Here is a 53715-nt window from a genome sequence, read left to right as displayed (position 1 = left end):
AAGCCCCCCGGTAAACAGCCCATACCCATAGGCATTATGCACCATGTCACCCTTGCGCAAACCCGCCGCCCGCAACGAGCGCGCCACAAGGTCAGCCCAGTTGTCGATGTCCCGCTGGGTATAGCCCACCACCGTCGGCTTCCCTGTCGTGCCTGACGAGGCATGAAGTCGGATGATCTCGGACCGGGGTACGGCAAACAGGCCGAACGGGTAATTGTCGCGCAGGTCGTTCTTGTAGGTGAACGGGAACTTCGCAAGGTCGGACAATTGCTGCAGGTCCTTTGGATGAACACCCGCCTCGTCGAACCGCGCCCGATACATCGGCACATTCTCATAGGCATGGGCGACGGACCATTTCAGCCGCTCCAGTTGCATTGCGCGGATCTCGTCGATCGAGGCGATCTCGATCGGGTCGAGTGTTTTGCGGTCCGGTGTCAGGTCTTCCATGTCTTTCCCTCCCTAGTCCTGTTCGTCGAACAATGTGCCCGCAATAGCCCGGGACATGCCGCGGAATTCTGCGATCTTCACTCCGTCCTGATTGCTGACAGTCACGTCATAGATGCCGCTGCGCCCGGCCAGGCTGACCTCGGTTGCATGAGCGGTCAGCACGTCCCCCAATCGCCCCGGAGCAAGAAAAGAGATCAGGTTGTGTTGTGCCACAGTCGCCTGATTGCGGCTGTTGCAGGCAAAGGCAAAGGCGCTATCGGCCAGCATGAAGGTCACGCCGCCATGACAGATGCCGTGGCCGTTGCAATGGTGTGCGGCGACGGTCATCGACAGGGTCGCCGTTCCCTCGTCCACATGGTTGATTGCCATGCCCGCCCATTTCGACGCATTGTCATCGGCCCACATCGCATCGGCGGATTTCCGGGCGCGTTCCTGCGGCGTCATGGTCATTTCCCTTTGAACTCCGGCGCACGCTTTCCAAGGAAAGCCGCAACCCCTTCGGCATAGTCGGCGCTTTCCCCGCAAGCTTTTTGATACTCCGCCTCGATCTCAAGCTGCTGGTCCAGAGTGTTAGTGGCCGCCTGCTGAATCGCATCCTTGGCCCGCGCCAGTCCCAGCGTCGGCCCCTGCGCCAGTTTCTGCGCCAGCGCGCGTGCTTCGTCCATCAGCACTTCATCCGGCAGCGCCTTCCAGATCAGACCCCATTCGGCAGCTGTTTCCGCCGGCAGCGGTTCCGCCGTCAGCGCCAGCGCCTTGGCTCGCGCCTCGCCCAGCAAGCGCGGCAAGTGGAAAGTGCCGCCCGCATCCGGCACAAGACCGACCTTGGCAAAGCTCTGGATGAACTTGGCCGATTGTGCCGCCAACACGATGTCGCAGCCCAGCGCAATATTGGTGCCCGCCCCGGCCGCGACACCGTTCACGGCGCAGATCACCGGCATTTCCAGCGCCCGCAACTGGCGCACTAGCGGGGCATAATATGTGCGAATCGTTTGGCTCAGATCCGGTGGTCCGTCCATCTTGGACGGGTCGCGGTCGCCAAGATCCTGCCCCGCGCAGAACCCGCGCCCGGCGCCGGTCAGCAACAGGGCCCGCTTGCCGCTTTCCGCCGCTTCGGTGAGCGCCGAACGCAATTCAAGGTGCATCGCGTCATTAAAGCTGTTCAGGCGGTCGGGCCGGTTTAACGTCACCTCAACCCAGCCTCCATGATCCCGCACCAGAACAAGATCGCCCATGTTTCCTCCCACTGGCAGACAGTCCTCACGGAATCTCTTGCATAAACCGAACGGTTGGTCAATAAAAAGCCATCCAGACAGAAGGAGATCACAATGGGTATCCGGGAAATCGCCAGTTTCGCACACGGAGAATGGATCGCGCCGGGCGCGGGTGCGCGACCGATCGCCAGCGCCATCACCGGAGAGGTGATTGCCCAAGCCGGCAACGATGGGCTGCGGGTGATCGACATGCTGGACTATGCGCGAACTACCGGCGGCCCGGCCCTGCGCAAGATGACCTTCCATGACCGCGCCCGGATGCTGAAAGCGCTGGCGACGGAGATCGGCAAGCACAAGCAGGCGCTTTACGATCTCAGTTTCGAAACCGGGGCGACCCAAGCTGACCACATGATCGACATCGACGGCGGCATCGGCACGATGTTCGTTTTTGCGTCGAAAGGCCGTCGGGAGATGCCCGATGCCCATGTTTTCCTTGACGGAGAGATCGAACAGCTGTCGCGCAACGGCACCTTCCTGGGACAGCATATCTGCACACCTCTGCAAGGCGTCGCGGTCCATATCAACGCATTCAACTTCCCGGTCTGGGGGATGCTGGAAAAGCTGGCCCCGACCCTTCTGGCCGGTGTGCCAGCCATCGTCAAACCGGCAACTGCCACCTGCTATGTGACCGAACTGGCCGTGCGGATCATGCTTGATTCGGGCCTGCTTCCCGATGGGGCCCTGCAACTTGTCTCGGGCGGCGTCGGTGACATGCTGGATCACCTGACCTGTCAGGACGTGGTCAGCTTCACAGGCTCTGCCGACACGGCCTTCAAACTGCGCTCATCGGAACATCTGATGCGGGAATCGGTCCGGTTCGTGGCCGAGCAGGACAGCCTGAACGCCTCGATCCTTGGCCCGGATGCGATTCCCGGCACACCCGAATTCGACCTGTTCATCAAGGAAGTCAGCCGCGAGATGACGACGAAAGCGGGACAGAAATGCACCGCGATCCGCCGCATCATCGCACCACAAAGCCAGACCGAGGCAGTGATCGACGCGCTTTCGGCGCGTCTGGCCAAGACGCAAATCGGCGATCCCCGCCTTGAAACCACCCGCATGGGGGCGCTGGTCTCGAATAGTCAGAAACGCGACGTTCTGGAGAAAGCGGCCATCATCAGCACCGAAGCCGAACGCGTGTTCGGTGACCCGGACAGCTTCGCCGTCGACGGGGCGGACCGGGACAAGGGGGCGTTCCTGCCGCCCATGCTGTTCCATTGCGCCGATCCCGACGCCGCGACCCGCATCCATGACACCGAAGCATTCGGCCCAGTCTCGACCGTGATGGGCTATCGCGATCTGGATCACGCCATCGCATTGGCCAATCGCGGGCAAGGGTCGCTGGTGGCATCGGTCATCACCCATGACCCCGCAGTCGCCCGCGAGGTGGCGCTTGGCGCGGGTGCATTCCACGGACGACTCTATTTCAACAACCGCGACTCGATGAAGGAATCGACCGGCCACGGCTCACCCCTGCCGCACATGGTACATGGCGGCCCCGGTCGCGCTGGCGGCGGCGAGGAAATGGGCGGCGTGCGCGGCGTGAAACACTATATGCAACGCACCGCGATTCAGGGCTCCCCGGACATCCTGACCGCGATCGGAAGCCAGTGGGTGCCCGGCGGGACCGAGATCGCAGGCCCCGCGCACCCGTTCACACGGCGCTTCGGCGATCTCGACATCGGCGAGACGATCCACACCGATCCGCGCGAAGTCACGCTGGACGATATCGAGCATTTCGCCGAGTTCACCGGCGATACGTTTTATGCCCATATGGACGACGATGCCGCCAAGCGGAATCCGTTTTTCCCCGGCCGGGTGGCGCATGGCTATCTCTTGCTCAGCTTTGCCGCCGGCCTGTTTGTGGAACCAAACGAAGGCCCGGTGCTGGCCAACACCGGACTCGACGGGCTGCGCTTCATGAAACCGGTCTCGGCAGGCGACAGCATCAAGGTCAGCCTGACCGTGAAAAAGAAAACGCCCCGCAACGAGGACTATGGCGAAGTCCGCTGGCACGTCACGCTGACCAATCAGGACGACGAGAAAGTCGCGGAATACGAGCTTCTTACCATGAACGCCTATTGACGCCAGCCCCATGGCCAAACCCGCGTCATGGCGGCTATTATCGGGCCATGACACAGACTGATCCCGAATGGTTCCAGACCTCCGTCGCGGCTTTGACCCAACACCAGACCCTGCGGGTCTGGTCGGTCATCGTCACGCTGTTCGGCGACCTTGCGCTGGGCACAGACAGCCGCGTCAGCGGCGCGTTGATGTCGCGCATCCTTGAACCGGCAGGACTGCGCCCCGAGGCGATCCGCGTCGCGCTGCACCGGCTGCGCGGCGAAGGCTGGATCACCTCACAGCGTCGTGGCCGGACCAGCCACTATGCCCTGACCCGGTTCGGCGTCGAGCAATCCGAAGCGGCGAGCCCGCGAATATACTCTCGCGCCCAGCCTGCCCTGACGACTTGCCATGTTGCAGTGCTGCCGCCAATGTCGCAGGCCGACAGGACAGAAGCCGAGACACCGTTGCTTGAGGCTGGCTATTCTGCATTGGGTAGCGGCGTTTATTTCGGAACGGTTGCCCCGCCAGAGAACCCGGACCTGTTCTGCATCGGAGCATTTGCCGATGACATGCACCTTCCCGGCTGGCTTAGGAATCAACTCGGCACCCCTTCCAGAATTGCCGCCTATCGCCAACTGGAAGCGGCGCTTGATCTGGTTGCGGAACAGCTTCCAAAAACTGGCCTCACTCCGCTGCAAACTGCCAGCCTGCGCGTGCTGATCGTGCATGACTGGCGCAGGGTGTTGCTGTCCCATGCCGACCTGCCGGATAGCTTTTTTCCCGACAACTGGCCCGGCGGCCGCTGCCGCGCAAAGGTCATGGATTTGCTAGACCGTTTGCCCCGCCCCGCGCTGGACCTGCTCGAAGAAGATTTGACTCGTCAGGCGGCCTGACGGACAAGCGTCCTAATCCTCCAACCGACATAGCTCATTCAACAGAGTCAGCAGCTCGTCATATTGACCGGCGCCCATTTTCGCGCGGAATTCATCAAGAATGGTGCGACTCTGGTCAAGGTTTTCGGCCAGCAACGCACGACCCGTTGCGGTGATCTCGATGATCTGACGACGGCGGTCTTCCTGGTCGCGGGCGCGGGTGACAAAACCCTTTTCCTCAAGTTTCTGCAGTATTCGTGTCAGGCTGGGCAGCAAAAGGACCGCGTGATCGGCGATCGTTGTTGGATCCAGCGCCCCTTCCTCATCCAGCACGCGCAGCACGCGCCACTGCTGTTCGGTCACGTCGGCGTCCGCCAACATATTGCGCAGCGGCCCCATCACCCGTTCCCTTGCGCGCAACAGAACGATGGGCAGAGATTGTGAAGTCGCGTATTTTTCGTCCGATACCGTCATATTCCCTTCATGCACAGCTACTTGGCGCAAAGCAACATTATTTCACTTGTCAACGAAGGGTGGTGCTGATTGGGTGCGCCATTGAAACAGGGGGATGAGCATGGATTGGGCGGTTTTCGAAACCTGGGGCAAACGCATCAGCGCGTGGGGGCGTCAATATCACGAGACCATTCGCAACCGTCCGGTGCGCGCACAGGTCGCACCGGGCGACATGCTGAACGCGCTGCCCGCATCGCCACCGGAGCAGGGCGAACCGCTGGACGCCGTATTCCGTGACTTCGAAGCGGACGTCATGCCCGGCATCACCCATTGGCAGCATCCCTGCTTTTTTGCCTATTTCCCGGCCAATGCCACACCACCGTCGATGCTGGCGGATTACCTGACCACAGTGATCGCGCCTCAATGCATGTTGTGGCAGACCTCACCCGCCGCGACCGAGATGGAGACCCGAATGCTGGACTGGCTACGTCAGTCGCTGGGTCTGCCCGATGCGTATGAAGGCGTGATTCAAGACTGCGCGTCCTCGGCGACGCTGGCGGCAGTGCTGACCATGCGGGAAAAAGCGCTGAACTGGGCCGGGAATGAACAGGGCCTGTCCGGGCAGGTACGGCTGCGCATCTATTGCTCGGACGAAGTGCATACATCCGTGGACCGGGCGATCTGGGTCGCCGGCATTGGACAAGAGAACCTTGTCCGCATTCCGACCAAAGGATCGATGCGCGGCATGGACCCCGATGCGCTCGAGGCGGCAATCGTCGCAGACCGCGCTGTCGGTTTCCTGCCCGCCGGTGTAATCATCAGTGTTGGTGGCACCGGCACCGGTGGCACTGACCCCGTGGGCGCGATCTGCGACGTCGCCCAGCGCCACGGTCTTTTCAGCCATGTCGACGCGGCCTGGGCGGGTGCGGCGATGATCTGCCCCGAGTTCCGAACGCTCTGGCAAGGGGTCGAAGCCGCCGATTCCATCGTTTTCAATCCGCATAAATGGCTGGGGATGCAGTTCGACTGTTCCGCCCATTTTCTGAAGAACCCCGACGACCTTGTGCGGACGCTGGCGATCCGCCCGGAATATCTCAAGACGCATGGCACCGACGGGATCATTAACTATTCCGAATGGTCGGTGCCACTGGGTCGCCGTTTCCGCGCCCTGAAAATCTGGTTCGTGTTGCGCAGCTATGGTCTGGACGGGTTGCGCGCGATGATCCGCGATCATGTCCGCTGGAGCGTCGCCCTGCATGATCGCCTTGCCGCCGCGCCCGGATTTGAAATCATCACCCCCCCGGTCCTGTCGCTGTTCACCTTTCGATTTGCCCCTGATGGTGCGACGGATCTTGATGCGCTGAACCAGCGGCTGGTGGACGCGATCAACGATGACGGCCGCATCTACTTGACCCAAACGCGGGTCAACGGCGCGCTGGCGATCCGCTTTCAGGCGGGGCAGGCCAGTTGTACCGAGGCAGACGTGGCCATGGCTGGTGACGTTATCCTTGAAATCGCCGCGCAAATGGAAAGGACCTGACCGATGCTTCGCCCCGACCTTTTGCTGTTGTGCTTTGGCTATGTCCTCAGTCAGTTCTTCCGCGCGTTTCTGGCCGTCCTCAGCCCGGTTCTGTCGGAAGACCTTGGAACCACCCCCGAAGACCTGGCCTTTGCCAGCGGCATCTGGTTCCTGGTCTTCGCCGCAATGCAGATCCCTGTAGGCGAGGCGCTGGACCGGATCGGTCCCCGCCGCACAGCCGCGGCGCTGCTGCTGATCGGCGGCGGTGGCGGCGCATTACTGTTCGCCTTTGCTCAATCGCCCACCCATGTGACGCTGGCGATGGCGCTGATCGGGGTCGGATGCTCTCCGGTACTTATGGCCAGCTACTATATCTTTGCACGATCCTTCCCAGCCGCCCAGTTCGCTACACTCGCTGCGTTGATGCTGGGGGTCGGCACGACCGGGAACCTTATTGCCTCCTACCCGATGGCGCTTGCAGCCGAGACCATTGGCTGGCGCGGGTCGCTTGTCGGGCTGGCGATCCTGTCATCACTCACGGCAATTGGCCTTGGCATCATCATCCGTGACCCGCCCAAAGTGGACCATGCGCAAAAAGGGTCGGTTCTGGACCTGCTCAGAATGCCCGCGCTGTGGCTGATCTTCCCGATGATGCTGGTCAACTACTTCCCTGCCGCCGGCATTCGCGGCGCGTGGATCGGTCCGTATCTGCAGGATGTATTTGAAATGGACACCACCGGGATCGGCAAGGCATCGCTGGTCATGGGGATCGCGATGATTGTCGGCACGCTGATTTATGGTCCGATGGACCGGGTGTTTGGCACCCGTAAATGGGTTGTCTTCATCGGCAACACTGCCGGGGCAACCGCCTGCGTTCTGCTGGCCATGTTCGGCCAGTCGAGCGCCGCCTTGTCGATCGCCCTTATGGCGGCGATCGGGTTCTTCTGTGCCTCGTTCCCGCTGATCCTGGCACATGGGCGCAGCTTTTTCCCCGAACACCTGATGGGCCGCGGCGTCACGCTGATGAACCTGTTTGGGATCGGTGGTGTCGGCCTGATGCAGGTCACCTCGGGGCCGGTTTTTGCCTCGCTTGCCGACACTGGCAGGGCAGACGCCTATTCGACTCTGTTCCTGGCCTTCGGACTGATCGTATTTGTCGCGCTTGCGCTCTATTTCTTCAGCCGCGAACAGAAAAACTGAGACAAAATCACCATTGGCGCGGGTTTTGCGATCAATGTCGCATACCCGCCCCCTTTCCCTTTTGCCCGCCACCCGTTAAAGGGAGCGTCGCTGAAACACCCCATACTGGAGATAAACATGGGTTATCGCGTCGTCGTCGCAGGCGCCACGGGCAACGTGGGCCGCGAAATGCTGAACATCCTGGCCGAGCGCCAGTTCCCCGTTGATGAGATCGCAGCGCTGGCAAGCCGCCGTTCGATCGGCACTGAGGTCAGCTTTGGCGACACCACCCTCAAGACCAAGGACATCGAACAGTTCGATTTCACCGGATGGGACATCGCCCTGTTCGCGATCGGCTCGGATGCCACCAAGGTCTATGCGCCCATCGCGGCCAAGGCGGGCTGCGTGGTGATCGATAACTCGTCGCTCTACCGCTATGACCCGGACGTGCCGCTGATCGTGCCGGAATGCAACGCCGAGGCGATCCACGGCTATGCCAAGAAGAACATCATCGCCAACCCCAACTGCTCGACGGCGCAGATGGTTGTCGCGCTCAAACCGCTGCATGACCGCGCCCGCATCAAGCGCGTTGTCGTCTCGACTTACCAGTCGGTTTCGGGTTCAGGCAAAGAGGCGATCGATGAGCTTTGGGATCAGACCAAGGCCGTCTACAACCCGACCGCCGAATACGAGCGCAAGGTCTATACCAAGGACATCGCCTTCAACGTCATTCCCCACATCGACGTCTTCATGGAGGACGGCTCGACCAAGGAAGAATGGAAAATGGTTGCCGAAACCAAGAAGATCGTCGACCCGGCGATCAAGGTCACGGCCACCTGTGTGCGCGTACCGGTTTTCGTTGGCCACTCGGAATCGATCAACATCGAGTTCGAGGATTTCCTCGACGAAGACGAAGCCCGCGACATCCTGCGCGAAGCGCCCGGCATCATGGTGATCGACAAGCGCGAGGATGGCGGCTACGTCACGCCGAAGGAATGTGTCGGCGATTTCGCCACTTTCATCAGCCGCATCCGTCAGGACAACACCGTCGAAAACGGCCTGAACCTGTGGTGCGTCTCGGACAACCTGCGCAAGGGCGCGGCTCTGAACGCGGTTCAGATTGCCGAGACCCTGGGCCGGGAAGTGCTGAAGAAGGGTTAAGGGTTCGGCAACCCATTGAAATCAAAAGGGCGTCCGTCGGGGCGCCCTTTCTCGTCTTACCGCCCACCTTTGTAGGTGATGACGTCCAGCCCTTCTTCATCGGCAGGTGGCTGGAAATGACGCACAATCGCATCGAACTGCGCTTCGGTCGGGGCAAAGGGGTGGTCGCCGCTGGCATTGCGGGCCGCAAGCCTAGCCTTGCAGATCTCATCGGGCACGTCGAGATGGTGAACGACCAGCGGAACTCCGGCTTGATCGGCCACATCCCTGGCCCAGACTCGTCGCACGCGGGTATTGGCCTGAAAATCCAGAACCACCGTCACCCCAGCCATCAACACCCCCACAACATGCGGTCCGACCACCTGCTCCAACCGCTCCGAAAACGTCACGTAATCGGCGATCGAACGCATCTCGGGCCCATACAACCCGGCCAGCATGTCATCTTCTGAGAGGATGATGGCACCCGGCTCCTGTCCGAGTTCCCGACACAGCGATGACTTGCCGGACGCGATCTTGCCGCAGACCACGTGCAATTGAGTCAATTGATTCCGCATGTTCCCCCCAAGCGGCGGCTGTCAAACCGCCCGCGCTGACACAAAATCCGTCAACTCCCGCCGCGTTTTTGCCATTTGCCTGTCTTTCGCCACATTTCGCGCCAAATTCGTCCAGATTTCAACGCAAACTGGATCTCAACAAGACACGGAAGATCTGGACACGAACGATGATCGACAAACTTTTCGGTTCAAAAGGCGGCTCCCTCCAGTCCGCCGATCACCGCCTTCTCCTCAAGGCTCGGATGCGCCGTCTCAAGGCGCTGGCACTTTGCGAGGCGCCAGGCGAAAACGTTTTTGTCTGACGAAAGCCCCCCGCAAACGGAACGGCTCGTGCTTCCCTCGGATCACGGGCCGTTTTGCGTTTTGGGTGACGTCAGACCGGCTGAAATGCCTGGGCTTTGGGGTCGAACACCTCGATCCCGCCTTCCCCAATGTCATGCCACAGCCCATGCAGGCTAAGTTCACCGCCTTCAACGCGGCCTTTCACGAACGGGAAGGTCATCAGGTTTTCCAGGCTGGCCAGAACCGCCTGTTTTTCGAACGCCCGCGCCTTGTCTGCCGGGTTTTCAATCTTCGACACATTGGAAAACCGCGGCTTCAGGATTTCCATCCAACGACCCACGAAGCTGGTCTTTTCCTCCAGATGCGGCGCCTTGCCTTCGCACATGTCGATGCAGCCCTGAACGCCGCCACATTGCGAATGCCCCAGCACGATCACATGCGCCACCTTCAACGCGGTCACCGCGTATTCCACCGCCGCACTTGTGCCGTGGTGGTCGCCGTCCGGTTCGTAGGGCGGCACGAGGTTGGCGATATTGCGGTGAATGAAGAACTCGCCGTGGTCCGCACCGAACATCGCGGTCACATGTACACGGCTGTCACAGCACGAGATCACCATGGCCCGCGGATGTTGCCCTTCTGACACAAGATGGCGATACCAGGATTGGTTCTGCTCGTACGTCGTGGCTTTCCAGCCGCGATACCGCTGCACCAGATAACTGGGTAGGGGTTTTGCGTGTTCCATGCGTCCTCCATGCCGTTCCGGTGCAGATAAAGCCAATTTATCGTCTTTTCGAGAGAAAAACACGCCCGCCATAACGATTTAAAAAGTTTGTTCGGACAATGTCATGCGCGGTGGGCCGGAACAAAAGGGGTGAGACGTGGACAGGCCAAGCATTTTGCGCCCAAGGGCGCGCGATTGCGTCGATTGCGAGTATATCAAGGACCTGAACCGCACATTGGGACCGGATCAGGCGACGCGGGTTGTGGAAACTGCGCTGCAACGGTTGGATGAAAACCTGCCGCTGGCGGTGGCTGCCTTTGCCAAGGGGAACATGGATGACCTGCGGCGCCACCTGCGGGTACTACGCGCGCTGGCGACCCAGACAGGCATGGCCGAGCTTGCGCTCGCCGTTGGACATATGCGCGACTGCATCGCGCGCGGTGACGGCGTCGCGGCCACGGCGGTCATGGCGCGCATGTCGCGTGTCGCGGAGCGTTCAAGCATCGAGATCTGGACTCTGAGCCAGCAATCCTCGTGACCCTCTTGCGGGCGTCAACGGAAACACTAGGCTGGCCCGGACAGTCTAGTGCCGGAGGGGTTCATGTCACTTGGGTTTGCCGCCAGTTCCGAAAAAGCGATCCCGCTTCATGTTTTTGACGAAGCGGGGTTTCAGGCATGGTTGAACAATCAGCCCGACACGGTGCGGTCCTGGGTTGACGCGTCCGGCTTCACGCCAGCAATCGGAAAAACCTGCCTTTTGCCGGACGAGACCGGCGGAATCCGCGCCGCCATTGCCGGTTTTGGAACCGACGCAACCCGCCGACGTGGGCGATTTCACCTTGCCGCCGCAGCAAAATCGCTGCCACCAGGGATTTACGAGCTGGCCACGGACTTACCGAATGGTGAGCTTGCCACCGAATGCCTTGGCTGGCTGCTGTCGCAATACCGCTTCACCCGCTACGCCGGGTCCAACACCGCCTCGGCGCAGCTGGCGGCCCCGAAGGGCATCGATACCACGCGGATCGAGACCATTGCCAGAGCCGAGGCCCTCACCCGCGACCTGATCAACACGCCCGCCGCGGACATGGGGCCAGACGCGCTAGAGGCTGCCTGCCACGATCTGGCCAGGGAATTCGGTGCCGAGATAGCAGTCACCAAGGGCGACGACCTACTGACCCAAAACTTGCCGATGATCCATGCGGTTGGCCGGGCCGCTGAACAGGCGCCGCGCGTGATCGACATGTCCTGGGGGACATCGGGGCCTACACTGGTTCTTGTCGGCAAAGGAGTCTGTTTCGATACCGGCGGGCTGAATCTGAAACCAGGCGCGTCGATGGGGTTGATGAAAAAGGACATGGGCGGCGCGGCAACCGTTCTGGGTCTGGCGCAGATGATCATGGCGCTCAATCTGCCACTGCGTCTGCGCGTGCTGGTTCCGGCGGTTGAAAACGCAGTTGCCGGCAATGCCTTCCGCCCCGGCGACATTCTGACGTCACGCAAAGGATTGACGGTCGAGATCAACAATACCGATGCCGAGGGCCGGCTGGTACTGGCAGACGCGCTGACCCTGGCCACCGAAGCCAATCATGACCTCGTGATCTCGATGGCGACCCTTACGGGTGCAGCGCGGGTTGCGGTGGGACCCGACCTGTCCCCTTTTTATGCTGATGACGGTTTTGCCGAGGCGCTGGCATCTGCCGCCCGAAAGGTGTCCGACCCTGTTTGGAGGATGCCGTTCTGGGATCCTTACGAAAAAATGATTGAACCGGGAATTGCCGATCTGGACAACGCCCCGTCAGGCGGGTTTGCCGGCTCAATCACCGCCGCGCTATTCTTGCGCCGCTTTGTCACCGACGAGTCGCGCTATGCCCATTTTGACATCTATGGTTGGCAACCCAACCCGGCCCCGGCCCGCCCCAAGGGTGGCGTCAGCATGGGCGCTCGGGCTATCCTTGAGGCGCTGCCCACCTTGTTGGACCTGTGATGGATCGGCGCGTTCTGGCCTCTAACGGACGGGTGGCCCATACGTCCTTGCGTGGCAAGGTCGACGCGGATCGCTTTTCCGACGGCCAATCCATGCGCGTCTGTGAACAGGTGACCCCGTTGTTGTCGATTGCCGGTGCCACGCCACAACGCGAGCGTGAACTGATCCTGCATGAACGCTTCCGCGTTCTGGAAACCCTCGACGGTCTGAGCTTCGGTTTTGCCGAGCGCGACGGCTATGTCGGCTTTGTCCGGTCAAAGGCGCTTGGACCGGTCGGAGCCACGCCCACACATGTTGTCGCCGCGCGGCAAAGCTATCTCGTGGCCTCGCCCAGACTGAAAAACTCGGACGACATGACCGCAATCTCGTTCGGTACCGAACTGGCCGTCGCAGGCACCCATGAGAACGGTCGCTGGGCCGAAGTCACGGTGTTGCAGAATTCCATCGCTGAAAGCACAAAATATCTGCCATCAGCACACCTGCGCCCACTCGACAGCCCGGAATCCGATCCGGTTTCCGTGGCCGAGCGGTTCATAGGGACCCCATATCACTGGGGTGGAAACTCCGGTTTCGGGATTGATTGTTCCGGGCTGGTGCAGGCCGCATGTCTTGCCTGCGGCGTCCCTTGCCCCGGTGACAGCGACATGCAGGAACAGGCACTGGGCGCTTCCCTGCCCGCAGATGCACCGCTGCAACGCGGCGACCTCCTGTTCTGGAAGGGCCATGTGGCCTGGGTGGTGGATGCCAACACGATCCTACATGCCAACGCCTTTCACATGTCGGTTGCCTATGAAGGGCTGCAGGTCGCAATTGCCCGGATCGCCCGACAGGGGGACGGCGATATCACCTCAAGAAATCGGCTAGCACGTTGAGACGAAAAGAGTTCGCGGGGTTATTCAACCGCCCGGATCAGCTTGCGCTCCAGCACGCGCAGCACGGTGCGCAGATCGTGTCCGCGTTTCAGAACCTGCCCGTCCATGCCGATCACTGCATAAAGCCCCTGCCGGTTTCGCAGCTTCGGACGTTTTTCGATCCGGTATAGCGGGTTCTCGGCGGTGCGGCGAAAGACCGAGAACACGGCCACGTCGCGCAAGGAAGAAATCCCGTAGTCGCGCCATTCGCCTGCCGCGACCATGCGCCCGTAAAGCGCCAGTATGATATTTAGCTCGGTTCGGTGGAACGCCACCTGTTCCGGCGCTTTTGCATTGCCCTGAAAAGGGATCGGCGGTTGTGCGTTCATACCCTCAGATTCGCCCCGTTTTCATTCGAAATCAACCCTGCCCAGATTTTGCCCCGCAATCTCCTGTGAATTGCCCTATTCGCACCCTTGAAATGCCACCTCTCGCCGTCAGGGTCTGTGCATAGCGAAAGACAAACGCTACCCCCGGTGGTGCGGCGTAATTGCCCCCACCCAGTCTGTGCCGCCGGGGGGTCTTCTTTTCCGACATCGCAGGTTACGCAAAGGCCCCGTGGCAGAACCAACCCGCGGACATGGCGCCGCCATGGGCAAAGAACAGCCACAAACGGTCGCCGCTTGTACAGGTCACGCGCCAGTAATCACGCACCCCGCTGCGCCAGTTCGGGTCATCCAGCCACCATTCCGGCGCGATCCTTTCCGGGCCAAGGGCCAGGTCCAGCTCAAGCTCGCGCCCGCGCCAACGGAACCGGTCGGGCACCACGGGGCTTTCGGGCGCTGAGACCGGTTCTGGCGGCCACATCAGCAGCGGCCGCCGGGTCGGGGTTTCGGGCCACTTGCCCGAGAACGGTTCGGACCAGGCGGCAGCCAGGACCTGTGCCGTTTTCTCGGGAATATTGGACGAGGCCGGGTGCCGGCGGGTGATCCTCTCAAGTCCGATCCGCGCGCCCACACGCCCGATCAGGTCATCAATGGCGGTGTTGGACGCCAACCGGTCCGACACTGCGCGCCCAGCATCCAGATGCCCCGTCATGCGGCGCTGGTGGATCGGTTCAGACCGGATCACCTCAAGCCGCAGCATGTCGATGCCAAAGCCCGCGTCGATCTCATCCAGTTTCATCCGCAACAGGGGGCGTAGCCGGTCGGGATCGTCGCTGGCACGCGCCAGCCCGACCTCGATCGATTGCATGGTCTGGTCGGTGCGAAAGGCCTGGAACCGCACCAGACGCGCGCCCTGCCCCTTGTCGGTCAGGTGCTTGCACAGGCGCGGCAACAACCGGTCGATCCCGGCCATGATATCCTCTTCCAGCCCGATCGGGTCAGGCAGGGTCATGCGCACGGCAAAATGGAACGACGGTTTGGCCGGGCTGACCGGCTCAGGCACCGCGCCCAGCGCCTGGTCCAGCCGCAGAACCAGCCCCTTGCCAAACCGCCGCGCCAGCGCCGCGCGGGGCTGGCCGATCAGGTCCCCGATCCTCCGCAATCCCAGCCGTGACAGCTGTTCCTGCGTGTCCCCTTCAAGACGCAGCGCCGCCACCGGCAGAGGCGACAGCGCGATGCGGGTTTGGCCCGGCCTGGCGATGCGGCCCGGCGGGGCGGCGGGCATCGCGACCCGGGGCGGAGCGCCCCCGCGCGTCCAGTGCCGCCGTTTCACCGCCCGCGACCGGGTTGCGCGTGCCTCCTGGTCGATGGCGTCGCCGTTACGATGGGATTGCGGACCGGGTTGCCCGGCAAATCGCGCCAGCGCCCAGGCCGCGCCCAGTGTATCCGCAATCCCCGCCTGCACCGTCAGCCCCAGATCGGCACAATCCTGCCCGACCACGCCCAAAAGCGCCTCTTCCCCACCGAAAAGGTGGGCGCATCCGGTCAGGTCAATGACCAACCCGGTTGGCGGCGCCTCGGCCACCCAAGGCGAAAACTTGCCCGCCCAACGCCTGAGAACCGTGAGGAACGCGGCCTCGGCCTGGACGTTCTGTAACCGGGTCACCAGCGCCGGACAGACCGCCTGGGCATCGCGCAAGGGCTGGCCGACCTGCAATCCCTCAGCCTCGGCCAATGCGTTCATGGACGAGATCACCTGCATCTGCCCGGTATCGCGCAGAACCGCCAATGGCACATCCAGCCCACCGCGCGCCTGACGGATCAGGCGTTCGGCCCCAAGGCGCGGGAACCACAAGGAAAGGACACGGCGGACAGGCATGCGGCAGCACTTTGTTCACTATATGTTCCAATTCAAATTAGCGTGATTCCCAACCCGAGTCGAGATCGGCTAGGGTGGGCGAAATCAAACAACCCAAGGGACAGACCGAATGAAAAAGACAGGCATCCTGGTCGCCGCCGCAACCGTCGCCGCCGCAACGCTGGCAATGGCCCATCAGGGCGTCACCGACCCCGACGTCAAGGCCCGGATGGACGCGATGACCGCAGTCGGCCAGGCCACCAAGACCCTGGGCGACATGGCCAAGGGCGCGGCTCCGCTGCATCAGGCCAAGGCGCGCATGGCGCGCGACACGCTGGTCACCACCGCCACACGCATCCCGGCCCTGTTTGCGGCACCTGCCATGGACGACAAGTCTGAAGCCGCCCCCGAAATCTGGCAGAACAAAAAGGACTTCACCAAGAAGGCCCGCGCCATGCAGGACGCCGCCAGCGACATGGAGTTCGCCACCCGCGCCGAACTGCAAGAGTCGATGAAACGCCTGGGCGCCACCTGTGCCAGCTGTCACAAGGCCTATCGCATCAAGAATTGATCAGCCGCAATAGGCGCTGGTGATGACATCCTGATCGTCATGTTCGACATTCAGCCGCTGCGGGATGTAGTCCGAGGTCGAAATAGACCCGGGCGGCAGGATGCGCATGTTGTCGGGTGTCTCGATCGTGTCAATGATCGACAGCGGCTTGCCGGCAAGCGCCGCAAACACCTCGTCCTTGCAGGATTTCGACCCGGTCAGCGGCACGTCTGCTGCCATGTCTTCGGCCATATCCGATGATGTCTCTTCAGTGACGGCAAGCCCGGGCGCCGGATCGAGGGCAGTATCCGAAAACTCAGCTGTATCGGGATCGACACATCCACCAAGAGCAAGAACCGTCATCGCGGCAGTCAGGGCAAGTCGCATGGAATCTCCTTCACGGACAGCAGGTGTCCCAACATCGCGTCCTTGCCGCCTCTGCGCAACCCGATGCCGCTTGTGGTATTGAATTCATGCATCGTTTCGCCCACCCTGCCATCAACAGATTGGAGGGATTTAGAAAATGATGCGAACAAGAGCCGCCGTCGCGCTGGAAGCGGGCAAGCCGCTTGAGGTCATGGAAGTCAACCTTGAAGGCCCAAAAAAGGGCGAAGTCCTGATTGAGGTCAAAGCTACCGGCATCTGCCACACGGACGAGTTCACGCGCTCAGGCGCGGATCCCGAAGGCCTGTTCCCGTCGATCCTTGGGCACGAAGGCGCAGGTGTCGTGGTCGAGGTGGGCGAAGGTGTCACCACACTGAAGCCGGGAGACCACGTGATCCCGCTTTACACGCCGGAATGCCGCGAATGCCATGCCTGTCTGTCCGGCAAGACCAACCTCTGCACCGCGATCCGCGGCACGCAGGGACAGGGCTTGATGCCTGACGGGACCACGCGGTTTTCCATGCTGGATGGCACGCCGATCTACCACTACATGGGCTGCTCGACCTTCGCCAATCACACCGTCCTGCCCGAAATTGCGCTGGCCAAGGTGCGGCCGGACGCGCCCTTCGACAAGATCTGTTACATCGGCTGCGGCGTCACCACCGGCATCGGCGCGGTGATAAACACCGCCGGGGTCGAAATCGGCTCGTCCGCAGCGGTGTTCGGTCTCGGCGGCATCGGTCTGAACGTGATCCAGGGTCTTCGCATGGCTGGTGCCGACATGATCATCGGCGTCGACCTCAATGACGACAAAGCCGAGATGGCCAAGAAGTTTGGCATGACCCATTTCGTGAACCCGTCGAAACTGGGCGACCAATCGGTGACCGACAAGATCATCGAACTGACCAAGACCGAAAAGGACCAGTTCGGCGGCGTGGATTACTCGTTCGATGCCACCGGCAACGTTCAGGTCATGCGCGATGCGCTGGAATGCTCGCATCGCGGCTGGGGTGTCAGTGTCATCATCGGCGTTGCGCCCGCCGGGGCCGAGATCTCGACCCGCCCCTTCCAGCTTGTTACCGGGCGCGTCTGGAAAGGCACCGCGTTTGGCGGCGCCAAGGGTCGGACGGATGTCCCGAAAATGGTCGACTGGTACATGGACGGCAAAATCGAGATCGATCCGATGATCACCCACAAGCTGACGCTGGACCAGATCAACGAGGGGTTTGACCTGATGCATGCAGGCAAATCCATCCGCGCCGTGGTGGAATTCTAGAGTGGAAAGCTGGACTGTTTCTTCTCAAGAGGATTTAGACCATTTTCTAAGAAATTGGGGGGCCTCCGCGCCCCCTCGTCTCGAAAGGAGGGGGCAGCAAAAGCAACTTGAGGCATTCGTTTTGAACCGACTGCTTCGTCAACTCGAAATTAAGTATGTTTTTGGATTTCCACTTACCGTCACACCTTGCGAAAACCCAGACTTCAAAGTTCGTGGCCCTAACTATGCCGCGGGTATTGAGATTGTCGAAGCTTGCGATCCACGAGAGCAGGCTGAAATGACACAACTAGCCCGTGCAGACGCGCGTTCCAGGGAAGGGTATGTCCACCTAAAGGATGTGGATTTCCCGGGCAAAGCAGAAAAGTTCGCAAAGTTGGTAAAGGGCGCAATTGACAGAAAAGCCCTGCGAGCCTCAACTGCCGTAGATCATTTGTTAATTTATTCGAACACCGATGCGGACGCTTTCGAAGATAAAACTTGGAAGCAAAATGCTCTTTTAGGTGTCAATTCAAGTAAGCTTCAGTTTCAACGAGTTTGGATCATCAGCGGCGACCATCTCCTGACAATCAAAGAATGAAGAAATGCGGGAGCACTATATGGAACCAGGGTCAGCGCGCGGCTTCTAGGACAGAGTGCGTATCCGCGATCGGTAGCCGCCCTACACCGAACCATTCCCGCACCTCGCGATCCATGCTACCTTATGACGCTCACACCAACAGGCCCGCCCATGCCCAACCGAGACCGCCCGCTTTATGCCGTCCTGATCGACGCCGACAACATCCCGGCCAAATATGCCGGACCGATTCTGAAAGAGATCACGTCCTTCGGGGAACCCGCCTTACGCCGGGTCTATGGTGACTGGTCATCCGGGCAACTCAAGGGCTGGGCGGACACGGTGCGGGGACAGGGGCTGGTGGCGCATCAGGAAACCGCCAACACCAAGGGCAAGAATGCCAGTGACATAGGGCTGGTGATCGACGCGATGGATATCCTGCACTCTGGCCGGTTCGACGGGTTCGTGCTGGTCTCGTCCGACAGCGATTTCACCGCACTTGCCAACCGCATCCGTGAACAGGGGCTGGATGTGATCGGTATTGGCGAAGGCAAGACACCAGAGTCGCTGCGCAATGTCTGCAACCGTTTCATCCTGATTGAAAACCTGATCGACGAACCCGCCCCGACAAAATCCGGCGGCGGCAAGCAGTCGCCTTCCGACGCCGTGCCGCTGATCCTCACAGCTATGGAGAAGATCGAACAAGAGGACGAATGGTATTCGCTTGGCCAGATCGGGCAGTATATCCAGGCCGAACACTCGGATTTCGATACCCGGACCTATGGTCAGAAAAAGCTGTCGGACCTCATCAAGACCCTCAAGCGGTTCGAAACAAGGCGGTCAGGCAACCAGCTTCAGGTGCGGCGGCTGGACTGACGGCGTGCGCGTGCCTCAAACACCGTAGCGCGCCATGAAGGTCGCGATCGCACCATCCACAGTATGTATGATTTCATCCTCGGTGAACTGGTCGTCAATGCCGAATACCAGCCGATGGAACACGCCGGCTTTGCACAGCTCTGGGAACTGATCGGCCGCAAGCCCGACATCGTCAATCTTCAGTTCGCCGCGCATGATCCCCAGTTCAAGGAAATCGATCATGCGCTCACGCATCAGCTTCGGGCCGGTTTCATAAAACTGCTGTCCCAAATCGGGAAATCGCGCGCTTTCGGCTACGCAAACACGGAACATGTTGCGGCCGAAATCGGAAAGGACAATACGCAGGAAACCTAACCCTACCACGCGCAGGACTTCTGGTACGGGGCGATCGATGTCGATCTCGGATTCCAGCGTGTCAGCCTGCCGCATGCACTCTTGCCGGGCGAACTCCATGAATAACACGCGCTTGTCCGGGAAATAAGAATACAGTGTCGCCTTGGACACCCCCGCCACACGTGCGATTTCATCGACGCTGGCACCTTCATAGCCGTCGCGCAGGAACACGTCGCGCGCACCTTCGACCACCTGATCGAACTTGCGGCCTTTGCGAATGACGGGGGCGGGGTGATTCATCCGGTTTTCCTTACCTGTCAATGTCTGAATATAAACCGTTCAGTTCAGTTTCGGCAAGGCATGACCGTGACTTGCCATCCGTGTCTGGCAGCATTAGTTTGGAATCATTCTAAAACGAGGCAGTGAACATGCGATTTCTGAACCAGCGCAGACACTTCCGCGATCTCTCTGAACAAGAGGTCATCGCGCTCGCGATTTCCAACGAAGAAGACGACGCGCGCATCTACCGCTCCTATGCCGAGCGTCTGCGGGCAGACTTTCCCGGATCCGCGAAAATCTTTGAAGGCATGGCCGAGGAAGAAGACGATCACCGCCAGCGCCTGATCGACCTGCACCGCCAGCGTTTTGGCGAGGTTATTCCCCTGATCCGGCGTGAACACGTGGCGGGGGCTTATGCCCGCAGACCTGTCTGGCTGATGGAAAACCTCAGCCTCGAGCGTATTCGCGCCGAAGCCGCCGAGATGGAGAAAAACGCCGAGCATTTTTATCGCCTGGCCGCCGCCCGAACCAAGGACGCCGCGACACGCAAGCTGCTGGGCGACCTTGCCGCCGTCGAAGCTGGACACCAAGCCACCGCCCATGAGCTTGAGGAAACCCACCTCGACGACGAAACCCGCGAGGAAGAGAACGAAACCGCCCGCCGCCAGTTCATTCTGACATGGGTGCAGCCGGGGCTTGCCGGATTGATGGACGGATCTGTCTCGACCTTGGCTCCGATCTTCGCCACCGCCTTTGCCACGCAGGACACGTGGACCACCTTCCTTGTCGGGCTGGCGGCTTCGGTCGGGGCAGGCATCTCGATGGGCTTTACCGAGGCCGCATCGGATGATGGCGAACTGTCGGGACGCGGCAGCCCGGTCAAACGCGGATTTGCCTCGGGAATTATGACCACCGTTGGCGGGCTGGGTCACGCCCTGCCCTATTTGATCCCGGACTTCTGGACTGCAACCACCATCGCAATCCTTGTGGTCTTCCTTGAGCTGTGGGCCATTGCCTGGATTCAAAACAGATTTATGGAAACCCCGTTCTTCCGGGCTGCCTTTCAGGTGGTACTGGGCGGCGCTCTGGTTTTTGCGGCTGGTGTGCTGATCGGGTCGGGTTAGGCGGGCAAATTCACCTGTTAACGGATTGACCCGCGCGCATCGCGTGCTACCAAGTTCCCATGCTGGCGATCTTTCTTGAAACCGTGCCCTTCTTCCTGCTCATCGGCCTTGGCTTCTGGGCGGGAAAGACCGGATTTTTCAGCGAGGAAGCGACCGCCTATCTGACAAAATTCGTCTTCTACTTCGCGCTTTCAGCTATGCTGTTCCGGTTTTCCGCAAACCTCAGCCTGGCCGAAATCCTCGATTGGAACCTTGTCGGCGCCTATCTCTGGGGCACAGCGGCGGTCTATGGCATTGCCAGCGCCGTTGCCTTTGTCCGACGACTGGACGTGCCAACTGCCGCAATCGAGGCGCAATGCGCCGCCATTGGAAACGTCGGCTTTCTTGGCATCCCGATGCTGACACTTCTTATGGGCGAACAGGCCATTGGCCCGGTCATGCTGGCGCTTGCGGTTGACCTGATCGTGTTCTCGACCCTGATCGTGATCCTGATCACCGGCTCGCGCGACGGGCGGCTGTCTTGGTCGATTCTGCGCACCGTGGGCAACGGCCTTGTCCGCAACCCGATGATCCTAGCCATTGCAACCGGCCTGACATGGTCGGCGCTGGCGATCCCGATACCCGGCCCAATGAACAGTTTTCTTGCCATCTTGGGCGGCGCCGCAACCCCCGGCGCACTGTTCGCCATCGGCGCGTCACTGGCCTCGAAATCCGCCGAACGGATGTCGATCGCGATCTGGCTCTCATTCTGCAAACTAGGTCTGCATCCCCTGTTCGTGGCGATCGGGGCGCTCTGGCTGTTCCCGGTCGATCCCTATTCCGCCAGTGTCGTGATCGCGGCGGCCGCGCTGCCGGTTGCCGGGAATGTCTATATCCTTGCGCAGCACTATGGGGTCGCGCCCCATCGCGTTTCGGCGTCGATCCTGATCTCGACAGCGGCCTCAGTACTCACTGTTTCAATGATCATCGCCTGGGTCACCGGCGCCTGAATCCGCCTACGGCAGCAAAGCCGCTTGCCCCGGTATCGCCCCATGCGCTAGCCCTTGACTAGGAAAGCAACAGCAGAGGACATGCCATGGAAACCGTTTCCGAGAATCGCAGCTTTGGCGGCGTGCAGGGCGTCTACAGCCATCAATCCCACAGCTGCCGCTGCGAAATGACCTTTGGCCTGTTCCTGCCGGACGAGTCCCGCTTTGGCCCGGTCCCGGTCCTGTGGTATCTTTCGGGCCTGACCTGCACCCACGAAAACGCCATGGTCAAGGCCGGCGCCCAGCAATGGGCCGCGGAACAGGGCATTGCGCTGGTCTTTCCTGACACCAGCCCGCGCGGGGAGGATGTCGCCGACGATCCCGGTTATGACCTTGGCAAGGGCGCGGGGTTCTATGTGAACGCCACGCAAGAACCATGGGCCAAACACTATCAGATGTGGGACTATGTGACCGAGGACCTCCCGTCGATGTTGCAGGAAGAGTTTCCGCTCGACATGTCGCGACAGTCGATCATGGGCCACTCGATGGGCGGGCACGGCGCGCTGACCATGGCCATGGCACTTCCGGGACGGTATCGCTCGGTCTCGGCGCTGGCGCCGATCTGCAATCCGACCGGCGCCGAATGGGGCAAGAAACAACTGCGCGCCTATCTGGGCACCGATGAAAGCGCATGGGCCGGGCATGATGCGTCGGTGATGATGCGCGAAAAGGGGTTCGACGGCCCGGTCCTGATCGACACCGGCACCGATGACCAGTTCATCGACATGCTGCGCCCCGAAACTCTTGCAAACGCCGCCGCCGCGCGCCGTCAGGACATCCAGTTCCGGCTGCAAAAGGGCTATGACCATTCGTATTTCTTCGTTTCCAGCTTCATGGAAGATCATGTCGCCTTCCACGCCGAGGCGCTCTATGCCGACTGAGGTCGTGCGATGATCTATGTCGATGCCGATGCCTGCCCGGTCAAGGCCGAGGTCGAGCGTGTCGCGACCCGGCACAAGCTGGAAATGGCGCTGGTCTCGAACGGTGGCCTGCGGCCATCACAAAACCCCTTGGTGCAGACCGTGGTGGTACCGGAAGGCCCGGACGTGGCCGATATGTGGATCGCCGACCGTGCCAAGGCCGGTGACGTGGTGGTGACCAACGACATCCCGCTGGCCGCACGCTGCGTCGAGAACGGCGCATTGGTCCTGAAACCCAACGGCGAGGCATTGACCGAAGCCAATGTCGGCAACGCACTGGCCATGCGTGACCTGATGACAGACCTGCGATCAGCCGATCCATTTCGGCAGGGAGGCGGCAAGCCGTTTTCCAAATCCGACCGCACCCGGTTTCTCGACATGCTGGAACGGCTGGTCCGGCAGGCTTCAAAGGCGAACACATGATCGACGCGGTGATCTTTGATATCGGCAACGTGTTGATCTGCTGGCAACCAGAAGCCTATTACGACGCCCGGATCGGCCCCGAACGCCGCGCCCGTTTCTTTACTGAGACGGACATCCTTGCCCTGCACCAGACCATCGACGAAGGCGCGCATTTCACCGACACGATCTATGGCCACGCCGAAAGGCACCCGGACTGGGCTGATGAAATCCGCGCATGGCACGACGACTGGAACGCCCTTGCCAGCCCCGCGATCGGCCATTCGGTCCGGCTCTTGAAGGCGCTGAAGGCGCGCGGCGTGCCGGTGTTCACACTCACCAATTTCGGGGCCGAGAACTTCCCAGTCTCCCAATCTGCTTTTCCGTTTCTGACTCTGTTTGACCGCGAATATGTCTCGGGCCGCATGAAACTGGCCAAACCCGATCCAGCCATCTATGCCGCGGTCGAAGCCGATTGCGGCGTCGCACCGGGCCGCCTGCTGTTTGCCGACGACCGGCCGGAGAATATCGACGCAGCGGCGGGCAGGGGCTGGCAGACGCATCTGTTCCGTGACCCGCAAGGCTGGGCCGATCGGCTGGTGGCCGAGGGGCTTTTGACGTTGGAAGAAGCAGCATGACCACAATCATTTCCTTCGAAGAAGGCGAAGCCAGCCTTGACTGGATCGGCCTGACGGAGGCGATTGCAGCGGGCCACGCCCTGCCACGTGCCGAGATCAGCGACTCGTTCCTTTACCGGGGCACGGATACCCTGCTGCAACGGCAGGCGTGGATCGACGGGCTGGGCATCGCGGTGAAGTCGGCCACGGTCTTTCCCGGCAATCCCGAAAAAGGGCAACCGATGGTCAATGGTGCGGTGACGCTGTTTGACGACGCGACCGGGCAATTGTCGGCGCTGGTGGATTTCCACCTTGTGACCAAATGGAAAACCGCCGGTGACAGCCTGCTGGCCGCACGCCGTCTTGCCCGCCCCGACAGCAAGAACATCCTGATTGTCGGCGCGGGCACCGTGGGCGCGTCCCTTCGGGCCGCCTATGGCGCTGCCTTCCCCGAGGCAACATTCACCATCTGGAACCGCACCCGCGCCAAAGCCGAGGCATTCGCCGCCCGTTTCCCCGGCATGACCGTTGCCGAAGACCTTGCAAAAGCGGTGTCTCAGGCCGACATCATCACCTGCGCCACCATGTCGACCGAACCGGTCTTGAAAGGCGATTGGCTGCGCCCCGGCCAGCATGTCGACCTGATCGGGGCCTATCGCCCGGACATGCGTGAAGCCGACGACACCGCGCTTCAGCGTGCCCGTATCTTCGTCGACAGTTTCGCCACCACCATCGATCATATCGGTGAGTTAAAGACGCCACTGGGCTCAGGCGCGATCACGCGCGATGACGTGCTGGCGGATTACTACGAACTGTCGGCATTCCGGCGCGAATCGCAGGACGAGATCACCCTGTTCAAGAATGGCGGCGGCGCGCATCTGGACTTGATGACCAGTCGCTTCATTCTGGACCGCTGGAAGGCCGCGCAATGATCTGGGCGGCGATCCCGCTGGCGGCGCTGGCGGCGCCGTGGGTTGTCGAGGCGGCGCGCCGCCCGATGTCGGACAAACTGCGCCAGAATGCCGAAGGCCAATTCGCCGACCTGCCCCGTGGCAAGACGCACTACCGCTGGCACGGGCCGAAAGACGGCCCTGTTGCGGTGGCGATCCACGGGCTGACGACGCCCTCTTATGTCTGGGACGGGCTGATACCGCACCTGACCGGTGCCGGATTCCGGGTGCTGTCCTATGACATTTTTGGCCGTGGCCTGTCGGACAGGCCACGCGGGGCGCAGGACACAGACTTTTTCCTCGATCAGCTTGAGGCACTACTGGCGGATCAGGGGATCGACGGCCCTGTCACGCTGATCGGCAACTCGATGGGATCAGCCATCTCGACCGCATTTGCCGCCAAGCATCCCATTCGGGTCCGGCAGGCGGTGCTGCTGGTACCCGCTGGCATGGGACATGACCTTGGCGCGGTGGCTGCATTCACCCGCAAGACGCCCGTCATCGGCGACTGGCTGATGATGGCCTTCTATCCCGGCAAAATCCGCAAGGCAGCAGAAGCTGAACGCGCCCTACCCTCATCCGTGCCGCAGATCGGCGCGCGGCAAGAGGCCGAGTTGCGTTGTCGCGGCTTCCTGCGCTCGGTCACGGCCAGCCTGCGCGGGGCGCTGGCCCAGGAACTGGAAGCGGAACACAAGGCGCTCGCAAAGTCCGGCGTGCCGGTCGTGGCGGTCTGGGGCGCGGATGACACCGTGATCCCGATCTCGTGCAAACCGGTGCTTGAGCGCTGGAACCCAAACGCCACCCATGTCGTTCTGCCGGGCGCCGGGCACGGGCTGGTTTACACCCGCACCGACGACCTGGCCGCCGACCTTCTGCCACTGATGATCAAAGGGTAAGCGGGTCAGGCTGCGACAGGAGTTTCCAGCCTGCGTTCCCGGATCGGCAGGTGAACTATCGCGCTAAAGGCCCCGACGCCGACGCCGACCCACCAGACCATGGTGTAATCGCCGTAGAGGTCATACATCCGCCCGCCCAGCCAGACGCCAAGGAAACTGCCCAGCTGGTGGCTGAAGAAAACGATGCCGTAAAGCGTGCCCATGTAGCGCAGCCCATAGATATGCGCCACCAGACCAGAGGTCAGCGGCACTGTCGCCAGCCAAAGAGCGCCCATCGAGACCGAGAACACGATGACCGAGGTCGGCGTGATCGGAAACATGATGAACAGCGCCGCAGCGATGGTCCGCCCGGTATAGATCGCCGCCAGCAGGTATTTCTTGGAATAGCGGTTGCCCAGCCAGCCCGCGAACAACGTTCCTGCGATATTCGCCAACCCGATCAGCGCAATCGCAAACGCGCCCAGCCGCGACGTCGTGGTAATCCCGATGGACGCCAGTGTGCCCGACGGGTCGATGGCCCCACACATCTCGGTGATAAGTGCCGGGAAATGCGCGGTGACGAAGGACAGCTGATAGCCGCAGGAAAAGAAGCCGAGGAAGATCAGCGAAAACGACGGATCGCGCAGCGCCCGGCCCAGGATCGCACCCATGCTCTCTTCAAGTTCGGCCTTGGTCGCGGCCGGTGCCCGCATTAGCGGCAACAACAGCAGCGACAGCAGGATTGCGGCGGCAAAGACAAGGAAGGTCGATTGCCACGTCAAGAAACCCAGCATCCATTCTGCCAAGGGCGGCCCCACCACCTGACCACCGGACCCTGCGGCTGTGACGATAGCCAGCGACATCGACCGGTTCTCATCCGACGACGCCCGCCCGACCACGGCCAGAATGACGCCAAACCCGGTCCCGGCGATACCGAAGCCGACCAGCACCTCATAAAGCTGGTGCGCCTCGGGCGTGACTGCGAAGGACGACAACACAAGCCCGGCAGCGTAAACCAGCGCGCCAAGAATGATGGCCTTGCGGTCGCCGATCTTCTCGGCCAGCGCGCCAAAAAGCGGTTGCCCGAACCCCCAGGCCAGGTTCTGAATGGCAATCGCCATCGAGAATTCGGCCCTGAGCCAGCCGAACTCCTCGGCAATCGGAATCTGGAACACACCAAAGCTGGCGCGGATCGCAAAGGACACAAGGATGATCAGGCAGCCGACGATCAGAACCGGGGTCATAAGGGGGGTATTGCGGTCCATCACGGGCCTCCTTGTTCGCGCCGACCGACCCTGTCGCCGGTTGTCGCCAAGGTCAATTCAACTTTTGTAACCCGCCCCATAACGATCCGCGATGGATCGCCATCTCTTCCCATCCTGCATCGCATTGGATAAGGGTCAGCCATGACCACCCTGCCCGAGATATACGCCGCCAAAGTCGCCGCTGCCGAGCTTCACGCCGACGACGCGCAACAGGCTGTCCTGCCACAGTTCGAGCGCATCCGCGCGGCGGTCGAAAAACCTGTCAAGAAGGGCTGGTTCGGCAAAGCCAAGCCGGAAAAGGTGCAGGGGCTCTACCTCTGGGGCGGGGTCGGGCGCGGCAAGTCGATGCTGATGGACCTGTTTGTCGAGAGCCTGACCGTTCCTGTGCGCCGGGTGCATTTCCACGCTTTCATGCAGGAAATTCACAGCCGGATGCACGAGGCCCGCAAGTCGGGGGTCGAGGACGCGCTGGCCCCGGTCGCCCAATCCGTGATCGACGAGGTCCGCGTGCTGGCCTTTGACGAGATGCAGATCACCGACATCACCGACGCGATGATCGTCGGACGGTTGTTCGAGATGCTGTTTGCCGCCGGGGTCGTTGTCGTGACCACCTCAAACCGCGTGCCCGACGACCTCTATAAGGACGGGTTGAACCGGCAACTGTTCCTGCCCTTCATCGCCTTGATCAAGCAGGAACTCAGGGTCTGGGAACTGGTCAGCCCGAATGACTATCGCCAGAACCGGCTTGAGGGCGAACAGGTCTATTTCGTGCAGGCGGGAACCGAGGCGCGGGCACAGATCCGCTCTATATTTGACGACCTGACCGGCGGGACGGCGGAAAAGCTGGTGCTAACCGTGAAGGGGCGTCATATCGAGATACCGGCCTTCCGCAACGGCGTTGGTCGGGCCACCTTCTTTGACCTGTGCGGCCGGATGCTGGGACCGGGCGATTACCTTGCAATAGCTGAGGCACTGAAGGTTCTGGTACTGGAAGACATTCCCCGCCTCAGCCGCAACAACTTCAACGAGGCCAAGCGCTTTGTCACCCTGATCGATGCGCTTTACGAGGCCAAGGTCAGGCTGATCTGTTCCGCCGCCGCCGAACCGGAAATGCTCTATGTCGAGGGCGAAGGCAGTTTCGAGTTCGAGCGCACCGCGTCCCGCCTGCGCGAGATGCAGGCCGAGGATTGGGGTCAGGGTGACAGCTGATCCTATGGCCGGGCAACACCCGGCCACCTAGTCCTTCAAGCCATCTTCATCCAGCAAGTGGCGTCCCTCGCGGTCCTCGACCTCGATCACCCAGAGGTCCGGGTCAAATCCTCGCTGGCGGCGAACGGCCGCGTCGACCTCGGCCTCGTCCCCTTTCGACAAGACCACCCAGTTCCGCGCCCCGGTCATCAGGTCAAATGACCGTTGAAAAAGCGTCGCCTGACCGTCAAGGGTGTTCAGCTTCACCAGAACCGCGCCTCCTGTATCATCGCCATGGGCGACGACAAAGGCTGGTATATCTTTAAGCCGCAAGCGCGTCAGATAGGCAGACACCCAGATTTCAGCGGTCAGGCGCATCTATGACAGCCTTTGTCATTTGAGTGAAACAATCCGCACTGACATGCTGTTTCCAGTTTTACAGGAAAGAGTATTTTTATGACCCATCGCACGTTCATCCCCGCCATCCTTGCCCTTGCCTCCGCCGTCGCCATGGGCGCGGTTCTGGGCGACGTCCTTTCGGGTGGCTTTGGCGCGCCGATCAAGGCGCTGGCGCTTCTGGTGCCGCTGGCCGCGATCGCCTGTCTGAGCGCGCGCATCCCGCGTCAGTTCCCGTCGCGGAAATCCAGCCCCATTTCCGAGTAACGCTCGGCCTCTTCCAGCCAGTTCGGGCGCACCTTGACCTGCAGGAACAGATGCACCTTGCGGCCAAGGAATTCCTCAAGCTCTTCACGCGCGGCCTTGGACACCGCCTTGATCGTCTCGCCGCGTTTGCCAAGAACGATCCCCTTGTGCCCGTCGCGGGCGACATAGATCACCTGATCCACGCGGGCCGATCCGTCCTTGCGCTCTTCCCAGCTCTCAGTTTCGACGGTCAGCTGATACGGCAGCTCCTGATGCAGTCGCAGCGTCAGCTTCTCGCGCGTCATCTCGGCCGCGATCATGCGCAGCGGCAGGTCGGCGATCTGATCTTCGGGATAAAGCCAAGGACCTTCCGGCAATTGCTGTGCCAGCCATTTTTTCAGGTCCTTAGCGCCGTGACCCTTTTCCGCCGAAATCATGAAAGTCTCGGCAAAAGGGTAGCGGTCGTTCAATTCCTTCGACAACCCCAGCAGGACCTCGGATTTCACCATGTCGATCTTGTTGATCGCCAGAGCCACCTTTCGGCCCTTGCCGATATCGGCCAGCCCTTCAAGGATGCGTTCCACGCCCTCGGTGATACCGCGATGCGCCTCGACCATCAGAACCACGACATCGGCATCCGCCGCGCCGCCCCAGGCCGCAGCGACCATCGCGCGGTCCAGTCGACGACGCGGACGAAAAAGGCCGGGCGTGTCGACAAAAACGATCTGAGCGTCCCCTTCCAGCGCCACGCCCCGGATACGGGCGCGGGTGGTCTGAACCTTGTGCGTGACAATCGACACCTTCGCCCCGACCATCAGATTGGTCAGAGTGGACTTGCCCGCGTTGGGCTCTCCGATCAGGGCGACGAATCCGGCGCGTGTGGTCATTGGCGCATCCTTTGTTGCAGGTCAGCGGTGTATCGCAGCTCGGCTTCAGGAACCAGCGTGTTTTTGGCACCCTTCGCGCGACGAACCTAGTCGGTGCTGCCGCCAAGTGTCTTCAGCAATGCCCGCGCCGCCGATTGCTCGGCCTGCCGCTTTGATCCTGCCGAGGCGCGCTGGCTGGTGCCATCATCCAATGTCACCTCAATGGTAAAAACGGGCGCATGATCCGGGCCGCTGCGCGAAACTTCGGTATACGTCGGCGGGGTCTGCCCACGCGCCTGCGCCCATTCCTGAAGGCTGGTCTTGGGGTCGCGCGCGTCGGCCTCGACCTTGTCGATCCGCTCACCCCACAAGCGCAGGATCATCGCCCGCGCCGCGTCGAAACCGGCGTCCAAATAGACGGCGGCAATCACCGCTTCCATCGCATCGCCCAAAAGCGCCTGCTTGCGGCGGCCACCTGACATGCGCTCGGACCGGCCCAGTTTCAGCGCATCGCCAAGGTCGATCTGGCGGGCGACATCGGCGCAGGCCTCTTTCCGCACAAGCGCGTTGAACCTTGGCGCCAGCTGGCCCTCGGTGGCGCCACGGTCCTTGCCCAGAAGCGCCTCGGCCATGACCAGGCCCAGAACCCGGTCACCAAGGAACTCCAGCCGCTGGTTGTCATCGCGATTGGGCGAGGACATCGAGGAATGCGTCACTGCGCGCACCAGAAGCTCGGGCCGTGCAAAACGATGCCCGATCCGCGCCTCAAGCGCCTTCAGCTCCGCGCTCAGTTTCATTCAATCGCCTTGAAGTACCGATCTGACCGCCAGGTCCAGAAAGCAAACATCGACCGCCCCGCGGACGAGAACATGATCCGGTCTGCCCGACCAATCAGGTTTTCATACGGCACGAATCCGACGCCCCGTGCCGCCTGAGGAACCCTGCTGTCGGTCGAGTTGTCGCGGTTGTCGCCGAGGAAGAAAAAGTGGCCTTCCGGCACGGTATAAATCCCGGTGTTGTCAGTGGCCTGCTCGGATATGTTCAGGATCGAATGGCTGACGCCACCCGGCAGCGTCTCGATCTTGCGCGACTTCACGCACAGGCCGCCGTCCCCCACCGGTCCGTTTTCGCAGCGGGGCCGCAACCCCTGCGGTCCCTGTGGCCCGGCGGCCTCTTCGAACACACCTGCGTCTTCCAGCTGTACCGGCTCGTCATTGATGAACACGACGCCATCCTTCAGCTGAACCCGGTCGCCTGGCAGCCCGATCAACCGCTTGATGAAATCATAGCCCGTGACCGGGTGGCGGAAGACCACGACATCGCCGCGCTCGGGTTCGGACCCGAACAAGCGCTTGTTGTCGCCATCAAAGATGCCGCAGATATCCTTGGCGTCGATATTGATGCCCAGGGATGCGATGCGGATCGACGGGCAAGAGGCATAGGAATACCCATAGGTCATCTTGTTCACGAACAGGAAATCGCCGATCAGCAGCGTGTCCTTCATCGACCCGGAGGGAATCCAGAACGGCTGAAAGAACAGGGACCGGAAAATGCCCGCGATCAAAAGCGCGTAAACGACCGTCTTGATGGTTTCGACGATGCCGCCGCTTTTCTTGGCTTCGGTTGCCATGTGCCTGCCTCTCTCCGCACGGGTTTGAGGTTACATGCGGCGGCGCGGGCGGGGAGTCAACCCAGACGCGGGTTCAGCGTTGTTTCGGCAGGGCTTCGATCACCACAAACGCCTGTGCCCAGGGGTGGTCATCGGTCAGCGTAACATGAATGATCGCGTGGTGTCCGGGGGGCGTCATCGCATCAAGCCGCTCTTTCGCCCAGCCGGTCACATGCATCACCGGCTGACCGGTGGGCAGATTTGTTAAGGACATGTCCTTCCAGCTGATCCCCATGCGCAGCCCTGTGCCCAGCGCCTTTGAACAGGCTTCTTTCGCAGCCCAGCGTTTGGCATAGGTTCCGGCGACATCGCGCCGCCGTTCGGCCTTGCGCTGCTCGGTTTCAGTAAAGACACGATTGCGGAAACGGTCGCCGAACCGCTCAAGCGTTCCGGCGATCCTGTCGATATTTGCAAGGTCTGTGCCGATGCCAAGGATCATCTCGGGGCGGCTAATACCATGGTCCAGTACAAACGGCCATCCGAAGCTTGCCGCACCCCGACCGCGGCCTGTTTCGCCTTGCGGTTCAGCATGTTCTTTCGGTGCCCCGGCGAGGTCACCCAACCATTGTTTACCGACTCGGCGCTCTGGTGGCCGCGGGCGACGTTTTCCGACAGATAGGACCAGCTGTAGCCGACGGTGCGCAAGCGATCGACTGGCGTTCCGCCACGCGGTCCGTAATGGGTCATCTCTTCCATGCGCGCCATGTCGCACGCATGCGAGGTCGCCGCCCGTCCCAACCGGCTATCGTAGCTGACCGGGCCAAGCCCCTTCTTCCGACGTTCGCTGTTGAGAAGTTTCATCGCGGTTTCGATCATCGCGCGCTCATTCCCCGGTGCCTTGCACGCCCAAGCCCCACCAGCGGCCCCAAGACCCAGAATCGCCGCCAACCCCAAAGTGGCGAAAAATTTGTACATGTCTCTCTCCAAACCCAAAGTCTGCACGCCCCCGGAACGTGTGGGATTATTGACGGCGACTGTGGCTATTCTTTGGCCACAGCACAAACCCCCATCACCCAAGTCCACAAAACTGGCTGGAATTTGCAGGCTGGATGGCTGACGAAGACAAAACGGCGAAATGCCGCGCGAATTTCACCCATGTGCTGGCTCAGCGTGAAGCGAAAGCCATGAGTGATTGATCCAGGCAACGCCGCGAGACCCGATCGAAGGCCGGGTCACGCCGCCGCACAGGATCCGGTATCAAGATCATAGACCCGGATCCCCTCGCCCCCACCGCGGCAAAGCGCAACCAGCCGGGTGCCCAGCGCAACATGTCGTGGATCGGTCGCATAGCGTTCAACGGCGGCCTTGTCATGAAATCGGCAAATGAAGCCCGCGTCGTGATCCGGCGATTTGGCCTCAAAATCAAGGTTCCTGCCGGCATCAAAGCCGAGAAATCCGTCGATCTGCCCAACCAGTCCCGCAAGCCCCGCCATGATCGCGGCCCATTCTCCGGGGTCGGCATCCCTGCGCAAGTCGCACATGACGACGTGGTGGATCACGCCCGAGCCTCATCCATCAGGCGGCGCATCTCACGGATTGCCGGGTCGAGCCCGCGAAAAATCGCCTCGCCAATCAGGAAGTGCCCGATGTTCAGCTCCATCACCTCGGGAAAGGCGGCAATCGGTTTCACCGTATCATAGGTCAGACCGTGACCAGCATGAACTTCAAGCCCCAGGGAATGCGCAAAACTCGACATCTCTCGTAGCCGCCCAAGTTCGGCGTCACGTTCGTCGAACCGACCCTCGGCATGGGCATCGCAATAGGCGCCAGTGTGCAGCTCGATCACCTGCGCCCCAATCCGGTTCGCAGCCTCGATCTGCGCACGGTCGGCGGCAATGAAAATCGAAACCCGACACCCGGCATCGCGCAGGGGCGCGATGAAATGCGCAAGGCGGTTTTCCTCGCGCGCAACCTCCAGCCCGCCCTCGGTGGTTTTTTCCTCGCGTTTTTCCGGCACGATACAGACCGCATGAGGCTTGTGGCGCAGTGCGATGGCCTGCATTTCCTCGGTGGCGGCCATCTCAAAGTTCAAAGGCACCGACAGCGCCTCCATCAGCCCGTCGATGTCGCTGTCCGTGATGTGGCGACGGTCCTCGCGCAGATGGGCCGTGATACCGTCGGCCCCTGCCTCTTCCGCCAGCTGCGCAGCGCGGACCGGATCGGGATAAGCCCCTCCGCGCGCATTGCGCACTGTGGCCACATGGTCGATATTCACACCAAGACGCAACATGTCGCTTCCCTTTGCTGTTCGGTTCGAACCCTAGTATCGCCCCGCCGGAACTGAAACCACCAATTCAGTCTATTTGCTGCTCTCAGCCGCCTTCTTCTGCGCCGCTTTCGCCGCAGCCTTGGCCTTGAGCGCCGCAAGCTTTGCCTTGATCTTGCCAGCGCGCCGTTTCTGGTAGGCACGGATCACCGGCACGGCCAGGTAATAGGCGACCGAGGCACAGATGATACCCGGCAGGATTCCCCCAACCATGTAGGGAAAGAACACCTCGTCATAAAAGATCGACAACCCCGACCAGTCGGCATCGACATCGGTAAATAGCGCCTTGAAGTTCAGCCACAGATCGGCCGAAGCATTGGCGAATTTCCGCGCCAGCGACTCCTCGGTGCCATGGGCGAACTCGGTCCCCAGGATGAAATGCCCGGTCTTGAGAGAGATCACTCCAATCGGCAGATACGTCAGCGGATTGCCAAAAAATGTCGATAATAGCGCCGCCAGGATATTGCCCTGCATCACCCGCGCCAGTACCGCCGCAATCACAAAATGCAGGCCATAAAACGGGGTGAAAGTGGTAAAGACTCCTGCCCAGATCCCGCGCGCGATCCGCTCCGGCGATCCCGGTAGGCGCCGAACCCGGTGCTTGACGTAGTGAAAGGCCCGCGTCCAACCGCCCTTGGGATAGATCAAGTCGGCCACCACTTGGTAGAACGGCCTCCTATCCCGACGTTTGAATACCACGCGCTGCGGTCCTTGTTCCTAGTGTTTCTCCGGCGACCTTGCCCGCTGGGGATCGCGATGGCGCTCGACCGACGCGACATCGCTTTCCGTTGCAAGGGCCAGCATCACCGAATGCAAATGCTCTGCGTCGCGCAAATCGACATCAATCAACAAGCGGAAGAAATCGGGTTTCCGGTCGACAAACTCAAGGTTCGAGATATTGGCCTTATGCTCGCCAATCAATGTGCAAATACGTCCCAGCACGCCAGCATCGTTGCCAATCGTCAGATCCAGCGTGACCGGATAGATCGGCTTGTGCTTGCCTGTGTGCCAATGCAGGTCAAGCCAACGACCGGGTTGTTCCTCGTAATCGCTGAGAACTTCGCAGTCGATGGCATGAACGACAACCCCTTCCCCCCGGAAGGTAATGCCGACAATGCGCTCGCCCGGCAGCGGCTGACAACAGGGCGCGCGATGGGGTTGCTGATCCTCGCTCAGACCGATCACAGCGCGTTCGGTGCTGATTTCATCGCTTTCGTCGGGGGCCAGGTCGGGATAGACCGCCTGCACCACCTGATGCGCGGTCAATTCGGCACTGCCCATACGTGCCAAAAGTTCGTCCCGGTTCTTCAACCGCAATTGCTGCGCGGCGGTGTCCAGCACCTTGTCCGTGGCCCGTTTGCCGACATGCTCAAACGCCGTGCGCGCCAGTTCGCGCCCCAGTTTCACGAACCTTTCCCGATCCGCTTCGCGCAGCGCCCGCCGGATTGCGGAACGTGCCTTGCCTGTCGTGGCGATCTCCAGCCATGTGGCCTGTGGTGTCTGGCCTTCGGCGGTGATGATCTCGACCGATTGACCGTTCTTGATACGGGTCCAGAGCGGAACACGCATATGGTCGATCTTGGCCCCGACGCAGGCATGACCAATCCGGGTATGGATGGCATAGGCAAAATCAATCGGTGTCGCCCCTCGCGGCAGCTTGACGACCTCGCCCTTGGGCGTGAAGCAGAACACCTGGTCGGAATACATCTCGAGCTTGACCGCCTCGAGGAAATCCTCGTGATCTTCCTCGGCGTCGAACTGCTCGGTCAGGCCGCTGATCCATTTTACCGGATCGACGGCAAAGGGGTTCTCACCGCGCACACCATCCTTGTAGGACCAATGCGCCGCCACCCCGGTTTCGGCAACGTCATGCATCTGCCTGGTGCGGATCTGCACCTCGACCCGGCGCCCGTTTCGCCCCGATACCGTAGTATGGATCGACCGATAGCCGTTTGATTTCGGCTGACTGATATAGTCCTTGAACCGCCCCGGAACCGCGCGCCAGCGCTGGTGAATCGCGCCCAGCACGCGATAACAGTCCTCTTCCGACCCGGTGATGATGCGAAAGCCATAGATGTCCGACAGGCGCGAAAACCCCTGGTCCTTCTGCTGCATCTTGCGCCAGACGGAATAGGGCTTCTTGGCGCGGCCATACACTTCGGCCTCGATATTCTTGGCTTCAAGCTCGGTGGTCATGTCCCCGGTGATGCGTTCGATCACGTCGCCCGCTTCGCGCTGCAGAGTAATGAACCGCCGCATGATCGACGCGCGCCCCTCGGGGTTCAGAACCTTGAATGCGAGGTCTTCCAGCTCGTCCCGCATCCACTGCATCCCCATGCGCCCGGCCAACGGCGCATAGATGTCCATGGTCTCGCGCGCCTTCTGCGCCTGCTTGTCGGGGCGCATGGCCTTGATCGTGCGCATGTTGTGCAAACGGTCCGCCAGCTTGACCAGGATCACACGCAGATCCTTGGACATCGCCATGAACAGCTTGCGGAAATTTTCTGCCTGCTTGGTCTCGGTCGAAGACAACTGCAGGTTGGTCAGCTTGGTGACCCCATCGACCAGCATCGCAACCTCATCACCGAAGGTCGACGCAACCTCCTGATACGAGGCACGGGTGTCCTCGATCGTGTCATGCAGCAATGCAGTGATGATGGTGGCGTCATCCAGATGTTGCTCGGCCAGAATGCGGGCAACTTCGATCGGATGGGTGAAATAGGGCTCGCCCGAGTGACGGAACTGCCCCTCGTGCATCTGGCGGCCATACTCATAGGCCGCCCGGATCAGGTCTTCGTTGGTCTTGGGATTATAGGCGCGAATACTTGCGACAAGCTCATCAGCGGGAAACAGCTCGTGAGAAGTCGACATTCGCGCCCACCGGCAATTAGAGGATCAGCCCTGGCCCTGGGCTTCCATCAGCTGACGCAGAAGGTTCTCTTCGTTCATGTCGTCATCAGCCGGCTTGTCTGCCTCGGCCCCCATCAGAAGCGCCATTGCGTCATCTTCGGGCTCGTCGACCTCAATCTGAGTCTGGTTGGATTCGATCAGACGTTCGCGCAGTTCGTCGGCGGTCTGGGTCTCGTCCGCGATCTCGCGCAGCGATACAACCGGGTTCTTGTCGTTGTCACGATCCACGGTAATCGGCGCGCCAGCCGAAATTTCACGCGCGCGATGTGCGGCCAACATCACAAGCTCGAACCGGTTCGGGACCTTGTCCACGCAATCTTCGACGGTAACACGGGCCATCAGTGCACTCCAATTTTCGGGTCGCTGTCAGAAAAGCTGTATGTAAGAGGGATTCTGCGCCAATACAAGCAGAGAATCACAGTGGAACAACGGCGTTTCGGTCGGAGTCGGGCAGGTTTTCGCACATCTGTGCGACCGTCTGCCCCAATATCGGGTGCCGCCAGCCTGCGGCAATGTCGCAAAGCGGAACCAAAACAAAGGCTCGGTCCTGCATTCGCGGGTGCGGCAAGATAAGTTGATCGGGGGTTACACGGACCTGTTCTTCGGGCTGCAGACCGCGCCACTGGGACTGCGTGGCTTCGTCAGGCAACACCAGGTCATCGCAGCCCAGCAAGTCAATATCCAAGGTCCGCATGCCCCATCTCTGGGTGCGCGCGCGTCCGAAATCGGCCTCAATCTTGTGCAGGATATCAAGGACTTCGTCAGCCGGCAGCGCCGACCGCACCACAGCGGCGGCATTCACATAGTCCGGTCCCGCTCCGGCCGGAAAACACGGTGTGCGGAAGAAGCGCGACACCGACACAAGCCTTAGGGGTGTCATATTCAGCTTCACGAAACTGTCACGTAACGTCACATCCGGCGCGCCATGGGCCGAGTCCAGGTTGCCACCAAGGGCTAACAGCCAATTTTTGTTCATTTTTTAGCGCCGATGCGTCACTATGAAAGGGTAATGATTCGCTGCGGTAGCGCAAGCCGCACTTGCTAACCGGGGAAATACCTATAATTTATTTGCGCCGCCGCGCACAGCCCAATTCACTCACGGAAACTTTGGCGTAGCGGATATAGAAAGGACAATTATGTTTTACAAAGACGAACGGCTGGCGCTGTTCATCGATGGGTCCAACCTGTATGCCGCCGCCAAGGCGCTTGGGTTCGACATCGATTACAAGCTTCTTCGGCAGGAATTCATGCGCCGCGGCAAGCTTCTGCGCGCCTTTTACTACACTGCCCTTCTGGAGAATGACGAATATTCCCCGATCCGGCCTCTGGTAGACTGGTTGCACTACAACGGGTTCACCATGGTGACCAAGCCTGCCAAGGAATACACCGACAGCCAGGGCCGCCGGAAGGTCAAGGGCAACATGGATATCGAACTGGCGGTCAACGCGATGGAGCTTGCGCCCCATGTGGACCACATCGTCCTGTTCTCGGGCGACGGCGATTTTCGGCCGCTGGTGGAAAGCCTGCAACGTCAGGGCGTGCGGGTCTCGGTTGTTTCGACCATCCGCAGCCAACCGCCGATGATCTCGGACGAGCTGCGTCGTCAGGCTGACAATTTCATCGAGCTTGACGGCCTGCGCGAGGTCATTGGCCGCCCGCCGCGCGATCCGCAGACCGATCGCGACCGAGAGGTCGAATTCACTACGAAATAATGAAAAGGCCGGGTCACGAACCCGGCCTTTTTCGTTTCGAACGGTAGGGTGATCTCACCTGCAGATCCGCTTCAACTCCTGCCATTCCGCATCTGTCAGCAACGGCGTTCCCTCAAACCCCTCAGGCACTGCATTGCGGGCCATGTCGATCCGCTCACTCAACCGGGGGTGGGTCAGAAAATGCGCCAGAAGCCCGTCCGCTTCCCCGGCCATCGCGCGGAATCTCTCGAACATCCGGGCCTGGGCCTCGGGCGAAACACCCGCCTTTGGCAGCAACTCGATGGAAAACTCATCAGCCTCGGTCTCAGCTGCCTGACTGTATTGGGCGCGGATCAGGCGCTCCGTCAGGAACAGGATAAGCGCCCCGCCCGCGAAATCCCCGAACAGCAGCCCCAGAACCCCGATAGTCCCTGCGGACCGCAAGACATGTCGGGTCACGTGCCTCTGGTCCACATGACCGATCTCGTGAGCAAAAACTGACGCCAGTTCCTCGGGGCTTTCCGCTGCTTCGATCAGCCCGCGGAAAAACACGACATAGCCACCCGGCAGGGCAAAGGCATTGACCATTCCGTGGTCCAGCACCGCAACCGTCAGTTCGTGGCTCTGCTCCATCGCCCCTTCCAGCCGGGTGCGTATCTTGCTCAACGCGCGCACCCCCTGAGGCGATTCGCACAGGCGCAACTCATCGGCCCCACTGGGCGCAAGGACGCTGCGGATCTGCTGAAACGTGGCATCTCCTAGCGCTTTTTCGCCGCGCGCTGGCATCACGTCGGCAAGCTGGTTCGCCATCACCGGGACAAGCACGGTGGTGATGATTGCAACCGATGCCACAGCACCAGCCGCCCACGACATCAACCGACCGGTCCGCAATGTCGGAACGCGGCGGCCAAGGTTGGGACAGCGGACCGTCACCAACTGATCTTCGGTGAACAGGCGTGCAACCGGGTCGCCGGCCAGCCGCAAAAGCTGACGCGATCTGTCGGCCTGATCGGGCACCCGCCGGATGTCTGCCAGCGGCCAAATCACGGTTTTCGCGCCGACGTGGATACGCAAGGCGCTGCGCGCCTCGTCGATCGTCAGCACCACGTCGTTCGGGATCGCCGTTTCGCCATCGAAATAGATCCCGAAGGCGGTAACGGCATCCGGCTTCGCCCCAACGCGTATGACCGTGGGCATCGCGGGCTTCATATCGCCGCCCCCACATCCAACGCTTCTGCAAAACCTTCGGCCTCTTCGAATTCATCCCGCGCGCGCTGATGGACATTCTTAAGCCCATCGTGGTCCAGCACCGTCAGCGTTTCGGTGAAATGCGCCCAAAGCGGCACTGTTACGAACGCATGCCGCAGGGCGCCCCAGACAAGAAACAGCGAGAAATAAAGCACCGCGCCAAGAAGGCTAAGAAACCATGATGGCAAGTCATCCAATGGCCCCAGATCCAATGTCGCCCCGAATCCGAACCCGGAAAAAATCGCGGCCGCAACCAAAACCAGCGGGACCAGCACAAACAAAGCGATAAACCCAGAGATGGAATAGCCCAGCACATAGATGCCAAAGATCCGCGCCGGGCGCGCCTGCGACTCGAAGGTGATCCCGTGTGCCGTCTTGTTGCGGGTCAGGATCGAAAAGCTGCGCGCGCGCCAAAAGGCCAGTCCGTAGGCGATCCAGGGCGATAGAACCAGGCTGCGCACCACCATGTCCACGCTTTCGGTGATCGCACCATACCCGACCATCGCGGCGGCAATCCCGACCGAAACATACAAGTGTTTCATGGCCCCCAGAAGGTCGCGCCAACGTCCACCCTGCTGCAGTCTATGCGACCCGTACCACGTGCGGTCGGTCCGGTATTTCTCAAGCCAAAAGGTCTTGCGCGGCCAGAGGATGCCCAGCGTCAGGATGGCCAGGGCCCAATGCACCAGCGCCCGCCAAGCATACCCCCACGCGCCCGCGGCAAGCCCAAAGCGTATCCCCCGCCATCGCGTCCGCGCCAGCACATAGCGCCATGCCCGGTAGCGGGCGTAAAACCACAACGGCAGGACGCCGAGCAGCGACAGGAAATAGGCTGGAAAACTGCCCTGGAACAGCGAGAAGCTGGCAAACATCAGCAACAGGTTCACCACGCCAATGTAAAAGGCCAGGAACACCACCGCGATCAGGAAACCCAGCAGCTTCTCCAGCGGATCACCGACATATTCCAACGGAAAATTCCCGATGCGCACGGCCGACCAGTACCAGCGGCGCAAACGGGTCTTCATCCAGAACCGGTAAAAGCCAAGGGTCAGCACAGTCAGCGCACCGGTCCGCCCCGCAAGAAGGAACATGCGCCACTTGCCGCCGGTGAACCGGCCCTTGTGGACTTCAGGTTCTGACAGGTCCGGGGAGGTATCCTCTGAACGCCTCGCCCCGCGATGGACCTTTGGCAGATCGGCGGCCCCGGCGACTTCCGCTGGGTTGGTGCTGGTCGATGGGTCCTCACCCGCCATCCGCTAGCGGAACTTGTAGCTTTTCGGGAACCCATAGGGCGGACGCTTGCCGACCCCGGCGCGCTTGCCGAGCCATTCGCTGACATCAGGTTCATGCCGGGTCTTGCCACCGCCCATTTCCCACTTCAGCCCTTCGGTCAGAGTGAAGGTAGTCAGGTCAGACAACCCTCCATCCAGTTCCAGCGTCCCCTGACGTCCACGCGCCATGTTGTATTTCTGGATACGCACACCCTTGCCGCGCCCCATCTCGGGCAATTCGGCAAGGGGGAAGATAAGGAATTTGCCGTTTTCGCTGATGACGGCGACATGGTCGCCCTGAACCGGAACACAGATCTTGGCCTTGGAACCGTCCTTTACGTTCAGCACCTGCTTGCCGTTGCGGGTCTGGGCGATCACGTCATCCTCAGGCACCACGAACCCGTTGCCCTCTGTCGAAGCCACCAGCAACTTGCCGCCCGGCTTGTGGATCATGATATCAATGATCTCGGCCTCGTTGGGCAGATCGACCATCAGGCGCAGCGGTTCACCCATGCCCCGGCCACCGGGCAGGTTTGCCGCGCTGACCGTGTAGAACCGGCCATTGGTGGCGAAAACAAGAAGCCGATCGGTGGTTTCAGCGTGGAAGATAAACCGCGGGCCGTCGCCGTCCTTGAACTTCAATTCGCGGGTCAGGTCGATATGGCCCGACATGGCCCGAATCCAGCCCATCTGACTGCACACGACAGTGATCGGTTCCTTGTCGATCATCGCCTCAAGCGGCACATCTTCGACCACGCCCGCCTCGGCAAACACGGTGCGGCGTGCACCACCTTCGTAGTCCTTGCCGAACTTCTGTTTGGTCTCGCGCAGCTGCTCAGAAATCTTTGCCCATTGCAGTTCTTCACTGTCCAGCAAGTCGGCGAGCGCCTCGCGCTCGGCCAGCAACTCTGACTGCTCATTCCGCAGCGCCATTTCCTCAAGCCGCCGCAAAGACCGCAGGCGCATGTTCAGGATCGCCTCGGCCTGAACCTCGCTCAACTCACCCTCGCCGGGTGCGGGCGGCTGATAATCAGCCTCGGACGTGGCGCGGACGAAATCGCGGCCCCATGCCTCACGCATCAGGGCGGCCTTGGGGTCGTCGTCATAGCGGATGATGTCGATCACGCGGTCAAGGTTCAGGAAGGCGACGATCAGGCCTTCCAGCACCTCAAGCCGGTGGTCGATCTTTTCCATCCGGTGTTCCGACCGGCGGATCAGCACGTCACGGCGATGATCGAGGAAAGCGCGCAGCACTTCCTTCATCGAGCAGACCTTGGGCGTGACCCCGTCGATCAGCACGTTCATGTTTAGGCTGAACCGCACCTCAAGGTCGCTGTTGCGGAACATCAGCCCCATCAGAACCTCGGGATCCACGTTCTTCGAACGCGGCTCCAGCACGACCCGGATATCATCCGCCGATTCATCGCGGATATCCGCCAGGATCGGCACTTTCTTGGTCTGGATCAGCTCGGCGATCTTCTCGATCAGCTTGGATTTCTGAACCTGATAGGGGATCTCGGTGACAACAATCTGCCACTGTCCCCGGCCCAGATCCTCGACCTCCCACTTGGCGCGCAGCCGGAACGACCCGCGCCCGGTGCGATAGGCCTGCGCAATGCTGTCGCGCGGTTCGACGATCACACCGCCGGTGGGGAAATCCGGCCCCGGCACATAGTTGAGCAGCGTGTCGTCGCGCACATCCGGCGTCTTGATCATGTGCAGGCAGGCGTCACACAATTCCGCGATATTGTGCGGCGGGATATTGGTCGCCATGCCCACCGCGATACCACTGGACCCGTTCGCCAGAAGGTTCGGGAAGGTCGCCGGCAGGACAACCGGTTCGCTCAACGTGCCGTCATAGTTCTCGCGGAAATCGACGGCGTTCTCGTTCAGCCCGTCCAGCATCGCCTCGGCGACGATGGTCATCCGCGCCTCGGTGTATCGGCTGGCAGCGGGGTTATCGCCGTCGATATTGCCGAAGTTCCCCTGCCCGTCGACCAAGGGGTAGCGGACGTTGAAGTCCTGCGCCAGCCGCGCCATCGCGTCATAGATCGCAGCGTCGCCATGCGGGTGATAGTTCCCCATAACGTCGCCGGAAATCTTCGCCGATTTGCGGAAGCCTCCTGTCGCCGACAGTTTCAATTCGCGCATCGCATAAAGGATACGCCGATGCACCGGCTTCAACCCGTCACGCGCATCCGGCAAGGCACGGTGCATGATCGTCGACAGGGCATAGGTCAGGTAACGCTCGCCAATGGCACGGCGCAGCGGTTCCGAGATGTCCGGGGATGGGCGTTCGTCGTCGTCGAGAAGGTCACTCATGCAATTGGTGATAGCCTGCGTCCAAATCACGGTAAAGCGGCCATGCGGGGAAAACGCATGGTTTTTTCACTGACCGCTCGCGCACCATCCATGTTAGTGTCCGAAATCGTAATGAAATCATGTTGATCTGACACATTCCCGCCGGGACCACACCCGATGAAAAAATTTGTTTTTCTCAGCTTTGTCTTTCTAGGCTGGGCTTTCTATGAACTGAGCGGCGGCGCCGATTTCAATCCGCGTGAAACGCTGGAAGACCAGGCACAAGCCCGGTCCGTGACGCCTGCACAGCCAGCTGGCATCGCAAGTTCAGACCAGGCTCCAGTGACGAGTCCGGCCTCGGCGCCGGTTGAAAAGGCCGCCGGACACACCTCCGACCTGGCAACCCTGACCGCACCCGCCGCGATTCCAGCCGTGACATCGCAAAGCACCGTCCCTCAATCACCCGCCCCTGCCCCTCTGACAGAGCCGCAAACCGTGCAGTCCCCATTGGCAGGCGGCGGGTTGACCGTGTCATCGCCCTTTACCACCTCCGACCGCGCATCCACGACGACAGAAGGCGGTGAAACCCCGAGCGCAATTCCACAAATCCTGGCCCAGGATTTCCGCGAGGTGAATGGCAACCGCGTCAACATGCGCGCGGGCCCCGGCACCGGGTACCAGGTCCTGGATACGCTCGTTCGGGGGCAGGTGGTCGAAGTGCTGACCACAGAGGCCAACGGCTGGTCCAAACTTCGCGTGGTCGACACACAGCGCATCGGCTGGATGTCCTCGCGCCTGTTGACCGAACGGGCATTCGACTGACGACGGGTGCCTTGCCCTTGCCCCATTTGCCCGCCATAGAATGCGGCGCACAAGGCAAGAGGCACCGGCAGCAGATGGCGAAAAACACCGCACGAAAGTCGATCCTGATCACGGGATGCAGTTCGGGCATCGGCCTTGATGCCGCCAAGGGCCTGCGCGACCGGGGCTGGCATGTCTTTGCCTCTTGCCGCCAACAGGCCGACTGTGACCGGTTGAACGCAATGGGTTTTGACAGCCCGCGCATCGACTATGCCGATACCGACAGCATCCGCACCGGTCTGGCCGAGGTGCTGGACAAGACCGGCGGCACTCTGGACGCGCTTTACAACAACGGCGCCTATGCCATCCCCGGCGCGGTCGAAGACCTGCCGACCGACGCCCTGCGTGCCATCTTCGAGGCCAACTTCTTCGGTTGGCACGAACTGACGCGGGCCGTGATCCCGGTGATGCGCACACAGGGAACCGGGCGGATCGTCAACTGCTCTTCCGTCCTTGGACTTGTGCCCATGAAATGGCGCGGCGCCTATATCGCCACCAAATACGCGCTGGAAGGTCTGACCGATACGCTGAGGCTGGAAATGCGCGACACGGACATCAAGGTCGTGCTGATCGAACCCGGCCCCATCACGTCGAAGTTCCGCAAGAACGCCGCTCTGCATTTCGAGAAATGGATCAACTGGGAAGCCAGTCCGCGCGCCACGCAATACCGCAACAGCCTGCTGAAACGGCTTTATGCGCAGTCAGAAACTGCCGACCGGTTCGAACTGCCCGCCGAGGCGGTCACCCGGAAACTGATCCACGCACTGGAAGCGAAGTCCCCGAAACCGCGGTATTTCGTGACCAAGCCGACATTTGCAATGGATTTCCTGCGCCGAATCCTGCCGACGCGTGCACTGGACTGGGTGGTCGCAAAGGGATAGGGTCACACCCCCCCTGTGGAAAGCCGCGGATCACCTGCCCAATGACCAAATCCGGGTTCGGCGTCCCAGCCAAGCTGCTTGCAAATCGCGCGGCCAGTCTCCTCCAACTGCGGCAACCGGGAGAACTCCATCTTCTGCGCAAGCTCAAGGTCGCGCTCGGGTGGCTCGAACCGGGTGCGGAACGCCCCCGGTGACATCGTGATCTCTCCCAGCACCAGCCGGTCGTCAAACTTCATGAAGTCGATACGCGCAACCGCAAAATCGGCCGAAAGCACCTGTGCGACTTCGATCATTTGTTCCAGAAATGGTGGCCGCGGCACATCCATTCTGACCGGCGCGTCAACGGCCGGACGTGTTTTGACCGGCTGCCAGTTTGTGCCGAAATAGACCGGTGGGCCATCATTGACCCGCGGCGAGACATGCACGACCTCGCCCATCACGCAGAAAATCTTGTACTCGACCCGGTGCGCCCCGGACGGCAGGAACTCTTCGACAAGATACCGCGTCGGAATATCGCGATAATGAAACTCGGACTGAACACGCCAGAAGGCGTCTCGCTCCCACTTCCAGACAAGGCGCTCAAGCTCCGCCGCCTCGGGGCCGCCCGCACCGAGTATCTGGTTCTGATTACACCCATTCGATTTCTTCAGAACCCCTGCCCTTGGCAGCTTCGCCCGCAAGACGGACTCTACATCATCATAAACTTCCAACAGGCGCGGTGGTTCGATATCCACCCCTTTTAGCCTGACATAGTCCCGAAAACGGACCTTGTCGGCGACCAGCGACATCAGCGGATTGGGGTGGACCAGTTGCAAGGCCCGCCCCTTTTCGAACAAGCGGGTCGGATTGGCGAAATCCGGGATTTCAAGGTTCCATTTCACCCAGCCATAGGCAACGCCCTGAATCTCGTTTTCGTATGTCTGGTCATAGATGAAACCGGGGCGCTCATGCAGGGGCAAGTCGCGCGCCGCCGCCCGGGCGCGCTTTCGCCTGCGATCGATCTTGCGCAGGTACTTTATCGCGCGAATTTTGCCAGCCCCTATCATCGACGCTGATATCCAGCCATTTTTGCGGTCACTGCGACAGCTCCTTTTCTGCGCCCGCAACATGACGGTTGCCGCCCCTCAAATCCACTCTAATTCCGATTGCAGGTTCAGTTTCATCGTGGGATTCTTTAAGGAGTCCGGTGAATTGTAAGTTACAGGAGAGTCGCATGGCCTCGGATCCCTTGTTCTGGGTGGTCGCCGCCGCAGCGATCAGTGTCTTGGTAATCTTGATGATCGGCATCGGCGGGTTTGCCCGTGGGGGCGAGTTCGCGCGCAAGAACTCGAACAAGATCATGCGCCTGCGCATTGCCGCGCAATTCGTGGCAATTCTGCTGATCCTGCTGTTCGTCTGGATTCGAGGGGGCTGAGTGGGATGGTTGTCCTGAACAAGATCTACACCCGCACGGGGGACAAGGGTGAAACCGCGCTGGGAAACGGGGACCGCGTTGCCAAACACGCCCCGCGTGTGGCCGCTTACGGGACCACGGATGAATTGAACGCCACCGTTGGCATGGCACGACTTCATGCGGATGGTGACATGGACGCGGCCCTTGCCCGCATCCAGAACGACCTTTTTGACCTTGGCGCCGATCTCTGCCGCCCCGATCTCGCTGGCGATGCAAAGGCTGAATACCCGCCCCTGCGCATGATCGAGCCCCAGGTCACCCGGCTGGAATCCGAGATCGACGGAATGAACGGCGACCTCGAAGCGCTGAGATCCTTCATCCTGCCCGGCGGGTCCGCCCTTGCCGCGCATCTGCACCTGTGCCGCACGGTTGCGCGCCGGGCCGAAAGGCTGGCCGTGGAACTGGCCGCAATGGAAGAGGTGAACACCCATGCGGTGAAATACCTCAACCGGCTCAGCGACTGGTTCTTCGTCGCCGCGCGAGTGGCCAATGACGGCGGCAAAGCCGATGTCCTGTGGGTGCCCGGCGCCAACCGCTGACGCCGCTGTCGCGCCAATGTTTGCGCTATCTGCCTGAAATCCCTTGCAACACTCTCGCAACAACCTCGCGTCAATTAATGCGGGACGCGGCGTCGCTGGGCCAAAACGTGACGTTTTTACCCTGTATCCGCGCCGCGCAAGAATATATCAACGCCGCGAGAGCGTTTCGCCCGAGTCGTATCCTCGGCTCATATTTTTTGAAGGAGTCTTACGCCCATGAAGGTGCTTGTGCCCGTCAAACGCGTGATTGACTACAACGTGAAAGTCCGTGTGAAGGCGGATGGCAGCGGAGTTGATCTCGCCAACGTCAAGATGTCGATGAACCCGTTCGACGAAATCGCAGTCGAAGAAGCGATCCGTCTGAAAGAAGCCGGCAAGGCTGACGAAGTCGTCGCCGTGTCGATCGGCGTGAAACAGGCGCAGGAAACCCTGCGGACCGCGCTGGCCATGGGTGCCGACCGTGCGATTCTGGTGGTTGCCGCCGATGACGTCCATCAGGACATCGAGCCGCTGGCAGTTGCCAAGATCCTTGCCAAGGTTGTCGAGGAAGAACAGCCCGGCATCGTCCTTTGCGGCAAGCAGGCGATCGACAATGACATGAACGCCACCGGCCAGATGCTGTCGGCGCTTCTGGGCTGGAGCCAGGCGACCTTTGCATCCGAAGTGGACATCGACGGCGACAGCGCTGTTGTGACCCGCGAAGTGGACGGCGGCCTGCAGACCATCAAGGTCTCGACCCCGACCATCATCACTGTCGACCTGCGCCTGAACGAGCCGCGCTATGCGTCGCTGCCGAACATCATGAAGGCGAAGAAAAAGCCGCTGGATGAGAAAACCGCCGCCGATTACGGCGTCGACGTCACCCCGCGCCTTGAGGTCGTCAAGACCGCGGAACCGGCCGAGCGCGCCGCAGGTATCATCGTGGGTTCGGTGGACGAACTCGTCGCGAAACTCAAAGAAGCGGGGGCTGTGTAATGGCTGTTCTTCTTCTCGCAGAAGTCAACAATGGCGAACTGGCGCTGGACGCCACCGCCAAGGCTGTCACCGCCGCGAAATCGCTGGGTGACGTGACCGTTCTGGCCGCTGGCGCATCTGCCGCCGCTGCCGGAGACGCCGCCGCCAAGATCGATGGCGTCGCCAAGGTGCTGGTCGCCGAAGACGCTTCTCTGGGCCACCGCCTTGCGGAACCTACCGCCGCGCTGATCGTGTCGCTGGCGGGTGACTACAGCCACATCGTCGCGCCCGCGACCACCGACGCCAAGAACGTGATGCCCCGCGTGGCCGCGTTGTTGGACGTGATGGTGCTGTCGGATGTAACCGGCGTGGTCGATGCTGATACGTTTGAACGTCCGATCTATGCCGGCAACGCCGTGCAGACCGTGAAATCGTCGGATGCGAAAAAGGTCATCACCTTCCGCACCTCGACCTTCGACGCCGCTGGTGAAGGCGGCTCGGCCTCGGTCGAATCCATTGGCGCCGCCGCCAACCCCGGCCTTTCGGAATGGGTCGAGGACAAGGTCGCCGAAAGCGACCGTCCCGAACTGACCTCGGCTGGTGTCGTCGTCTCGGGTGGTCGTGGTGTCGGCTCGGAAGAGGACTTCAAGATCATCGAAGCGCTGGCCGACAAGCTGGGCGCCGCCGTGGGTGCGTCGCGCGCCGCCGTCGACTCTGGCTATGCGCCGAACGACTGGCAGGTCGGTCAGACCGGCAAGGTCGTTGCGCCGGACCTCTATATCGCCGTCGGCATCTCGGGTGCGATCCAGCACCTTGCCGGCATGAAGGACTCGAAAATCATCGTCGCGATCAACAAGGACGAAGAGGCCCCGATCTTCCAGGTTGCAGACTTCGGCCTCGTCGCCGACCTGTTCCAGGCTGTGCCGGAACTGACCGAAAAACTGTGATCTGCTTCGGCGGCAGACGCCGCCATGCAAGCACTCATGAAAGGCCCGCCCCCGTGGTGGGCCTTTTCTTTGCCATCACGTCCTCGATCACCGGCACCAGTGCGGTCGCCATCTCGACATGGGCGCGCGGGCCGGGTGTCCGCTCGGCGGCGGGGCGGTCCAGCTCGTCAAAAACCATCCCCTCGGTGCCCGCATCCCGCGCCTTGACCGAATACTCGACCTCGACAATGTCGCGCACCATCGGGCGCAGTTGTTCAATCAGCAAGCGATCGACAAACACCGGGTCACGGCCGGGACCGGGGTCACTGGTTGCCTGGTCCGGGGTGCGGTCTGCCGCCCACAACAGGATCACATCGCTTTCAATGACATTGATCAGCATCTGCATCCGGGCCAGCCATGCCGCGCGCAACTCTTCCCAGATCAGCGGGAACCGGTCCGGTGCGCGAGCAGCCAGCCGCCCGATCAAATGCCGGGTGAAATTGAACTCTGTAAAATCGACCTCGCGAAAGATCATTTTCATGGTCTGAGACGCGCCGATGAACCGGTCGTTCCGGCGCGGATGGACGCGATAGAACCGATTTGACATGTTATGCGCGCCCATAACTTGAATCACCGTCACCTGCGCCTGCCGCGCCGCATCCGTGACCGCCGGTTCGTTCAGAAACACGTCAATCCCGGCATTGCCCCAGCCGAAATTGGCGCAGGGCAACCCCAACGCCTGTTCCACAAGCTCTGGGAATGGCTCGGCCACGAATTTCCCGAATGTTTCGGTTCCGCCGATGAAGGCAATATGACTTCCGTCCAGTCGTTTGCGTGGCCCGCGAAACGCGATCCGCGACTTTCCGTACCGGCACAGCTCATAGTCGAGCGCCCCCGCGCCCGGTTTTTCAAATGACATGGTTCCCACCAGTTTTTGTTCACCCGCCACAAGATTCGCCGAAAGGGATTGTCAAATCGTGAAAGGGGCAGTTTGTCTCGAATTTTCGGCGTCGCGCGCTCTTGCAGCCGGGATCGTAGCAAGCCTATTGTCGGGCAAACTGCATGGAGCTTCGGAATGGATATCACTTCAATCGGCGTCATTGGCGCGGGCCAGATGGGGAACGGGATTGCCCATGTGATGGCGTTGGCGGGCTATGACGTGACGTTGAACGATATCAACCAGGATGCACTGGACGCAGCGATTTCGCGAATCGACAAGAACATGGAACGGCAAGTCAGCCGCGACAAGATTTCGGCCGACGAAAAGGCGGTGGCCATGGGTCGGATCACCGCGACCTTGGACCTGCCCCGCGTTGGCGAAACCGATCTTGTGATCGAGGCCGCGACCGAGGCCGAAGAGATCAAGTACAAGATTTTCGACGCGCTTCTGCCGCATCTGAAACCCGAAACGATCCTGACCTCAAACACCTCGTCGATCTCAATCACACGTCTGGCAAGCCGCACCGACCGGCCCGAGCGCTTCATGGGGTTCCACTTCATGAACCCGGTGCCGGTCATGCAACTGGTCGAACTGATCCGCGGCATCGCCACGGACGAGGCCACCTATCAATCTTGCCTTGGCATCGTCGAACGCCTGGGCAAGACCGCCGCCTCCGCCGAAGACTATCCCGCCTTCATCGTCAACCGCATCCTGATCCCGATGATCAACGAAGCCTGTTATGCGCTGTACGAAGGCGTGGGCAACGTGTCATCGATCGACAATGCGATGAAGCTTGGCGCGAACCATCCGATGGGGCCGCTGGAACTGGGCGATTTCATCGGGCTGGACACCTGCCTTGCGATCATGCACGTGCTGCATGACGGGCTGGCGGATACCAAATACCGCCCCTGCCCCCTCTTGACCAAATATGTCGAGGCTGGCTGGCTGGGCCGCAAGACCAAGCGCGGGTTCTATGATTATCGCGGGGACGTGCCGGTCCCGACCCGCTGAGAGGCGTTCCGGGTGCGGGGGCGCTGCCCCCTCGTTCGAAAATGCAGGCATTTTCAAACTTCACCCCCGAGGTATTTCCGGCAAGAGGAAACGGGCGCTGTTACGTCCCGCGACCCAGGTTCAGCGTATGCTGCCGCAGCCACGCCATGAAGCCGCGCGGATCGGTCTCCAACGGCGCCATCTGGTCATCCGTCAGTTTTGCACCAATCACCGGCGCGATCGGCTTGTCGCAGGAGCGCACGATTTCATGCAGCAGAAGCCCCTGGCGCAGGATCGGCGAGATTTGGCAGGCAATCTGGTAGGCGCGGGAATTGCGACCAGGAAAGAAGATCGGCACCACCTGCGCCCCGGACCGGCGGATCATCTTGGCGGTAAACACGTTCCATTCGCGCTCGATCGCCTCGCCCCACCACCCGTCGGATGACATCACCACGCCGGATGGAAACAGCGCCACGACACCGCCATTCTTGAGGTGATCCATCGCCTTACCGCGCATCTCGACCATCTTGCGCTGCGCATCCGGGTCGTGTGGGAAAGGCACCGGGATCATGAAACTGGTGGCGGCTTCGTCGAGGCCGGTCAGCACCGACCGGGTCAGGATACGATAGTCCTGACGCACGCGACCGATCAGTTCGGCCAGCACCATCCCGTCCACCATGCCATGCGGGTGGTTGGCGACGACGACAACCGGACCGTCCTTGGGGATATTGGCCAATTGGTCCGCTGGGGTCTGCAGATCTATTCCCATGACCTTTAGTGCGCCGGCCCAAAACCGTTGTCCGCGATAATCGGCGTTCTGTTTTTCGAACTTGTTGACCATGCGCAGGATCCGGAATTTGCCGGTCAACCATTCGATCGTCTTGATCGCCAGAGCCGTCCATCGGTTGTCGAAGGAATTGGCATAGGTCAGCGTGCGACGGTCATAAACCTCGCCCGTGTGCGTCTCTCTTTGAGTATCATCTACGGCCATCGGATTGCCGTCAGAAACCTTCGCCGAACTTGTCGGCCACAAGCGCCTCGATTGCGTCCGCAAGCGGCAGTGCGTCCGGCCCCGAGGTCTGAACCTCGATCGAGGTGCCCTTGGACGCGGCCAGCATCAGCAGCCCCATGATCGAGTCGCCCCCCGTGCTCATCCCGTCCTTGGACACTTCGGCAGAGGCGTCGAATCCCTCAACCACCTCGACAAGCTTGGCGGAGGCCCGCGCGTGCAGGCCTTTTTCGTTCACGATCTGAAGCGTGCGGCTCACGGTCTGGGACATGTATTCAATCCATATTGATATTCTGGCTGTCGATATATTTGCGACCAGCTTCCAGGGCGGCGCGCACCGCGTCAGGGACCGCAAGGTGGCGGCTTTTGGCAAGCTTGATCAACATCGGCAGGTTGGCGCCATAGACAATTCGACGGTTTTCAGGCGCGCAGGCGCGCAGCGACAAGTTTGACGGGGAACCACCGAACATGTCGGTCACGATAACCACGCCATTGCCGTCATCCACTTCATCCGCAGCCAGACAGATCTCTGCCTGTTTTGCACCGCGGTCATGGTCATTTTCAATGGTGATGGCCCGAATGCCCGGTTGTGCCCCGACAACATGGTTCACCGCTGCCAGATATTCTCTGGCCAGCCCGCCATGTGCAACGATCACGATTCCGATCAATCCCTGGTGCCCCTGTGGTGGTCGCGCTTTTGGTTGTCCGGCGCGTTTGCACTGTCCAACTCGCGGTGCCTTATTGACACTTGCCAGCCCTGGTCCGCAAGGGTCCGGGCCAGTGTTTGTGCCACGAAAACCGACCTGTGACGCCCCCCGGTGCACCCAAAGGCAACCGAGAAATGGGCCCGGCCCTCGGCCGTATAGGATGGCAGTAGCATCTGCAAAAGATCACTCAACCTATCGAAGAATTGCAGGAAGCGCGGGTCCGCCGCAACATGAGCGGCAACCGCCGAATCGCGCCCGTCCAGCGGACGCAACTCGGCAACCCAATGCGGATTTGACAGAAAGCGGCAGTCAATCACCATGTCCGCGCCGGGCGGCAACCCGCGCTTGTAGCTGAACGACTGCACCTCGACCGCCAGATCCGCGCCGCCCCCGGTCCCATACCATTTCTCAATGGTCCGACGCAGGTCATGCGGGCTGAGATCACTTGTGTCGATCAGAAGGTCTGCCTCGGGGCGGACGAGTTCCAGCACAGCCAGTTCGCGGCGGATGCCTTCTTCTGGCCCTGCTGAGGGCGCCAGCGGGTGGCGTCTCCGGGTTTCGCTGTAGCGGCGCAGCAGAACCGCGGGGGCGCTGTCGACAAACACCAGTTCAGGAGATATCCCGTCGATCTGAGCAAGTTTTGCCTTGGCCTTCAACAAGGCTTCGGGCGAAAAATCCCGGTTGCGCGCATCCACACCCAACGCGATTGGCTTGGTCAGGGGCGGGCCGTTGAACAGTCTTTTGAACATGCCAAGGGGCAAGTTGTCGATCGCTTCGAACCCCAGATCTTCGAGCGCGCGGATCGCCGTTGTCCGGCCTGCCCCGGACGGGCCAGTGACAAGAACGACCTTGTGGGTTTCAGCGGGGTGGTTGTCCCGATCAGGCATTGCGCCGTTCCCCCTTCAGGATTTGCAGGATCGCCGGGGCAAAATGCGCCGCGTCCACGCGCAGCACAAGGGGCAGTTCGATACCGTGAATGATTGTGACATGCGGATGCGGCAGACGGTCGGTTTCCCTGCGGGACAGGTCGACGCACAGGACGACTTCGGCGGAGGCGTCAGCTTCGGCGGTCAGGATGCCGACGCCGCGCGCTTCGATCTGACCGTGAATGGCGGGGGGAGCGGCTGCCACCAAACGCCCATCGGTCATCCAGACACAGGTGCGGTCATCCGAAATCAGCCGCGCCCCGAACCCCATCAGGTGCAGCGCAAGTGCAGATTTTCCGCTGCCGGATGGTCCTGTGATCAATACCGCGCGGCCGTTCAGCGCCACAGTGCTGGCATGTAGGACTTCACTGTCGGCCGGGGGGAGTTTCCCACGCATGGCCGCACCCCTCGGGGATCAGACCGGAAGGCCGACCACGAAGCGG

General features: G+C 61.1%; 64 protein-coding genes (2 of these 64 only partly in view). 30 read left to right on the top strand and 34 right to left on the bottom strand.

Annotation, left to right across the window (positions count from 1 at the left end; translation table 11 throughout):
* The 3 genes in view from paaK to paaG are tightly spaced (at most 12 nt apart) and all read right to left on the bottom strand, a layout consistent with a single transcriptional unit that may run on beyond the window.
* On the bottom strand, positions 1–447 hold the beginning of the coding sequence (gene paaK / locus JQ863_RS04070) for a phenylacetate--CoA ligase PaaK (RefSeq protein WP_204113042.1). The gene continues 864 nt to the left of window position 1, outside the view; 447 of the gene's 1311 nt are visible here — the first part of the coding sequence; it begins with the start codon at positions 445–447; the stop codon falls past the left edge of the window.
* Positions 448–459: 12 nt separating this feature from the next.
* A complete protein-coding gene (paaI, locus tag JQ863_RS04065; protein WP_204115050.1) occupies positions 460–891 on the bottom strand; it encodes a hydroxyphenylacetyl-CoA thioesterase PaaI in 432 nt (143 codons plus the stop codon).
* A gap of 2 nt (positions 892–893) precedes the next feature.
* Positions 894–1679, bottom strand: coding sequence for a 2-(1,2-epoxy-1,2-dihydrophenyl)acetyl-CoA isomerase PaaG (gene paaG / locus JQ863_RS04060; protein WP_204113041.1), 786 nt, complete (start codon positions 1677–1679; stop codon positions 894–896).
* Positions 1680–1772: 93 nt separating this feature from the next.
* Between paaG and paaZ the strand changes: the two genes are divergently transcribed.
* A complete protein-coding gene (paaZ, locus tag JQ863_RS04055) occupies positions 1773–3803 on the top strand; it encodes a phenylacetic acid degradation bifunctional protein PaaZ (protein ID WP_204113040.1) in 2031 nt (676 codons plus the stop codon).
* A 47-nt stretch (positions 3804–3850) separates the two neighbouring features.
* A complete protein-coding gene (locus JQ863_RS04050) occupies positions 3851–4678 on the top strand; it encodes a PaaX family transcriptional regulator C-terminal domain-containing protein (protein WP_204113039.1) in 828 nt (275 codons plus the stop codon).
* Between the two features lie 12 nt (positions 4679–4690).
* On the opposite strand, the gene hpaR is transcribed toward JQ863_RS04050, so the two are convergent.
* On the bottom strand, positions 4691–5131 hold the full coding sequence (gene hpaR, locus JQ863_RS04045) for a homoprotocatechuate degradation operon regulator HpaR (protein ID WP_204113038.1): 441 nt from the start codon (positions 5129–5131) through the stop codon (positions 4691–4693).
* A gap of 100 nt (positions 5132–5231) precedes the next feature.
* On the opposite strand from hpaR, the gene JQ863_RS04040 reads away from it, so the two are divergent.
* The 3 genes from JQ863_RS04040 (at position 5232) to JQ863_RS04030 (ending at position 8969) form a co-directional block, all read left to right on the top strand.
* Positions 5232–6650: a pyridoxal phosphate-dependent decarboxylase family protein gene (locus JQ863_RS04040; protein ID WP_204113037.1), complete on the top strand. Its 1419-nt coding sequence runs from the start codon at positions 5232–5234 to the stop codon at positions 6648–6650.
* 3 nt (positions 6651–6653) lie between these two features.
* Positions 6654–7829: an MFS transporter gene (locus tag JQ863_RS04035; protein WP_204113036.1), complete on the top strand. Its 1176-nt coding sequence runs from the start codon at positions 6654–6656 to the stop codon at positions 7827–7829.
* A 117-nt stretch (positions 7830–7946) separates the two neighbouring features.
* On the top strand, positions 7947–8969 hold the full coding sequence (locus tag JQ863_RS04030; protein WP_204113035.1) for an aspartate-semialdehyde dehydrogenase: 1023 nt from the start codon (positions 7947–7949) through the stop codon (positions 8967–8969).
* A gap of 56 nt (positions 8970–9025) precedes the next feature.
* On the opposite strand, the gene JQ863_RS04025 is transcribed toward JQ863_RS04030, so the two are convergent.
* Positions 9026–9523, bottom strand: coding sequence for a P-loop nucleotide/nucleoside kinase family protein (locus tag JQ863_RS04025; protein ID WP_204113034.1), 498 nt, complete (start codon positions 9521–9523; stop codon positions 9026–9028).
* 167 nt (positions 9524–9690) lie between these two features.
* Between JQ863_RS04025 and JQ863_RS19525 the strand changes: the two genes are divergently transcribed.
* The gene (locus tag JQ863_RS19525; protein WP_275411510.1) at positions 9691–9825 is read left to right on the top strand and encodes a hypothetical protein; all 135 of its coding nucleotides are present in this window, start codon (positions 9691–9693) and stop codon (positions 9823–9825) included.
* A gap of 71 nt (positions 9826–9896) precedes the next feature.
* Here the strand turns inward: JQ863_RS19525 and JQ863_RS04020 are convergent, their stop codons facing one another.
* Entirely contained in the window at positions 9897–10547 is a 651-nt protein-coding gene (locus JQ863_RS04020; RefSeq protein WP_204113033.1) for a carbonic anhydrase, read from the bottom strand.
* 136 nt (positions 10548–10683) lie between these two features.
* Here JQ863_RS04020 and JQ863_RS04015 point away from each other — a divergent pair, with 136 nt between their 5' ends.
* The 3 genes from JQ863_RS04015 (at position 10684) to JQ863_RS04005 (ending at position 13382) form a co-directional block, all read left to right on the top strand.
* Entirely contained in the window at positions 10684–11064 is a 381-nt protein-coding gene (locus JQ863_RS04015) for a hypothetical protein (RefSeq protein WP_204113032.1), read from the top strand.
* A 63-nt stretch (positions 11065–11127) separates the two neighbouring features.
* Positions 11128–12510, top strand: coding sequence for a leucyl aminopeptidase family protein (locus JQ863_RS04010; protein ID WP_204113031.1), 1383 nt, complete (start codon positions 11128–11130; stop codon positions 12508–12510).
* Entirely contained in the window at positions 12510–13382 is an 873-nt protein-coding gene (locus tag JQ863_RS04005; RefSeq protein ID WP_204113030.1) for a C40 family peptidase, read from the top strand. The genes JQ863_RS04010 and JQ863_RS04005 overlap by 1 nt, the downstream gene beginning before the upstream one ends.
* 20 nt (positions 13383–13402) lie before the next feature.
* Here the strand turns inward: JQ863_RS04005 and JQ863_RS04000 are convergent, their stop codons facing one another.
* Positions 13403–13750 carry a DUF2794 domain-containing protein gene (locus JQ863_RS04000; RefSeq protein ID WP_204113029.1) on the bottom strand — a complete coding sequence of 116 codons (348 nt, stop codon included), beginning with the start codon at positions 13748–13750 and terminating at the stop codon, positions 13403–13405.
* A gap of 214 nt (positions 13751–13964) precedes the next feature.
* A complete protein-coding gene (locus tag JQ863_RS03995; RefSeq protein WP_204113028.1) occupies positions 13965–15626 on the bottom strand; it encodes a Y-family DNA polymerase in 1662 nt (553 codons plus the stop codon).
* 109 nt (positions 15627–15735) lie between these two features.
* Here JQ863_RS03995 and JQ863_RS03990 point away from each other — a divergent pair, with 109 nt between their 5' ends.
* Positions 15736–16176, top strand: coding sequence for a c-type cytochrome (locus tag JQ863_RS03990; protein WP_204113027.1), 441 nt, complete (start codon positions 15736–15738; stop codon positions 16174–16176).
* Here the strand turns inward: JQ863_RS03990 and JQ863_RS19420 are convergent, their stop codons facing one another.
* Positions 16177–16542 (bottom strand): I78 family peptidase inhibitor, encoded by a 366-nt coding sequence (locus tag JQ863_RS19420; protein WP_239113204.1) that lies wholly within the window; start codon positions 16540–16542, stop codon positions 16177–16179.
* Positions 16543–16681: 139 nt separating this feature from the next.
* On the opposite strand from JQ863_RS19420, the gene JQ863_RS03980 reads away from it, so the two are divergent.
* From JQ863_RS03980 to JQ863_RS03970, 3 genes are all read left to right on the top strand, one after another.
* A complete protein-coding gene (locus JQ863_RS03980) occupies positions 16682–17815 on the top strand; it encodes an S-(hydroxymethyl)glutathione dehydrogenase/class III alcohol dehydrogenase (protein ID WP_204115048.1) in 1134 nt (377 codons plus the stop codon).
* Positions 17778–18392 (top strand): hypothetical protein, encoded by a 615-nt coding sequence (locus JQ863_RS03975; RefSeq protein WP_204115181.1) that lies wholly within the window; start codon positions 17778–17780, stop codon positions 18390–18392. Before JQ863_RS03980 ends, JQ863_RS03975 begins: the two co-directional genes overlap by 38 nt.
* 150 nt (positions 18393–18542) lie before the next feature.
* Positions 18543–19244 carry an NYN domain-containing protein gene (locus tag JQ863_RS03970; RefSeq protein WP_204113026.1) on the top strand — a complete coding sequence of 234 codons (702 nt, stop codon included), beginning with the start codon at positions 18543–18545 and terminating at the stop codon, positions 19242–19244.
* Between the two features lie 15 nt (positions 19245–19259).
* Here JQ863_RS03970 and JQ863_RS03965 read toward each other — a convergent pair whose 3' ends face one another.
* Complete coding sequence (locus tag JQ863_RS03965; RefSeq protein ID WP_204113025.1) at positions 19260–19877, bottom strand: TetR/AcrR family transcriptional regulator; 618 nt, start codon at positions 19875–19877, stop codon at positions 19260–19262.
* A 128-nt stretch (positions 19878–20005) separates the two neighbouring features.
* Between JQ863_RS03965 and mbfA the strand changes: the two genes are divergently transcribed.
* From mbfA to JQ863_RS03930, 7 genes are all read left to right on the top strand, one after another.
* A complete protein-coding gene (gene mbfA, locus JQ863_RS03960) occupies positions 20006–20980 on the top strand; it encodes an iron exporter MbfA (RefSeq protein ID WP_204113024.1) in 975 nt (324 codons plus the stop codon).
* A 59-nt stretch (positions 20981–21039) separates the two neighbouring features.
* Entirely contained in the window at positions 21040–21969 is a 930-nt protein-coding gene (locus tag JQ863_RS03955) for an AEC family transporter (protein WP_204113023.1), read from the top strand.
* Between the two features lie 86 nt (positions 21970–22055).
* A complete protein-coding gene (gene fghA, locus JQ863_RS03950; RefSeq protein ID WP_204113022.1) occupies positions 22056–22889 on the top strand; it encodes an S-formylglutathione hydrolase in 834 nt (277 codons plus the stop codon).
* A 9-nt stretch (positions 22890–22898) separates the two neighbouring features.
* The gene (locus tag JQ863_RS03945) at positions 22899–23351 is read left to right on the top strand and encodes a YaiI/YqxD family protein (RefSeq protein ID WP_204113021.1); all 453 of its coding nucleotides are present in this window, start codon (positions 22899–22901) and stop codon (positions 23349–23351) included.
* Positions 23348–23965, top strand: a complete 618-nt coding sequence (locus JQ863_RS03940; RefSeq protein ID WP_204113020.1) for an HAD family hydrolase — start codon at positions 23348–23350, stop codon at positions 23963–23965. Before JQ863_RS03945 ends, JQ863_RS03940 begins: the two co-directional genes overlap by 4 nt.
* Complete coding sequence (locus JQ863_RS03935) at positions 23962–24876, top strand: ornithine cyclodeaminase family protein (RefSeq protein WP_204113019.1); 915 nt, start codon at positions 23962–23964, stop codon at positions 24874–24876. The genes JQ863_RS03940 and JQ863_RS03935 overlap by 4 nt, the downstream gene beginning before the upstream one ends.
* Complete coding sequence (locus JQ863_RS03930; protein ID WP_204113018.1) at positions 24873–25790, top strand: alpha/beta fold hydrolase; 918 nt, start codon at positions 24873–24875, stop codon at positions 25788–25790. The genes JQ863_RS03935 and JQ863_RS03930 overlap by 4 nt, the downstream gene beginning before the upstream one ends.
* A 5-nt stretch (positions 25791–25795) precedes the next feature.
* Here the strand turns inward: JQ863_RS03930 and JQ863_RS03925 are convergent, their stop codons facing one another.
* Complete coding sequence (locus JQ863_RS03925) at positions 25796–27034, bottom strand: MFS transporter (RefSeq protein ID WP_204113017.1); 1239 nt, start codon at positions 27032–27034, stop codon at positions 25796–25798.
* A gap of 141 nt (positions 27035–27175) precedes the next feature.
* On the opposite strand from JQ863_RS03925, the gene zapE reads away from it, so the two are divergent.
* Positions 27176–28243, top strand: a complete 1068-nt coding sequence (zapE, locus tag JQ863_RS03920; protein WP_204113016.1) for a cell division protein ZapE — start codon at positions 27176–27178, stop codon at positions 28241–28243.
* A 27-nt stretch (positions 28244–28270) separates the two neighbouring features.
* Here the strand turns inward: zapE and JQ863_RS03915 are convergent, their stop codons facing one another.
* Complete coding sequence (locus JQ863_RS03915) at positions 28271–28600, bottom strand: DUF1491 family protein (protein ID WP_204113015.1); 330 nt, start codon at positions 28598–28600, stop codon at positions 28271–28273.
* A 78-nt stretch (positions 28601–28678) separates the two neighbouring features.
* Here JQ863_RS03915 and JQ863_RS03910 point away from each other — a divergent pair, with 78 nt between their 5' ends.
* The gene (locus JQ863_RS03910) at positions 28679–28885 is read left to right on the top strand and encodes a hypothetical protein (protein ID WP_204113014.1); all 207 of its coding nucleotides are present in this window, start codon (positions 28679–28681) and stop codon (positions 28883–28885) included.
* On the opposite strand, the gene era is transcribed toward JQ863_RS03910, so the two are convergent.
* The 11 genes from era to folK all read right to left on the bottom strand — a co-directional run bounded on the left by era (position 28846) and on the right by folK (position 37551).
* A complete protein-coding gene (era, locus tag JQ863_RS03905; protein ID WP_204113013.1) occupies positions 28846–29751 on the bottom strand; it encodes a GTPase Era in 906 nt (301 codons plus the stop codon). The genes JQ863_RS03910 and era overlap by 40 nt on opposite strands.
* An 86-nt stretch (positions 29752–29837) precedes the next feature.
* The gene (rnc, locus tag JQ863_RS03900; protein ID WP_204113012.1) at positions 29838–30527 is read right to left on the bottom strand and encodes a ribonuclease III; all 690 of its coding nucleotides are present in this window, start codon (positions 30525–30527) and stop codon (positions 29838–29840) included.
* On the bottom strand, positions 30524–31360 hold the full coding sequence (lepB, locus tag JQ863_RS03895; protein WP_204113011.1) for a signal peptidase I: 837 nt from the start codon (positions 31358–31360) through the stop codon (positions 30524–30526). The genes rnc and lepB overlap by 4 nt, the downstream gene beginning before the upstream one ends.
* Positions 31361–31433: 73 nt before the next feature.
* Complete coding sequence (acpS, locus tag JQ863_RS03890) at positions 31434–31838, bottom strand: holo-ACP synthase (RefSeq protein ID WP_204113010.1); 405 nt, start codon at positions 31836–31838, stop codon at positions 31434–31436.
* Complete coding sequence (locus JQ863_RS03885; protein WP_204113009.1) at positions 31835–32314, bottom strand: CAP domain-containing protein; 480 nt, start codon at positions 32312–32314, stop codon at positions 31835–31837. Before JQ863_RS03885 ends, acpS begins: the two co-directional genes overlap by 4 nt.
* A gap of 257 nt (positions 32315–32571) precedes the next feature.
* Positions 32572–32898 (bottom strand): Dabb family protein, encoded by a 327-nt coding sequence (locus tag JQ863_RS03880; protein WP_338055480.1) that lies wholly within the window; start codon positions 32896–32898, stop codon positions 32572–32574.
* On the bottom strand, positions 32895–33629 hold the full coding sequence (locus JQ863_RS03875) for a pyridoxine 5'-phosphate synthase (RefSeq protein ID WP_204113008.1): 735 nt from the start codon (positions 33627–33629) through the stop codon (positions 32895–32897). The genes JQ863_RS03880 and JQ863_RS03875 overlap by 4 nt, the downstream gene beginning before the upstream one ends.
* A 69-nt stretch (positions 33630–33698) precedes the next feature.
* Positions 33699–34364: a DUF2062 domain-containing protein gene (locus JQ863_RS03870; protein ID WP_204113007.1), complete on the bottom strand. Its 666-nt coding sequence runs from the start codon at positions 34362–34364 to the stop codon at positions 33699–33701.
* An 18-nt stretch (positions 34365–34382) separates the two neighbouring features.
* Positions 34383–36536 (bottom strand): RelA/SpoT family protein, encoded by a 2154-nt coding sequence (locus tag JQ863_RS03865; protein ID WP_420826217.1) that lies wholly within the window; start codon positions 36534–36536, stop codon positions 34383–34385.
* A gap of 24 nt (positions 36537–36560) precedes the next feature.
* Entirely contained in the window at positions 36561–36914 is a 354-nt protein-coding gene (gene rpoZ / locus JQ863_RS03860) for a DNA-directed RNA polymerase subunit omega (RefSeq protein WP_204113006.1), read from the bottom strand.
* A gap of 76 nt (positions 36915–36990) precedes the next feature.
* Positions 36991–37551, bottom strand: a complete 561-nt coding sequence (gene folK, locus JQ863_RS03855; protein ID WP_204113005.1) for a 2-amino-4-hydroxy-6-hydroxymethyldihydropteridine diphosphokinase — start codon at positions 37549–37551, stop codon at positions 36991–36993.
* Between the two features lie 160 nt (positions 37552–37711).
* Between folK and JQ863_RS03850 the strand changes: the two genes are divergently transcribed.
* Positions 37712–38287: a LabA-like NYN domain-containing protein gene (locus JQ863_RS03850; protein WP_204113004.1), complete on the top strand. Its 576-nt coding sequence runs from the start codon at positions 37712–37714 to the stop codon at positions 38285–38287.
* A gap of 54 nt (positions 38288–38341) precedes the next feature.
* Here the strand turns inward: JQ863_RS03850 and JQ863_RS03845 are convergent, their stop codons facing one another.
* The 3 genes from JQ863_RS03845 to parC are packed head-to-tail and all read right to left on the bottom strand — an operon-like array spanning position 38342 to position 43107.
* On the bottom strand, positions 38342–39463 hold the full coding sequence (locus JQ863_RS03845; protein ID WP_204113003.1) for a M48 family metallopeptidase: 1122 nt from the start codon (positions 39461–39463) through the stop codon (positions 38342–38344).
* An 8-nt stretch (positions 39464–39471) separates the two neighbouring features.
* Positions 39472–40767 (bottom strand): DUF898 family protein, encoded by a 1296-nt coding sequence (locus tag JQ863_RS03840; protein WP_204113002.1) that lies wholly within the window; start codon positions 40765–40767, stop codon positions 39472–39474.
* Positions 40768–40770: 3 nt separating this feature from the next.
* A complete protein-coding gene (parC, locus tag JQ863_RS03835) occupies positions 40771–43107 on the bottom strand; it encodes a DNA topoisomerase IV subunit A (protein WP_204113001.1) in 2337 nt (778 codons plus the stop codon).
* A gap of 156 nt (positions 43108–43263) precedes the next feature.
* Here parC and JQ863_RS03830 point away from each other — a divergent pair, with 156 nt between their 5' ends.
* Together JQ863_RS03830 and JQ863_RS03825 are read left to right on the top strand one after the other, a co-directional pair.
* The gene (locus tag JQ863_RS03830; RefSeq protein WP_204113000.1) at positions 43264–43908 is read left to right on the top strand and encodes an SH3 domain-containing protein; all 645 of its coding nucleotides are present in this window, start codon (positions 43264–43266) and stop codon (positions 43906–43908) included.
* Between the two features lie 74 nt (positions 43909–43982).
* Complete coding sequence (locus tag JQ863_RS03825) at positions 43983–44828, top strand: SDR family NAD(P)-dependent oxidoreductase (protein ID WP_204112999.1); 846 nt, start codon at positions 43983–43985, stop codon at positions 44826–44828.
* A gap of 2 nt (positions 44829–44830) precedes the next feature.
* On the opposite strand, the gene JQ863_RS03820 is transcribed toward JQ863_RS03825, so the two are convergent.
* Positions 44831–45787 (bottom strand): ATP-grasp fold amidoligase family protein, encoded by a 957-nt coding sequence (locus JQ863_RS03820; RefSeq protein ID WP_204112998.1) that lies wholly within the window; start codon positions 45785–45787, stop codon positions 44831–44833.
* A 254-nt stretch (positions 45788–46041) separates the two neighbouring features.
* Between JQ863_RS03820 and JQ863_RS03815 the strand changes: the two genes are divergently transcribed.
* From JQ863_RS03815 to JQ863_RS03800, 4 genes are all read left to right on the top strand, one after another.
* The gene (locus tag JQ863_RS03815) at positions 46042–46242 is read left to right on the top strand and encodes a twin transmembrane helix small protein (RefSeq protein ID WP_204112997.1); all 201 of its coding nucleotides are present in this window, start codon (positions 46042–46044) and stop codon (positions 46240–46242) included.
* 5 nt (positions 46243–46247) lie between these two features.
* A complete protein-coding gene (locus JQ863_RS03810) occupies positions 46248–46820 on the top strand; it encodes a cob(I)yrinic acid a,c-diamide adenosyltransferase (protein ID WP_204112996.1) in 573 nt (190 codons plus the stop codon).
* 216 nt (positions 46821–47036) lie between these two features.
* Entirely contained in the window at positions 47037–47795 is a 759-nt protein-coding gene (locus tag JQ863_RS03805) for an electron transfer flavoprotein subunit beta/FixA family protein (protein WP_204112995.1), read from the top strand.
* On the top strand, positions 47795–48721 hold the full coding sequence (locus tag JQ863_RS03800) for an electron transfer flavoprotein subunit alpha/FixB family protein (RefSeq protein ID WP_204112994.1): 927 nt from the start codon (positions 47795–47797) through the stop codon (positions 48719–48721). The genes JQ863_RS03805 and JQ863_RS03800 overlap by 1 nt, the downstream gene beginning before the upstream one ends.
* 34 nt (positions 48722–48755) lie before the next feature.
* Here the strand turns inward: JQ863_RS03800 and JQ863_RS03795 are convergent, their stop codons facing one another.
* Positions 48756–49619 carry a DUF6473 family protein gene (locus JQ863_RS03795; protein WP_204112993.1) on the bottom strand — a complete coding sequence of 288 codons (864 nt, stop codon included), beginning with the start codon at positions 49617–49619 and terminating at the stop codon, positions 48756–48758.
* A 156-nt stretch (positions 49620–49775) separates the two neighbouring features.
* Between JQ863_RS03795 and JQ863_RS03790 the strand changes: the two genes are divergently transcribed.
* The gene (locus JQ863_RS03790) at positions 49776–50651 is read left to right on the top strand and encodes a 3-hydroxybutyryl-CoA dehydrogenase (protein ID WP_204112992.1); all 876 of its coding nucleotides are present in this window, start codon (positions 49776–49778) and stop codon (positions 50649–50651) included.
* A gap of 100 nt (positions 50652–50751) precedes the next feature.
* On the opposite strand, the gene JQ863_RS03785 is transcribed toward JQ863_RS03790, so the two are convergent.
* The 6 genes in view from JQ863_RS03785 to JQ863_RS03760 are tightly spaced (at most 18 nt apart) and all read right to left on the bottom strand, a layout consistent with a single transcriptional unit that may run on beyond the window.
* Entirely contained in the window at positions 50752–51621 is an 870-nt protein-coding gene (locus tag JQ863_RS03785) for a lysophospholipid acyltransferase family protein (protein ID WP_204112991.1), read from the bottom strand.
* A gap of 10 nt (positions 51622–51631) precedes the next feature.
* Positions 51632–51910, bottom strand: a complete 279-nt coding sequence (locus JQ863_RS03780) for an HPr family phosphocarrier protein (RefSeq protein WP_204112990.1) — start codon at positions 51908–51910, stop codon at positions 51632–51634.
* A gap of 4 nt (positions 51911–51914) precedes the next feature.
* Positions 51915–52307 (bottom strand): PTS sugar transporter subunit IIA, encoded by a 393-nt coding sequence (locus tag JQ863_RS03775; protein WP_204112989.1) that lies wholly within the window; start codon positions 52305–52307, stop codon positions 51915–51917.
* Positions 52304–53233: an RNase adapter RapZ gene (rapZ, locus tag JQ863_RS03770; protein WP_204112988.1), complete on the bottom strand. Its 930-nt coding sequence runs from the start codon at positions 53231–53233 to the stop codon at positions 52304–52306. The genes JQ863_RS03775 and rapZ overlap by 4 nt, the downstream gene beginning before the upstream one ends.
* On the bottom strand, positions 53226–53669 hold the full coding sequence (locus tag JQ863_RS03765) for an HPr kinase/phosphorylase (RefSeq protein ID WP_204112987.1): 444 nt from the start codon (positions 53667–53669) through the stop codon (positions 53226–53228). The genes rapZ and JQ863_RS03765 overlap by 8 nt, the downstream gene beginning before the upstream one ends.
* Before the next feature lie 18 nt (positions 53670–53687).
* Positions 53688–53715: the 3' portion of a sensor histidine kinase gene (locus JQ863_RS03760; protein WP_204112986.1), read on the bottom strand. 1658 nt of this gene lie beyond the right edge of the window; only the last 28 of its 1686 coding nucleotides appear in the window; its start codon lies beyond the right edge, outside the window — the gene reads right to left on this strand; the stop codon is at positions 53688–53690.

Source organism: Shimia biformata, assembly GCF_016888515.1.
Taxonomy (GTDB): Bacteria; Pseudomonadota; Alphaproteobacteria; order Rhodobacterales; family Rhodobacteraceae; genus Shimia_A; species Shimia_A biformata.
Note: the sequence above shows the minus strand (reverse complement) of the source record. Positions and strands in the feature narration are given on the sequence as shown.

Excerpts from the sequence above, each read along its gene's own strand:
- JQ863_RS03940 (WP_204113020.1), top strand. The coding sequence starts at position 23,348 with ATGATCGACGCGGTGATCTTTGATATCGGCAACGTGTTGATCTGCTGG.
- JQ863_RS03800 (WP_204112994.1), top strand. The coding sequence starts at position 47,795 with ATGGCTGTTCTTCTTCTCGCAGAAGTCAACAATGGCGAACTGGCGCTG.
- JQ863_RS03915 (WP_204113015.1), bottom strand. The coding sequence starts at position 28,600 with ATGCGCCTGACCGCTGAAATCTGGGTGTCTGCCTATCTGACGCGCTTG.
- JQ863_RS03795 (WP_204112993.1), bottom strand. The coding sequence starts at position 49,619 with ATGTCATTTGAAAAACCGGGCGCGGGGGCGCTCGACTATGAGCTGTGC.
- JQ863_RS04020 (WP_204113033.1), bottom strand. The coding sequence starts at position 10,547 with ATGGAACACGCAAAACCCCTACCCAGTTATCTGGTGCAGCGGTATCGC.
- JQ863_RS03925 (WP_204113017.1), bottom strand. The coding sequence starts at position 27,034 with ATGGACCGCAATACCCCCCTTATGACCCCGGTTCTGATCGTCGGCTGC.
- JQ863_RS03990 (WP_204113027.1), top strand. The coding sequence starts at position 15,736 with ATGAAAAAGACAGGCATCCTGGTCGCCGCCGCAACCGTCGCCGCCGCA.
- JQ863_RS03995 (WP_204113028.1), bottom strand. The coding sequence starts at position 15,626 with ATGCCTGTCCGCCGTGTCCTTTCCTTGTGGTTCCCGCGCCTTGGGGCC.
- JQ863_RS03840 (WP_204113002.1), bottom strand. The coding sequence starts at position 40,767 with ATGGCGGGTGAGGACCCATCGACCAGCACCAACCCAGCGGAAGTCGCC.
- JQ863_RS03975 (WP_204115181.1), top strand. The coding sequence starts at position 17,778 with ATGCAGGCAAATCCATCCGCGCCGTGGTGGAATTCTAGAGTGGAAAGC.
- lepB (WP_204113011.1), bottom strand. The coding sequence starts at position 31,360 with ATGGCAACCGAAGCCAAGAAAAGCGGCGGCATCGTCGAAACCATCAAG.
- JQ863_RS04040 (WP_204113037.1), top strand. The coding sequence starts at position 5,232 with ATGGATTGGGCGGTTTTCGAAACCTGGGGCAAACGCATCAGCGCGTGG.
- JQ863_RS03765 (WP_204112987.1), bottom strand. The coding sequence starts at position 53,669 with ATGCGTGGGAAACTCCCCCCGGCCGACAGTGAAGTCCTACATGCCAGC.
- JQ863_RS03805 (WP_204112995.1), top strand. The coding sequence starts at position 47,037 with ATGAAGGTGCTTGTGCCCGTCAAACGCGTGATTGACTACAACGTGAAA.
- rnc (WP_204113012.1), bottom strand. The coding sequence starts at position 30,527 with ATGAAACTGAGCGCGGAGCTGAAGGCGCTTGAGGCGCGGATCGGGCAT.
- fghA (WP_204113022.1), top strand. The coding sequence starts at position 22,056 with ATGGAAACCGTTTCCGAGAATCGCAGCTTTGGCGGCGTGCAGGGCGTC.
- paaG (WP_204113041.1), bottom strand. The coding sequence starts at position 1,679 with ATGGGCGATCTTGTTCTGGTGCGGGATCATGGAGGCTGGGTTGAGGTG.
- JQ863_RS03865 (WP_420826217.1), bottom strand. The coding sequence starts at position 36,536 with ATGTCGACTTCTCACGAGCTGTTTCCCGCTGATGAGCTTGTCGCAAGT.
- JQ863_RS03785 (WP_204112991.1), bottom strand. The coding sequence starts at position 51,621 with ATGGCCGTAGATGATACTCAAAGAGAGACGCACACGGGCGAGGTTTAT.
- JQ863_RS04010 (WP_204113031.1), top strand. The coding sequence starts at position 11,128 with ATGTCACTTGGGTTTGCCGCCAGTTCCGAAAAAGCGATCCCGCTTCAT.
- JQ863_RS03850 (WP_204113004.1), top strand. The coding sequence starts at position 37,712 with ATGTTTTACAAAGACGAACGGCTGGCGCTGTTCATCGATGGGTCCAAC.
- folK (WP_204113005.1), bottom strand. The coding sequence starts at position 37,551 with ATGAACAAAAATTGGCTGTTAGCCCTTGGTGGCAACCTGGACTCGGCC.
- JQ863_RS04000 (WP_204113029.1), bottom strand. The coding sequence starts at position 13,750 with ATGAACGCACAACCGCCGATCCCTTTTCAGGGCAATGCAAAAGCGCCG.
- JQ863_RS19525 (WP_275411510.1), top strand. The coding sequence starts at position 9,691 with ATGATCGACAAACTTTTCGGTTCAAAAGGCGGCTCCCTCCAGTCCGCC.
- JQ863_RS03830 (WP_204113000.1), top strand. The coding sequence starts at position 43,264 with ATGAAAAAATTTGTTTTTCTCAGCTTTGTCTTTCTAGGCTGGGCTTTC.
- JQ863_RS03965 (WP_204113025.1), bottom strand. The coding sequence starts at position 19,877 with ATGAATCACCCCGCCCCCGTCATTCGCAAAGGCCGCAAGTTCGATCAG.
- JQ863_RS03875 (WP_204113008.1), bottom strand. The coding sequence starts at position 33,629 with ATGTTGCGTCTTGGTGTGAATATCGACCATGTGGCCACAGTGCGCAAT.
- JQ863_RS04050 (WP_204113039.1), top strand. The coding sequence starts at position 3,851 with ATGACACAGACTGATCCCGAATGGTTCCAGACCTCCGTCGCGGCTTTG.
- rapZ (WP_204112988.1), bottom strand. The coding sequence starts at position 53,233 with ATGCCTGATCGGGACAACCACCCCGCTGAAACCCACAAGGTCGTTCTT.
- JQ863_RS03815 (WP_204112997.1), top strand. The coding sequence starts at position 46,042 with ATGGCCTCGGATCCCTTGTTCTGGGTGGTCGCCGCCGCAGCGATCAGT.
- JQ863_RS03970 (WP_204113026.1), top strand. The coding sequence starts at position 18,543 with ATGCCCAACCGAGACCGCCCGCTTTATGCCGTCCTGATCGACGCCGAC.
- parC (WP_204113001.1), bottom strand. The coding sequence starts at position 43,107 with ATGAGTGACCTTCTCGACGACGACGAACGCCCATCCCCGGACATCTCG.
- JQ863_RS03885 (WP_204113009.1), bottom strand. The coding sequence starts at position 32,314 with ATGTACAAATTTTTCGCCACTTTGGGGTTGGCGGCGATTCTGGGTCTT.
- JQ863_RS04025 (WP_204113034.1), bottom strand. The coding sequence starts at position 9,523 with ATGCGGAATCAATTGACTCAATTGCACGTGGTCTGCGGCAAGATCGCG.
- JQ863_RS04035 (WP_204113036.1), top strand. The coding sequence starts at position 6,654 with ATGCTTCGCCCCGACCTTTTGCTGTTGTGCTTTGGCTATGTCCTCAGT.
- rpoZ (WP_204113006.1), bottom strand. The coding sequence starts at position 36,914 with ATGGCCCGTGTTACCGTCGAAGATTGCGTGGACAAGGTCCCGAACCGG.
- paaI (WP_204115050.1), bottom strand. The coding sequence starts at position 891 with ATGACGCCGCAGGAACGCGCCCGGAAATCCGCCGATGCGATGTGGGCC.
- JQ863_RS03980 (WP_204115048.1), top strand. The coding sequence starts at position 16,682 with ATGCGAACAAGAGCCGCCGTCGCGCTGGAAGCGGGCAAGCCGCTTGAG.
- mbfA (WP_204113024.1), top strand. The coding sequence starts at position 20,006 with ATGCGATTTCTGAACCAGCGCAGACACTTCCGCGATCTCTCTGAACAA.
- JQ863_RS03955 (WP_204113023.1), top strand. The coding sequence starts at position 21,040 with ATGCTGGCGATCTTTCTTGAAACCGTGCCCTTCTTCCTGCTCATCGGC.
- JQ863_RS19420 (WP_239113204.1), bottom strand. The coding sequence starts at position 16,542 with ATGCGACTTGCCCTGACTGCCGCGATGACGGTTCTTGCTCTTGGTGGA.
- paaZ (WP_204113040.1), top strand. The coding sequence starts at position 1,773 with ATGGGTATCCGGGAAATCGCCAGTTTCGCACACGGAGAATGGATCGCG.
- hpaR (WP_204113038.1), bottom strand. The coding sequence starts at position 5,131 with ATGACGGTATCGGACGAAAAATACGCGACTTCACAATCTCTGCCCATC.
- JQ863_RS03790 (WP_204112992.1), top strand. The coding sequence starts at position 49,776 with ATGGATATCACTTCAATCGGCGTCATTGGCGCGGGCCAGATGGGGAAC.
- JQ863_RS04005 (WP_204113030.1), top strand. The coding sequence starts at position 12,510 with ATGGATCGGCGCGTTCTGGCCTCTAACGGACGGGTGGCCCATACGTCC.
- era (WP_204113013.1), bottom strand. The coding sequence starts at position 29,751 with ATGACCACACGCGCCGGATTCGTCGCCCTGATCGGAGAGCCCAACGCG.
- JQ863_RS03930 (WP_204113018.1), top strand. The coding sequence starts at position 24,873 with ATGATCTGGGCGGCGATCCCGCTGGCGGCGCTGGCGGCGCCGTGGGTT.
- JQ863_RS03825 (WP_204112999.1), top strand. The coding sequence starts at position 43,983 with ATGGCGAAAAACACCGCACGAAAGTCGATCCTGATCACGGGATGCAGT.
- JQ863_RS03935 (WP_204113019.1), top strand. The coding sequence starts at position 23,962 with ATGACCACAATCATTTCCTTCGAAGAAGGCGAAGCCAGCCTTGACTGG.
- JQ863_RS03845 (WP_204113003.1), bottom strand. The coding sequence starts at position 39,463 with ATGCCCACGGTCATACGCGTTGGGGCGAAGCCGGATGCCGTTACCGCC.
- JQ863_RS04030 (WP_204113035.1), top strand. The coding sequence starts at position 7,947 with ATGGGTTATCGCGTCGTCGTCGCAGGCGCCACGGGCAACGTGGGCCGC.
- acpS (WP_204113010.1), bottom strand. The coding sequence starts at position 31,838 with ATGATCCTTGGCATCGGCACAGACCTTGCAAATATCGACAGGATCGCC.
- JQ863_RS03910 (WP_204113014.1), top strand. The coding sequence starts at position 28,679 with ATGACCCATCGCACGTTCATCCCCGCCATCCTTGCCCTTGCCTCCGCC.
- JQ863_RS03945 (WP_204113021.1), top strand. The coding sequence starts at position 22,899 with ATGATCTATGTCGATGCCGATGCCTGCCCGGTCAAGGCCGAGGTCGAG.
- JQ863_RS03780 (WP_204112990.1), bottom strand. The coding sequence starts at position 51,910 with ATGTCCCAGACCGTGAGCCGCACGCTTCAGATCGTGAACGAAAAAGGC.
- zapE (WP_204113016.1), top strand. The coding sequence starts at position 27,176 with ATGACCACCCTGCCCGAGATATACGCCGCCAAAGTCGCCGCTGCCGAG.
- JQ863_RS03810 (WP_204112996.1), top strand. The coding sequence starts at position 46,248 with ATGGTTGTCCTGAACAAGATCTACACCCGCACGGGGGACAAGGGTGAA.